The following is a 57,671-nucleotide window of genomic DNA, read 5'->3' as shown; positions in this document are numbered from 1 at the left end:
CTCCAATCAACTTATGCAAATATTCCCATTCATTAAATAGTCCTTCCATAAGTTCGTAACCTGTATGTAAAAATACCATACAAAATGCATTGCTAGTTTCATGGATTGTGTAAAAAAAAGCCGTCTCAAAAAGTTTGAGACGACTTCATATACTAATCCCTGCAAGAATAATAGTATTATTTTATATAGCCAGATAATATTTTCGCATATGGTGAAGTGGATGGCAAAATAATTACCGTATCTTCACCTATAGTTTTCTTATATGATTCTAACGTACGGTATAATGAATAGAATTCAGGGTCTTGCGAGAATGATTTATTGTAAATTTTCGCTGCTTCCGCTTCTCCTTCAGCTTGAATCAATGCTGCATCCTTTTTAGCTTTTGCCAGCAATTCTTGAACCTGCTTATCGGTTTGGGCTTCAATACTGCGTTTCTGAGCATCACCTTCAGATAGATATTTCTGTGCGATTGATTCACGATCCGAGATCATATTTGTAAACACGGACTGCTCATTCTCAGTTGGCAAGTCGATACGACGTATACGGACATCGACTACTTCTATGCCATACTTATCGTTTGAAAGTAGCTCATTGACACGTTCAGTCACTTGATCATTAATACTACCACGTGAAGAATTTTCATCATTAATAATCTGGGAATATTCTATTCGACCAAGCTCTGAACGAATAACAGAATAGATAAATTCCTCCATACGCGATTCAACTTTTTCTATAGTACCTGCATTTGAAATTAATAACTTTGGATCTGTAATTCGCCAAACTGCATAATTATCAATGATTATGCGTTTTTTATCCTTTGTATTAATTTCCTCTTCAGAAATCTCATAAGTCATTTGGTTTTTAGGTAGTTTTGTAACACTTTGAATAAACGGAACTTTTATTTTCAAGCCAGGCTCACTCTGAAATTTCACTACTTCCCCAAATTGTCGAACTACTGCGTATTCGGATTCTTTCACAATATAAACATTAGCAAATAAGATAATGGCAATAGCTAAAACGGCTGTTAATGTTACAACAAAAGAAATATATTTTTTGGGATTCATCGGACCTTTTTTCGACATTTTGATCACATTGTCCCCTGAATCTCCGTCTTTTGAAGCAGTCTTTTTGGATTTACCCGATAAAAAATTCAGGAATTTGTCAAGGTCCTTGTTTTTTTGGTCCATTAGTTACCGCTCCCTTCTTTTTTCTCTGTAGGTGTCTCCTGTGTCGTTGGTTGCAGTGCTTGAATAGGTAAGTATTTCATCGTACTACCATCATCGTTCATAATGTAAATTTGCGCTTTAGGTAAAACATTTTCAAGCGTTTCTAAAATTAAACGCTCACGTGTAATTTGTTGATTGCCCTTATATTGCTCATACATTTTATTAAATACTGCTACATCCCCTTGAGCCTGCTCTATACGAGCTGTTTTTTCACCTTGAGCCTTCGAGATAATGGCATCTTTTTCACCTTGAGCCTCGTTAGTACGTTGATTCTGATATTTTTTTGCTTCATTGATTTTTGTATTTTTCATTTCACGGGCATCGGTAACCGCTGTAAAGGCCGCTCGCACATCAGCATTTGGTAATTCAACATCTTGTAATTTTACACCCAGAATACTGATCCCAATATCGTATTTTTCAATAAGTGAAACCAATAAATCTCGTGTGTTTGCTTCTATATCTGCTTTTCCATCTGTTAACGCTGCATCGATGTTGGAACTTCCGACAATTGACCGAATTGCACTCGACGTAGCGCTATGTAAAATTTCTTCTGGATCTTGTGCGTTAAATAAAAACTTATTCGGGTCTGTGATCTTCCATTGAACTACAAGGTCTGTTAAAACAATATGCTCATCACCTGTAATCATTTTCGTTTCAGCATCATAATCTTCCAATTCACCATCTTTATTTTGCTTATAGCCAAACTGCAAACTAAATGTTTCTTTCGATAAAACCTCAACCGATTGTACAGGCCAAGGTAATTTAAAATGTAAACCTGGCTCGGTTACTGTATCATCGGCACGACCGAACGTAATGACTACCGCTTGTTCCGATTCATCTACCGTGTACCACGATGTAAACACAGCAATAAGTGCAATAATACCGAATATACCAAGCCCCACCACCATTAGTGACCTTTTCACACTCATGTCTAATCCTCCCTTAAGCTTAATACTATTGTTTACGGGATACTTTATAAAAAAGTTTCAAAATATTTTAATAAACTAATATTATATTTTAGGCAGTTTGACATACGGTATTATTCAAAAAAGAGATTCTACACCAAATGTTGAGGTAAGGCTCAATGTAAAGCTCCCACAAACGTTCTGGCGACTGCCAAGCCAATAACATTCACCTCCATATTAAATTGTATGATTACCCAACAAATATTATAGAACAGAAAAATAAAAAATCCTGTTACCATTTAAGGCAACAGGATATTGACAACTGAATGTTCAAATGCTGGGAAAAATGTTGTTGATAAAACAATACTAATTAATGCAGCTACAACCATAGCAAGACTTGCAAAAGTACCTTCAAGTTCACCAAACTCAAATGCTTTAGAGGTACCTGCACCATGTGCCCCCATTCCTAACATTAGACCTCTAGAGGATGGTCTATGAAAACGACATACTTTAATTACGAACGGCGCCAGTAAACTTCCTAAAATACCAGTTATCATGACGAAAACTGCCGTCAGGGTAGGTGAGCCACCAATCATATTGGAAATATCCATTGCGATTGGTGTAGTGACTGAACGAGGTACTAAGCTATGCACAAGTTCATCATTTAACCCGACTACTACGGCAATTATATAGGATGATGTAATGGCAACCGCAGATCCAACTGCAATACTTAGAAAAATTTCAAAAGCATGTTTCTTTAATAGGTTAAAATTTTTATAAATAGGTACCGCAAAGGCAACTGTTGCTGGACCTAGTAAATTTGTTAAAATATTGGCTCCTGCATTATAGGATTTATAAGATGTACCCGATAGTAATAAAACGATAATGATAACTAACGGTGTTATCAGTACGGGTGTTAGCCATTCTTTTTTATACTTTTTATAAAACATTTTACTACTATAAAAAACTGCAATAGTGCCTATTAAACTTACTACAGCTATTAAAAAGCTCATGCAGTATCACCTTTCTTTCGTTGCTCTAGCCACTGTGCTGTGAAACCTGTTGCAAACATGACAACAATAGCACTCACGACAATAACAAGCACAGCCTTCACACCCTGCACACCGAAAAGCGAATCATAATCGATCACTCCGATCGCAGATGGAATGAAAAATAGCAATAACTCACTAAGTAATAAACCTGCACCTAGCTCAATCCATTCAAGCTTAATAATATGAAACTGTAAAAGTAAAAACAATAAGACTAGTCCAATTATACTCCCTGGAATCGGCAAGTGAAGTAGACGTGCAATACTATTCCCAACAAATAAAAGTACATAAAGATAGCCGATTTGCACGATACTATTGACGATTTTCATGGTCATCCTTCTCTCAATTTTTTATCACACTTTAACGGACAGTAATAAGCAAGCGTAAACTACCCTTTAAAGCCCGATAGGTTCAACTACAATTAATGAACTGATTGTAGTTGATTATTATGCTACTATACTTTACACCTATTTCCGTTTGGTGTAAAACAGAAAAAGAATCTACCACCAAAAACTTTGGCAATAGATTCTTTCTTCTGTGGCGATAACTAAGCAGCACAATCAAAAAATCTTTTATTTTTAAAAAGCAGCGATTTATCGTCTTAATAATTATAATGGGGGTTTCTATTAACAAGTATAAATCCCCATTATGAATCTAAAATTGTGCTATTGTAAAGAAATTGTTAATTTTTCGGAATCATAACAATCATTTTTGTACCTACGCCAACTTCACTTTCTACTTGAATGCGACCATGATGCGCCTCTATTAAGTGCTTCACAATCGCAAGCCCTAAGCCTGTCCCCCCAGAATTCCGACTTCGTGCACGATCCACACGATAAAATCGTTCAAAGACGCGGGCAATTTCATGCTTTTCAATCCCTATCCCTTGATCCTCTATTTCAATAATGCCATACGTTTCATTTTCCTTTAAACGAACCGTAACGGTTGTATTTTCTGGAGAATACGTAATCGCATTGGTAATTAAATTAGTGACAATTTGAATGATACGATTCGCATCACCCATAACCTGAATATCACGATCTATATCAACATGAAAGCTCATATTTTTCTCATCCAGACGTGGTCCCGTTAACTCTGCTCCACGTATAAGTACATCTTGCAAGCCCATCGGCATAATATTAACGGTAAAACCATGCTGTTCAATTTTCGATAACTCCAGTAAATCCTGTATAAGCATCTGTAGACGGTTACTTTCTTTATTAATGATCTCTAAAAAAGATAGCAGCATTTTTTCATCCTTATACGCCCCATCCAGTAAAGTTTCAGCAAAACCTTTAATGGATGTAATAGGCGTACGTAGTTCATGCGATACATTTGCTACAAAATCCTTACGAATCTGCTCTAAACGAACAAGCTCCGTAATATCGTGCATAACAATAACAACACCAAGCCAGCGACCATGATCTCCTATAACAGGTGCTCCATACACTTCCTTATTATGTAGCTCCTGCTGTACTTCCATTTTAAGTTGTTGTCGATAAGGCATTTCTGTTAAAAACACATGGTCGATAAATTGCTCAAGTGATTTAGGTAAACCGATTGTACGAAAGACCTTCCCTTGAACATCGGCAATTTGCATACCAAAACGCTCTAGAAATACCCGGTTCACGATGGATATATTCCCTTCACGTCCAATCATCATGAGGGAACTTCCCATGTTTTCAATTAAAGTTTTAAGCCTCTCCTCTTCCACCTCACGAATCGTCGTAATATCCTGTAAATTACGTGCTAAAATATTGATAGAGTGACTTAACGGCATCATGCGTTCATGTTCATTTTCATGGGCTCGAGCACGATAATTTCCCTTTGCCAATTCAAGCGCTGTATCTGTCACGTTATCAATAGGCGCAATGAAATTTCGTATCATATAGCGACTTACAACAGCTATTAATATAAGCGTTATTATGAAAAGAATCGTTAGCACTAGATAAAACCGTGCACGAATATCAGAAAATAGAGAGTCTTTCGCTTCAATGTTTTGAGCCGTATATAGTGCTTCTTTATCTTCCTTAGATAGTTCAAGCTTTCGTTCATCTAATACTTGATCGATAGATTCTTGCAGCTGCAAACTTGCCTGCTCATCGTACTGTTCTATATAAACAGGAAAAAGCTGACCTATAACAATCATTAGGACAGCTAAAATCGTTCCAAGTAATAGCATGAATGTCAAGAATAAGCTATTGCTCATTGATTTCATGTCGTCTTCGGCTCCTCAAATTTATAGCCAAGACCGCGAATTGTTTTGATGAACATTGGCTTACGGCTATTTTCCTCAATTTTATCGCGAAGGTGACTTATGTGTACATCCACAATTCGAGTATCGCCAGCAAAATCATACTTCCATACAGCACTTAATAGCTGATCACGCGTTAACACACGGTTTTTATTTTCAAGTAAGTAAATGAGTAGCTCAAATTCCTTCGGTGTAAATTCAAGTGCCTCATCCTGTAAAAATACTTCAAAACGCTCAGGATATACACGCAATTGACCAAACTCATACATTTTCTCTTGCAGCCTATCCTTATCTTCTACCACAACATTTTGTGTAAAACGTCTTAATACAGCTTTTACTCGTGCTAACACTTCGCGTGGACTAAAGGGCTTCGTCATATAGTCATCTGCCCCTAGCTCTAGACCAAGTACTTTATCGAACTCGTCATCCTTTGCTGTTAACATAATAATAGGTGTATTCATACGTTGTTGACGAATTTGTTTACATACCTCCATACCATCCAGTCTCGGAAGCATCAAATCTAATAGAATTAAATCTGGCTGTAAATCAATTGCCTTATCAAGACCCTCTTGACCATCAGCAGCTGTTTCTACAAAATACCCTGCTTGTTCTAAATTATATTTCAATAATGTCGCAATAGAAAATTCATCTTCTACAACTAAAATCGTTTTTGTCATGTATAATGCCTCCGATAGTGATTTGAAACCCCCATTTCAAATCTCAAGAAGTCTATAATGCGAGTGGTGGCGTCACCAGCAACGTACCTTCAATCACAAGCTGCTTTTGCTCATTATATGAGTGCACAGATACAGTAATTGTATTTTGGAATTTATTTACTTCTGTTACCTCTAAAAGCGTATCAAATAATTCATAGTGATAGAGAGGTCCTAAATATTTTAAATGTTGCTCAATAATTCGTGAACCTGGTCCAGGAATATACTTTGAAACAGCTGACGTAATAATGCCATTTAACATGATCGTTGGTACGATTGGCTTTTGAAAAGGCGTCATCGCAGCATAATCATGTTGAATATAAAGAGGATTACTATCATTTGTTAGACCTAAATAAAGTAGTAAATCCTTATCTTCAATCTTTTCGGTAATATGAATCTTCTCGCCAACTGTAATTTCATCAATAGTGAGACCAAGCTTACTGTTTTTTTGAAGCAAAGATACGCCAACCCCTTTTCTATCATACTACCTTCATAGTATCAATTTTATTCTAAAAGTACAACGAAAAGCAGAATAACCATTTTATCTTCATTTAGCAAAAGGGATTCGTCTGTGCGTGATCCCCAAGGAGTCGCCCAGCCTCCACTCCAATCAACTTTTTACATAGCATACGTTTTTACAAATTGTCTCCTCAACTCATGAGTTTATTGAAGGAAGTGAAGTTCATGTCTCGTATCATCGGATACGCCCGAGTCAGCACAGAAGATCAAAATTTGGATATGCAAAAAATGACCATTGAAAAGTACGCTCAGGAACAAGGGCTCGAACTGATTATGTACGTTGAAAAAATCTCCACGCGCAAAACAGAAAGAATAGAATTGCAACACGCACTGAAAGCAGCTACTAAAGGCGATCGCTTTGTGGTCTATAAACTCGATCGCCTCGCACGCAGCACAAAAGAGCTTTACCAGCTCACAGATGAAATGAGTGCGCGTGGCATTGACTTTGTCAGCATTCACGATCATTTCGATACAACTACACCTACTGGTCGTGCCATGTTTGGCATGCTTGCCGTCTTTGCCGAGTTTGAGCGTGACATTATTCAGCAACGTACAAAAGCCGGCTTAGAGGCAGCACGAAAACGTGGTCGTCTTGGTGGACGCCCAGCAATTGACGCAGATACGAAACGCCGAATAATCAAACTGTTTGAAAGTGGCGAAAGTGCTGCTGATATTGCGAAGGAGTATGGGATTGGGAGAAGTACGGTGTATAAAATCCTAAAAAAAAAGTGAGCCAACGACATAGATTCGGACGCCAACCACTGTTCTTCATATTGCTTTCGCTCATCTTCCAAAAAAAATCGAAGACAGTGAAAAAACTTAAGAAAATAATTTGATTTTAATGGAATGTGAATAATTCAGGTTAAACTAACAAGGAAGGTCGCTCATAAAAAGCGACCTCCCTTTTTTAGCATACGCTGCACCCATTGCTGACGTTTAAAAAATTGATAAGAGTAGCCTATTACTAAAGAGAATAGTATTCCGCTAATAATCGTCCCTTCTCGTACATTCAAATGACTACTTAAATAAAGCGAGATTGCTAGCGAAAATAGCATATTGAAAATATCGAAGCTAAAACGAACTTTACCGAAATCCCAATTCATTTTTTGATGAATGGCTAAGCAAGCTGCCTCTAATGGAAAGCTTATAAATTGGATTGACGCAAGTAGACCAAGCATAATACCATTAATGACACTACAAACGATGACGATTATAAGCCGTTCCATATAGCTATCAAATTGAACTGTATGTAAAATCTCGTATAAAAAGAAATTAATAATGGTCCCTTGTAATAGCACAATCGGTAGCTGCAATAGCTGAATGAGCTGGAATTCTTTGCGTAAAATGATTATTTGTAAAAGAATCAAAAAAACATTGATGATTACCGCTACTGTGCCAATCTTGATGCCCGTTAGCAAGCCCATACTACTATTTAAGGCTTCCACTGAACCCATTCCAATGTTGGCATGAATGAGGAACGTAGCAAAAATACTTACTACTGTTACACATGTAAGTAGCACAAAGCTTTTTTGTATAAACTTTAAAGCGTCTTGCTTCATTTCACTACTTTTTCAAGCAACTGCTGTGGCACTTCATTTATACAATACGTCTCCAAATCCATCGCATGACTATAAACACCGTGATAGTCTGAGCCACCTGTCATAAATAAGTTATATTTTTCTGCTAAGGCGCGCACTTTCGCATGATCCATTTCATCATGATCTGGGTGAATTAAATCAATGCCATCAAGACCTAGCGCTACAAGTTCTTCTATCAGTTCATAAGAATCAAGCTGACCAGGGTGCGCTACTACTACCAATCCACCATCTGCCTTAATCGCCTTTACCGCTTCAAAGGCATCGACATATTCAATATCCTCTGACACTAAACCACCATTTCCGAACAATTCCTTATATAATTGCTTATATTCCGCCGTATCTGGGTGTGCCTTAGTTATCGCACGCATTATATGCTGCTTAAATAAAATACCGCTCGTTTTCGCGTAGCTTAAAGCTTCCTCCAAATGTAATGAATAGCCTGCCTCTATTATTTTTTTCGCTTGCCACATGCTGTGCGCGTGACGTCGCTCCTGAAGCGGATTACAAAGACCTAATATGTGCTCGCTTTTTGCTTCTATGCCGTAGCCAAAAATATGAACGGGGCGATTGCGCTTAAAATCAAAAGCTGAGATTTCAATACCAGAGACAAACTGCAAATTATACTTTTTCGCCATTTCGATGCTTTCTGGAATATGCATCGTCATATCATGATCAACAATACTAATATGCGTTAAATTTCTTTCGACGGATAGCCTACATAACTGCTCGATTGTATCTGCAGCATCTGAGTATATACTATGTAAATGTAAGTCTGCCTTCATATTTCCCACTCCCTTTATAAGCAATATTTATAAATTGTTTTTGCAACACCATGCTCGATATTTGATGGAACAATAGCATCTGCATATTCCTTCAATGTAGGAATGGCATTGTTTACTGCAACGCCGACCCCTGCTACTTTAATCATTTCAATATCATTAAAGTGGTCGCCAATTGCAATAGCCGATTGGATTGGTAAATTTAAATAATTCATTAACACTTTAAGCGCCTCACCTTTACTTACGTTTGCTGGCAAAATTTCTAAATACGTATTTTCAGATTGAATAATTGTTACATCGGACATTGCCACTTTTTCAAAATAGTTATAGCATGTTTGAAAGCACGCTTCTTCATTAATAATTAATATTTTATAAACGATATGTGAGGTTAAAAAAGCGACACTCGGTAATAGTTGCACTGTTACTTTATCCTTTGCTGTGTATGTTCGAATCGTGTCCGTTTCATTTAAAATGTAAATTCCTTCATCTGTATAAATACAAATGTTCAACTTATTATTTAAAGCCATTTTGACAAAGCCTAATGCAAATTGTATTGAAATATGTCGCTCATAAATGACACGCTTTAGTTGGTAATCCATTACTTTGCCGCCGTTATATAAAATAACAGGATACTTAATCTGAAGTTGCGCAATTAATGGCTGAACCGATTGCTCTACGCGACCTGTTGCAATTGTAAAAATGCCACCCTCGTTTTGAAATTGCTGAATTGCTTTTAAATTTTGTTCGCTAATTTGCTGATTTTGATCTACTAATGTTCCATCAATATCACTTACGACTACTTTATACATAGACAAACTCCTAACTGTTTAAATCGCCTTTTCCTCATGCTTCATTACATGTATGCGGTCCGTATTTAATGTTATGCATACTTCTCCTTCGTAAAATTGCGTTGGTGCTACATCATCAATCAACCATTTCTGCCCTTCAATTTGAACAGTGTAGCGAACAGAGCTACCTAAAAAACTATGCTTGCAAATTTGACCTTTTAGATGCAATGTTCCTTGATGTTGCTGCTGTCTATCCTTATGCAAAGTCATTTGCTCTGGGCGAATCATTAAGCTCACTTTTTCTCCCACTGACCAATTATTGCTACGCTTTGGCATTGTAATTATGTCTGTTGTTGTTCGAATATGAAGCTGGTCGTCTATTGCTGTAATTTTTCCCTCGTGAAAATTGGCAACACCGACAAAATCGGCCACGAACTTATTAGCCGGTGTATTGTAAATTTCCCATGGTGTACCAAATTGGCAAATTTCACCTTTATTAAAGACAGCAATTTTATCTGAAAGCGACAATGCCTCCTCTTGATCGTGCGTAACAAAAATGGCTGTAATATTCGTTTTTTGCTGCATTTCACGTAGCTCATTTCGCACCTCTACACGCATTTTTGTATCTAAGTTACTAAGCGGCTCGTCCATTAATAGCACCTCCTGACCTTGTACCAATGCTCGTGCAAAGGCTACACGCTGCTGCTGACCGCCACTTAGCTCTCTTGGATAACGATGCTCTAGCCCTACTAAGCCGAACATATATAGCATTTGCTGAATTTTCTCCTTCATTTCGGATTTAGTAAATCTTTTTATTTTTAAGCCGTATGCGACATTTTCCTCTACGGTTAAATGAGGGAAAAGTGCGTAATCTTGGAATACTAATGGCGTATCGCGCTTATGCACAGGCAAATGGTTTACACATTTTCCATTAATACAAATTTCACCGCCATCGACCTCATAAAATCCTGCAATCATTCGCATTAAAGTTGTCTTCCCGCACCCCGATGGACCAAGCAGTGTAATAAATTGTCCCTTTGGAATCGATAAATTTAAGTTTTCAATCGCTGTAAAATTTCCGAAGCGCTTCGTAACGCTTTTAATTTCAATCATATTAGTCATTTCCGTTCCTCACCTATCGTTATATTTCAAATGTTTTTCCGCGTAATCGGAAAGCTAGCTTCGTTAAAAGTAAAACTGAAATCGCAATGCCGATTAACGTAATTGTGACAGCTGAGGCTGCTCCCCATTGTCCATTACTTAATAATCCAATAATTGTAATTGTGCCCACCGATGTTTTTAAGGAATAGATAAAAATAACGACGCTTAAGCATGTTACGGAGCGTAAAAAGGCAAGTACCATACTTGAAATAAATGATGTTCTCACGAGTGGTAGCAGTACCTTAAAATACGTTTGAATACCCGTTGCGCCTAAATTGGTCGATGCTTCCTCTATCGAAGGACCGATTTGTTGTAGAGCTGCCGCATTCGCGCTATAGCATGTCGGCAAATTCCAAATCATAAGCGCTAAAATAATAATGAATGACGTGCCGGTTAACGAGAACATGTCCCCGCCAAATGCAAATGCAAAGCCTAAACTTAAAAATACTCCTGGAATTGCACCTGGCAGTACTGCTAAAAAATCCATCCATTTATTTAAACCGAACTGCTTACGCTGTACTAAATATGCGACTAACACTGATAGCAATGCCGCTCCAACTGCTGCACAAACAGCATACACAATACTATTTGTAATTTCCTGTTGCTTCCCTACAACGTATGCCATATTGTCCAGCGTAAGAGACCAATCATAGCCCCAAGTTGTTGTAAAAGCACCGTAAGCGAGCGTGCCATATATTAATACAACGACAACGCTGACGAACATACAAAAGCTAAATAATATCCATTTTACCCATGTAGCAATCGGATACGGCTGTAGTGAAGAATCCTTACCCGTAACAGTTACATAAGAGCGTTTTCCAACCCAAAGTCGATTGATTAAAAATAGTGATAATGCTGGTACAAGCATTGTTGTTGCTAGCATTGCTGCTGCCGGAATATCGAACCAGCCCGTCATTTGCGCATAAGCCTCTGTTGAAAGTACAGAAAAGTTACCACCAATAATCATCGGGTTACCAAAGTCCGCTAAAATACTCATTGCCACGACTAGCGCACCACCCGCAATACCTGGTCGGCAGAGCTTTAAAAAGACATCAGTAAATACTTGCAATTTCGTTGCCCCTAAATTGTAAGCAGCATACTCCATTTGAATTGATGCTGCCTTAACTACACCATAAATTACCGCATAGGCATACGGGAAAAAGCTAATTGTTTGAACAGCCCATAAACCGATCCATCCATAAATATCAAGCGGAATGCCTAAAAGATGATTAGTAATAATTCCTTGTCTGCCGAATAATAAAATGTACGATAATGCCACGATAAATGGCGGTGACACGATTGGTAAAAGTGTCACGATTCGAAACAAACCTTTACAAGGTACATCTAATCGCGCCATCGTATAGGCAAAAATAAAGGCGACAATCGTGCTTGAAAGCGTTGATAAGATCGTAATAAATACCGTATTAACTAACGAATTTCTCCATCTCACATTTGTCCAAAGCTGCGAAAAAATTTCACCGTTCGTTTCCATAACGACACGCGCAATTGGGTAAATAATTAGAAAGGTCATAATCGTTAGCAAGGTGAAAACTAATACCATTAACAAAGGTTCATTGCGAAGCTTCTTTTTAAATTGCAGCATATTTTCCTTCATTTCACTTGCTCTCCTTTTAATAGCAGGCTGTCTTGTACAAGCTCATACAAAACAGCCCCGTTGCTGAAAAAATTAGTTTATTTCGTTGTTAAAGGCGTAAAGCGCGATAAAACATCCTCTTTCATTTCTGTTGCCTTTGCACGATCATAGTCAATTAACTTTAATTCTGAAAATGCTGGTACCCCTGCCGGCGGAGCGATGTCATCACGTACCGAGTAACGAGCGGTTTCATTGCGAATTAGCTCTTGTCCTTCCACTGAAAGTAACCAGTCGATAAACTGTTGTGATTCATCCATTTGGTCTGTACCAGCTAAAATTGCTGAGCCACCAATTTCAATTGCATTTTCTTCTGGAATAATCGCTTTTATTGGGTAGCCTTTTTCAGCTGCTTTAATAATGTCATGTGCCCAGTGAAGACCAATTGTAAATTCTCCTGTTGATACTAGGTTGATAGAATCTCCACCAGAGGCTGTGAAGTGATGCACGTTTGCAGCTGCCTGTTCAAAATATTTGAACGCTTCGTCTTCACCTTTTCGGAAAATTTGTGTCGCTGTGTAAATGTAACCACTTCCGACTGTCGCTGGGTTCGGTAAAATTAGTTCGTCCTTATAAGCTGGGTCTGTAATGTCTTCCCATTTTGTCGGCTCTTGTACACCCTTTGCTCCAACTGTTTCAGCGAAGCGCTCCGTATTTAAAACATATGCTAATACTCCTGTATACCAGCCTTGGAAATAGTTATCCTCATTTAAAAACATTGGATCTAAATCTTTCGCATTTGGCGATGCATATTGCGCTAAAAGCTCTGCTTCAGCTAAAGGTTCATAAAACTCTACTGAGCCCCCAATTAATACGTCCGCTTGCGGTGATTTTCCTTCCGCTTGTATACGTGAGCTCGCTTCCCCAGCCGAGTTAAATAGTAAGTAATCCATTTCAATACCTGTAGTTTTTTCGAAGCTTTCCTCAATACGCATCATTGCATCTTCGTTTAAAGATGAATAGACAACAATTGGCTCACTTGAATTTTTTTGTGCGGACGTATTTGTTACCTCTGCATCGTTTTCATCACCACATGCTGCCAATGCAACAGCTGCCGCTAAAATCATCGCTGTACGGCTAAACACTTTTTTCATGTTAAACATTTATAGTTCCCCCAATTATAATTTTTGGCATGTTTGCCTTTTTAATAGGTTTGCCTCTATTAATGCTGGTTGTTCGGGCAATGATTCGTTTTTATCGAGTGCCTGAATAGTTTGTAATAATAGATTTGCTACTTGCTTCCCCATTTGCTTACGGGGCTGATCCATTGTCGTTAGCTGAATCCAATGTAAGGCTGAGATTTCGATATTATCGAATCCAATGACTGATATTTCTTCAGGAATACGAATATTATGTACGGTTAAATATTCAAGTGCGCCAATTCCTAACAAATCATTTGCTGCAAATACGGCAGTAACTTCCTGCTTTTTTAGCAACTGACGCATTCCTTCACGACCATCCTCAATCGTACGCCCACCTTCTTCGAACAAAGGATTTAGCCGATTTTTTGCTAGTGTATCCACATATCCTTGCTTTCGCATTTGTCCTGTGAAGGAGGTATCTGGCATACTTAAAAAGCCGATTTCTTTATGCCCTAGCTCAATCAAATATTGCACTGCTTCACAAGCAGCCTTGTAATGATCCACATCTATATAGGGAATATTTAGCTGTGGTACACCCCGCCTTCTTAAAAATACAACCGGAATTTTGAGTGTTTGTAGTAGTTCGATTAGCTGTTCATCGAAATGATCGGGTGTCAGAATTAAACCGTCAAATTGTCTCGATACGGCATTTTTTATAAATTCCTTCTCTTTCTCCGCATCACGAGCGGTACTTCCATATACAACTTGATACCCTGCTGGAAACAATACCTTTTCGATTTCTCTTGCAATATCCGCAAAGAAGGGATCGGTAATATCAGGAATCATGAGGCCAACTGTATAGCTCTTTTTGTGTATGAGGCCACGCGCAAATGCATTTGGCGTATAATTTAGCTCCTTCGCCTTCGCTAATACAAGCTCCTTCGTTTGAATATTAATGTCTGGGTGATTGTTCAACGCACGGGAAACAGTTGAAACGGATATTCCTAATGATTGCGCGATCGTTTTAATGCTTGGTGCCATAAAAAACTCTCCTTACTATCCTAAATATGCCCTGCCCTATTATCGGTAACGCTTCCGGTAACGTTCCCAATAACAAATCCTATTATAAAAGTAGTATGTATAGCATATATGTAGTAGCCGTTAAATTCGTGTAAATAAATGTAATGAAAATTAAAATTTATAATCTCCCTATTAATGACTTCTTCTTATATTAATAGCAATTATGACTAAAGAAATCATAATTAATTACTTTAGGGATAGGAAGTATTTTATATATCTGGGTTCAAGGTTCAATTAAAATTACAACTAAAAAAGGATTGATGATCCAATATATCTCCATAATCCCTAATTTTGTGTTAAAACTTATATTCTCCATTTCGCCCTATTTGTGTGTCCGTTTTCCTGTTGCCAGATACTATCCATCTCTATTTTCTGGTATCCCGTATTTTGTAAGAACATTTTATTTCGACGCACTATTCATCCTACATTTTGATGTCTCAATACTCGAAAAAAAAATCGAGTAGGAATGAATCCCACTCGATTTCATAAGCTTTTATTAAGCTAAAATTTCCATAACATTGCGAACTGCTTCTGCCGATTTATCTAAAGCTGCTTTTTCAGTGTCTGTCAATTCAAGCTCAAAGATTTTTTCTACACCATTTGCACCAAGCAATGTTGGAACACCTAGATATAAATCATTGTAGCCATATTCGCCTTCTAAGTATGCAATAGATGGTAGTATACGTTTTTGGTCTTTAATGATAGCTTCCGCCATTTCAATAAGTGCCGCTGAAGGAGCATAGTATGCAGAACCATTACCAAGGAGGTTAACGATTTCAGCACCACCGTTACGTGTACGATCAACAATCTCTGCAAGACGATCAGCTGGGATTAATGTTTCTAATGGAATACCACCAGCAAATGAGTAACGAGTAAGTGGCACCATTGTATCACCGTGACCACCTAAAACAAAACCTGTGATGTCTTTTACTGAAATATTAAGCTCTTCAGCAACAAACGCACAGAAACGAGCCGTATCAAGTACACCTGATTGACCTATTACACGATTTTTAGGGAAACCAGTCTCTTTGTATACAGTGTAAGTCATTGCATCTACTGGGTTCGTAAGTACGAGGATTGTTGCATTTGGTGAGTATTTCGCAACTTCCTTGGAAACAGTTTTCATCACATCTTGGTTAATTTGAACAAGATCATCACGGCTCATACCCGGTTTACGAGCAACGCCAGCAGTGATGATTACTACATCAGAATCAGCCGTATCCGCATAATTAGAAGTACCTTTAACATAAGAATCATAACCCTGCACCGGTGCAGCTTCCCACATATCTAAAGCTTTACCTTTTGCTGGGTTTTCAGCTTGAGGGATATCCACCAATACTACATCACCAAGTTCTTTTTGAGCTGCTAAAAATGCTGCAGTAGCGCCGGTAAAACCGCTACCAATTACTGAGATTTTTTTACGTTTCAGAGACATTCGAATACGCTCCTTTAAAATTAGGTTATTTAATCAATTATGCCTCGGCATAATTCCGTGACATCCGCCGGAGGCTTCTTTCAGCGGGTGTTTAAACACCCGCTGAAAAAAATTAAAAGAGGGAGGAGAATAAATTCTCCTCCCTCGATTAAACAAGTTCATCGTAAATAATTTATTAAGCTAAGGTCAATAGAAATTTACATTTCACCCTAATTATATCGGCAGAATATACTTCCGCTTTAACTATAATTTCTATTTTAGAATAGAAAATTATAGGTTTTTGATTAATTCATTCGCGAATTCTGAACATTTTACTTCTGTAGCGCCGTCCATTAAACGAGCGAAGTCATAAGTTACAACTTTAGAAGAAATTGTTTTCTCTACAGATTTAGTAATCATGTCAGCTGCTTCTTGCCATCCTAAGTGTTCAAGCATTAATACACCTGAAAGTAAAACTGAAGATGGGTTTACTTTATCTAAACCAGCATATTTTGGAGCTGTACCATGAGTAGCTTCGAAGATCGCGTGTCCAGTTACATAGTTAATGTTTGCGCCTGGAGCGATACCGATACCACCAACTTGAGCAGCTAATGCGTCAGAGATATAGTCACCGTTTAAGTTCATTGTAGCTACTACATCGAACTCAGTTGGACGAGTTAAGATTTGTTGTAAGAAGATATCAGCGATAGAATCTTTAACTAAGATTTTACCAGCTGCTAAAGCGTCAGACTGTGCTTTGTTTGCTGCTTCTTCACCTTGTTCAGCTTTAATAGCATCATATTGGTTCCAAGTGAATGTTTGATCAGCAAATTCTTTTTCAGCTAATTCATAACCCCATTTTTTGAATCCACCTTCAGTGAATTTCATGATGTTACCTTTGTGTACTAAAGTAACAGATGGGCGTTTATGTTTAATAGCGTATTCGATCGCAGAACGTACTAAACGCTCAGTACCTTCTTTAGATACAGGTTTTACACCGATACCAGAAGTTTCTGGGAAGCGGATTTGGTTAACACCAAATTCAGATTGTAGGAAGTTGATGATTTTTTGTGCTTGTTCAGAGCCAGATTCGAATTCAATACCAGCGTAGATGTCTTCTGTGTTTTCGCGGAAGATAACCATTTCAACGTCTTCTGGACGTTTAACTGGAGAAGGTACTCCATCAAAGTGACGTACTGGACGTAAGCATACATATAGGTCTAACTGTTGACGTAATGCTACGTTTAGAGAACGGATACCACCACCGATTGGAGTAGTAAGAGGACCTTTGATTGCGATTAAGTATTCGTTAATTTTGTCTAAAGTTTCTTGTGGTAACCATTCACCAGTTTGGTTGAATGCTTTTTCACCAGCTAAAACTTCTAACCATTCGATTTTCTTTTCAGCGTTGTAAGCTTTTTCTACTGCTGCGTCGATAACGCGAGATGCTGCAGCCCAAATATCTGGACCAATTCCATCACCTTCGATGAAAGGAATTACTGGATTGTTTGGTACATTAAGTACGCCATTTTCAACTACAATTTTGTTTGACATTGATGTTGCCTCCTAAATTCATAATCATAGGACTGTGTTATAAGTAACACAGTCCCAAATATTCTAGCATAGTTTCCAAATTAGCGCTCGCTGATTGGAACATATTTTTGCATGCCTGGTCCAACATACTCTGCACGTGGACGGATTAGGCGGTTGTTAGCATATTGCTCTAGAATATGAGCTACCCAACCAGAAGTACGTGATACTGCGAAAATTGGTGTGAATAGGTCATGATCAATACCTAAAGAATCATACACTGACGCAGAGAAGAAGTCTACGTTTGCAGGTAATTTCTTTTGTTCTACGATCATGTCATGGATTTTAACTGACATTTCATAAAGCTCTGGTTTACCAGTAAGCTCAGTTAATTTTTGTGACATTACACGTAAGTGTGGTGCACGTGGGTCGCCTTTGCGGTATACGCGGTGACCGAAGCCCATGATTTTTTCTTTGTTATCTAATTTATTTTGAATATAAGATTCAACGTTTTCAAGTGAGCCGATTTCAGTTAACATTTTCATAACTTGCTCATTTGCACCACCATGAAGTGGTCCTTTTAATGCGCCGATAGCTGAAGTTACACCAGAATAAACATCTGATAATGTAGCTACACATACACGTGCTGTGAATGTTGATGCATTTAATTCATGGTCAGCATGTAATACTAACGCTTTGTCGAATGCTTCAACTTCAATTGCCGCTGGTTCTTCACCTTTAAGCATGTATAAGAAGTTTGCTGCATATCCTAATTCTGGTTTTGGAGCAACTGGCTCTAAACCTTTACGAACACGTGCAAATGCAGTAACTACTGTAGCAATTTTAGCTTGTAAACGGATAGCTTTACGGTAGTTAGCTTCCGTATCCATAACATCTGCCTCTTCATCGAATACACCAAGTAAAGATACTGCAGTACGTAGTGCAGCCATTGGATGTACAGTTGAAAGTGGGTAAGTTTTGAATTGGTCTACAATTGCTTGCGGAATAGTCATGTTGTCTGCTAATTGTTGTTTTAATTCAGCTAGCTCGTCCGCTTTTGGTAAACGAGTATGCCATAATAAATAAATTACCTCTTCAAATGACGCGTTCACTGCTAAATCATCAATGTTGTAACCAACATATGTAAGTGTGTCATCGATAATTGAACTGATTTTAGATTCCGCTGCTACGATACCTTCTAAACCTTTAGTTGCTGACATAAAATATCGCTCCCTCATAGTTATATTTTTGGGTGTGTAAATGCTTTTTGTAGGTCACATTTACGTTTTTTGCTCATATGAACCATTAAGTAAATCGCTTACATTGCTATTATAATCATTTTTGACATCTTTGTGAATGAAAATCCTCCGAATAAAGAAAAAGGTGTTTTATCGATTATTTAAACGTTCCAAAGAGATTATTTTGTATTTTTTAACATTAATTCATCATTTGAAACGGGGTGAAATTGTAAAAATGAGGAATATTAAATATTTTTCATACGAAAGAACTACTAGTGTGTTGTTTTTTATTTTTTATTTGGTAATACTATGGTTCGTATTGCCTGTATCTCTTGCAATTTTCTTATCTTTTTCTACGTATCCTATCATAAAATTTCTTCACTCTTATTGTAGGCTTGCCTATTGGCTTGCAGCAATCATCGTAGAAGCACTCATACTAACTTGCATTTTTCTTCTCGCTATCATATCTATAAACAGCATTATTCTGATCTTCCCTGAAATCCGAGAAACACTACAAAATTTCCCACTTTTCAATGAATATGAATCAATGTTCATCCAAGTTTTAAAGGAAAAATCATTGTCTATTTTCGATTCAATCTTAGTGTATATTGCTAATATCTTTCAATTATTTATGAAGCATGTCATTGAAGTATTTATATTCCTTATCGCTTACTACTTTGCCCTATTAGAAACTCGCAAATCCCGTTATTGGTTCTTTCAATATGTGCCAAAAAAATTCCGCAATGAATGGCAGTCACATTTTTCGAAGATTATGCAACTATTTCATTACTTTTTGTTCGTGGAGTTTCAGCTATTCACAATCACACTGCTCATTCTTTGTGCGGGGTTTATGATTCTCCAATTTGAACAAGCCATTATTAAAGCTTTTATAGTAGCTTTCGCAGATATACTCCCTTTCTTCGGCATCGGAGTATTTCTAGTACCCATGAGCTTTTATTTTTACTTAAAGGGGAATACCTTTTTATGTGTGGCTATTTTAATTTTGTATCTATTTGTTCAATTAACAAGGCAGCTAGCTGAATCCATGCTTTGGTCAAATACACTGCAATTGCGAACATTCCACACCTTTTTCATCAGTGCCGCCTCTATCTTATTATTTGGTTTTTACGGCATTTTACTTAGCCCTATATTTTTATTTTTGGCGGTTAAACTAAAGGAAAATGCTATTTTTGAACGATGATGAATTGACCTTTTTTCATTTTTTTACGCATCCAATAATAAAAGATTGGTTGGAACATTTTACGAGTAAAAGGCATAAGCAGCAATAAACCAATAAGATCCGTTAAAAAACCTGGTAATGCTAGAAGTACACCACCGCTAAAATTTAACACTGTGTCAATCAAAGCTGGACCCGGAGCCTCTCCACGTGCTATCGTATTTTTTACCTTTTGTACAGAATTCATACCTTTATTTTTCACTACATAAATACCTATAATACTCGTAGCAACTATAAGTAATAAAGTATTTAAAACACCAATATTTTGACCAATCACTATTAATAACGCCAATTCGGCCAATACGTAGACAATGAAACCAAGAAAAATTTTTCTCATATTTTTCTCCTTTCTATCTAAAAAAGCTATACCTTTAATACGTTATTATAGCCAATTTAGTTCCCTTAAAAAACAACGAGCCCTAATAAGAGACGTCTAGGCTATACTTTCATTATAGTAAAATCCCCATTCCATGAAGGGGAAAAAACTATTTTTCACGCAAGAAACATCTATTATGGCGGATCTCACGGTTCGGAAAGGAGTTCTTTGTGTAAGCACAAAGCCGAATCCGGACACACTTACGCTGAGGCATAATTGATTCAAATGAAAATATCTTTTTTCATAAGAAAAGCTCTAGTACAATCATCCGTACTAGAGCTTTTTGTTATGGTTTAAAGAACACTTGCATGCCCTTTGTAAATAACTCCTGTTTCAGCATCCATCGTAATTTCTTGATCGTGGCGAATCAATGTAGTGGCTTCTTTTACACCGACGATAACAGGGATACCAAGGCTTAGTCCTACAACCGCTGCATGACTTGTAAGTCCACCCTCCTCTGTAATCAGACCAATACAGTTTTCAATCACTGGCATCATATCACGATCTGAACCAACCGTTACTAAAATGCATCCGTCTGTATCATATGCTAGTGCCTCAGCGGCATTTTTTGCAACAACTGTTTTACCTACAACTGAAGCTTTACCGATTCCTTGACCACGAGCTAGCAAATCTCCGATAATGTGTACCTTCATTAAGTTAGTAGTACCTGCTTCACCTACCGGTACACCTGCTGTAATGACAACTGCATCACCGTGCGTTACAAAGCCATGCTTCAAGCTTTCGTCAACAGCTAGCTCTAAAATTTCATCTGTTGTTGTAACACGTTGACAAACAACTGGGTATACACCCCAAACTAGTGTTAATGCGTTAGCTGTATTGATAGAGCCTGTTACAGCGACAATCGGTACACCTGGGCGATATTTAGCAATCATTTTAGCAGTGTTACCACTTTCTGTTGGTGCTAATACTGCTTTTACACCTAAGTTAATCGAAGTGTAAGCTACTGCCTGAGAAATTGCCTCAGTCATATTTGCCTCTTTTTCACGACTACGTGTAGAAACGATCGCCTTATAATCTAATGAATTTTCTGTGCGCTGTGCGATTTTATTCATTGTTTGTACGGACTCTACTGGATAAAGCCCCGCCGCAGTTTCACCAGACAGCATAATTGCATCTGTACCATCGATAATTGCGTTTGCTACGTCACTTGCCTCTGCTCGTGTCGGACGTGGATTACGCTGCATCGAATCTAACATTTGTGTAGCTGTAATTACTGGTTTACCTACTTGGTTACATTTTAAAATTAATTTCTTTTGTACAAGTGGTACTTCTTCTGCTGGGATTTCTACACCAAGGTCACCACGTGCCACCATTAATCCATCTGAAACTAAGATGATTTCATCGATATTATCGACACCCTCTTGGTTCTCGATTTTCGGGATGATTTGAATATGGCTACCACCATTTTGTTCAAGTAATTCTCGAATCTCTAGTACATCCTTTGCTCGACGAACAAATGAAGCTGCAATAAAATCTACACCTTGCTTAATACCGAATAGAATGTCCTGTGCATCTTTTTCTGTAATTCCCGGAAGTTGTACAGAAACGCCTGGCACGTTAACACCCTTTTTATTTTTTAAGACACCTGCATTTTCAACAATTGTATGGATAAGGCCTTTTTCCATATCTGTTGCTAATACACGTAATTGAATAAGTCCATCATCTAATAAAATAATTGAATTTTGCTCAACATCCTCGATTAAACGATCATATGTTACAGAGAAGCATTTTTCTGTCCCTTCAACTTCAGTCATTGAAATATCAATCACTTGCCCTGTAGCTAAATGTAATTCCCCGTTTTTCATATTATGCGTACGAATTTCTGGACCTTTTGTGTCGAGTAAAATACCAACTGGTTTACCTAATTTCTGTGCTACTTCGCGAATTAAACTAATACGTCCTTCATGCTCTTCATGAGAACCATGTGAAAAATTTAAGCGGGCAACATTCATACCTGCTTCAATTAGTTTCTCTAAAGTTTCTGGTGACTCACTTGCCGGACCAATTGTACATACGATTTTTGTTTTTCTCATTTTCTGCCCACTCCGTTTTATAACAAATTATATAGATAGTTCTTTCATTAAAGTATACAAGCTTACATCTGACTCATGATTTTTTTCAAAAGCTTCAGGCATATCATAGTCAATAACTTGATGGTTGCGGATACCTACCGCTCTTCCAGTTTTTCCTTCCATTAATAACTCAACTGCATGAGCACCGAACTGACTTGCCAGAACACGATCGCGTGCAGTAGGTGAACCGCCACGCTGGATATGTCCAAGAACAGAAACACGAATCTCTTTTCCTGTTTTGTCTTTTAACAGTTTTGCCAAATCACTACCTGACATAACACCTTCAGCGACAATAATAATGCTATGCTTTTTCCCACGCGCGGCACCACGATCTAAGCGTGCCACAATGTCATCCAAATTATAATCTTCTTCTGGAATTAAAACTGTTTCAGCACCAGCTGCAAGACCTGCCCATAATGCAATATCTCCTGCATCTCGCCCCATTACCTCAACTATAAAGGAATTTTCATGGGAAGTTGCTGTATCGCGAATTTTATCAATCGATTCCACAACTGTATTTAGTGCTGTATCGAATCCTATAGTATATTCGGTTCCTGGAACATCATTATCGATTGTTCCTGGAACGCCAACAGCAGGAAAACCTTTTTTCACTAAATCCATAGCACCACGGTAAGAACCATCGCCGCCAATAACAACTAGCCCTTCAATCCCAGCTTCACGCATATTGTCAATGCCTCGCTGTTGAACAGCGTCTTCTTTAAATTCAGGACATCTTGCTGAAAATAACTGTGTTCCACCACGTTGAATAATGCCACCTACTGAGCCTAAATCGAGATTTTCCATGTAACCTTTTATTAAGCCTTCATACCCATGCTTAATTCCGACAACATCAATTCCATGATAAGCTGCCTTACGAACGACTGCACGAACAGCTGCATTCATCCCTGGCGCATCTCCACCACTTGTTAATACGGCAATTTTTTTCATTGTCGACCTCCTGCAGTACTATTATTATTCACATTAACACGAAAAAACAAACTATGTAAGTGTTCTGAGGCTACAAAAACATAACTTTTACAAAAAAATAAAAAGAATGCGCTTTCACACACTCTTTTCAGCAAAAAACAGCCGAAATCTAACATTTTTTCAAGAAATCTAGCATTGTTTTTTGCGTGTTTTCTTCTTCCATCATTAGGATTTTTATCTAACTAAGATACAAATTAGGTTCATTACAATAACATAGGGATAGATTTCCTTTTTGTCTGTGTTTTAGTGGAAGAAACAAATGTTTCCTGTGCGAAAGCGAAGCGACAACATGATGTTGGTCTCGAAGGCATTATCACAAGAGGTGATATTTTTTAGCCTTCGTTCCTATACATCGCTTACGCCAAAGTCTCATTAGTGACCGCTGATCCTCAAGGATTCGCCCAATTTCTACTTCAATCACCTAAGCGGCAAAACCTTTTCTCCTTTGTTACCGACCACTATTGATGAAAAATCAAAAAATGTATGAATTTACGCTTCAGTATATTGTCCGATCTTTTTAAATTTCTCATAACGGTCTTCTATTAATTGTTCGCCATTTAAAGAATTTAATGCTTTTAGCGTGTCGCTTATACATTCTTTTAAATAAAGTGCTTGCTTCGCTACATTGCGATGTGCACCACCTGTAATCTCAGGGATAATTCCATCTATAACGCCAAGCTCTTTTAAGTCAGGTGCTGTTATACGCATAGCTTCTGCTGCTTGCTTCGCTAAGCTACCATCACGCCATAAAATCGACGCAGCCCCTTCTGGCGAAATAACCGAATACGTTGAGTTTTCTAACATAAAGACACGATTCGCTACACCTAATGCAAGTGCACCACCGCTTCCGCCTTCCCCAATAACTATGCTTATAACTGGTACTGTTAGACCCGCCATTTCGACTAGATTTCTGGCGATTGCTTCACTTTGACCGCGTTCCTCGGCAGCCTTACCCGGATAAGCACCTTTCGTATCAATAAAACAAATAATTGGGCGCTTAAATTTCTCAGCCTGCTTCATTAAGCGTAATGCCTTACGATATCCTTCAGGATGTGGCATACCAAAATTACGACGAATGTTTTCTTTAGTTGATTTTCCTCGTTGATGTCCAATAATTGTTACTGGCTGTCCTTCAAAGAGAGCAATTCCTCCAAGAATAGCCGCATCATCACCAAACGTACGGTCTCCATGTAACTCTATAAAGTTTTCGCACATAGCTTCTATATACTGTAATGTTGTTGGGCGTTCAGGATGTCTTGCAACCTGTACACGATCCCATGGCTTCATATTGGCATAAATAGATTCTTCTAACTGTATTAGGCGTGTTTCAAGCTTTTCGATTTCACCTGTCATATCTACTTCCGCTTCGGTAGCAATTTTTTTTAACTCATCGATCTTTTCACGTAATTGTACTACTGGTTCTTCAAAAGCTAAATTTTTAGACATGTTGCACGCCGCCTTTCGTATGCATTTTAACAAGCACTGCTACTTGGTCTCGTAAATCTTTTCGATGGAAGATTGCATCAAGCTGACCATGCTCTAGTAAAAATTCCGCCGTTTGGAAATCACTTGGTAATTTTTCTCTCACTGTTTCTTCAATTACACGACGGCCAGCAAAGCCAATCAATGCTTGTGGTTCTGCAATATTAATATCTCCAACAGAGGCGAAACTTGCAGAAACACCACCTGTTGTAGGATGCGTTAGTATTGAAATAAACAATAGTCCTTCATTGCTATGACGTTTTAATGCCACACTCGTTTTTGCCATTTGCATTAAAGATAGTACGCCTTCTTGCATGCGCGCTCCACCACTTGCAGTAAAGATAATAAACGGAACACGTAATTCAGTAGCTTTTTCAACAGCACGCGTGATTTTTTCTCCGACAACCGAGCCCATAGAACCCATGCGGAAATGAGAATCCATAATTGCTACTACAATTTCTTCTCCATCAAGTGTACCTAATCCTGTCAGAACAGCTTCGTTTAATCCCGTTTTTTGTTGATCAGCTGAAATTTTTTCAACATAAGCAGGGAAATTAAGCGGATTACAAGTTTGTAAATGGTCATCCATTGACACAAATGAACCTTCATCTAAGAAATATGTTACACGCTCCTGTGCAGTCATTTTGAAATGATGGCTGCATTTTGTACATACTTTATGATTTTTTTCTAATTCCTTCGTTAATTGAATATGACGGCATTCTGAACATTTTGTCATAAGTCCTTCAGGAAATCCCTTCTCTTGTCCGTCTTCTTTCTTTTTGCTAAATAAGCTGCGTATCGCCATGTTCGACTCCCCCTTTGTTGTCTAAATACTTTGTACATTCTTCATCCACTGCTCGTAGGCCTTTAATGCTTCTCTTTCATAGCCAAGCTGCATCGATTTCAACATTGTTTGAATTTGTAACTTTTCATCTTCAGTTGAGTTTCGATTTAAACGGTCGCCATCATAAGCTGCTAATTGAAACCAGATTTTCAATGAAAGACGATTTCCTGACGTAATTAATATTTCTCGTAAAACATCCAGACAATTAATCGTTCCTTCTATCTCTAGCTTTACAAAAAAACTGTCCCACACAGGTAGTGTTTGCAGAGTCTCTGTACAACTTATTACGCGAATTGCTTCCTTTTCATGAATTTGTCGCGTTAATTCGACATCCTTTTTCGATTTTTCATCTTCTAATATAAACATCGACAGTATTTCTACAAGCTGATGTTTATGTGTTGAAGCTAGAAAAGTACCTCCACCATGTCTCGTTTCAATAAGACCTAATAACTCTAAGCTACGCAACGCCTCTCTCACAGAGGATCGCCCGACGCCTAAACGCTCAGAAAGGACTCGTTCGGAAGGTAATTTTTCACCAGCCTGAATTTTTTCCATTTTAATAAGTTGACGTAATTGTTGGACGATTTCTAAAAACACTTTCTTTTGTTCAGTTTTTTTATCCATACGATCAACTCCTCTTATAAAAAAAGTGGTCTGACCACTTTTTGACGTTGATTCTAGCTTACAAAATAATTATTAAAAAGTAAAGAAAAAACTGCATAAAAAATCTATGCAGCTTCTAAAATATTCTTTAATTCCCTAGTTTTTTCGTCGCTTGCGCATGTTTTACTTTAATCTGCGACTTACCAAAACGTCTTTCTAACGTTCCTTCAAGATAAATCAATTCATCCTCAAGCAGAAACTCTTGAACAAGCTGAAATACTTGAGGGAATAAAGTAACAGATACCGTTCCAAATTCATCCTGAAGCTGAACAAAAGCCATTTGCTCACCTTTTTTAGTCCGAATTTTTTTCACTTCTTCTATCATGCCAATCATTTTAACATACGTTCCCTCTCGTTCACGCTTTATCTCTCGGCACGTCATATTTACTTCATTCCAAAAAGTTCTTTCCTCAGTGACTGGATGTGCTGATATATAAAAGCCAAGACTTTCCTTCTCATGCAGTAATTTTTCCTTTTGGGGCATCGCTTCCGCTTCCATATACTTTGGCTTACCAAAGCTAAAGGCAGTAGCCGATGCAATATCAATATCCTCAGTTGGTCTAAGCAACTCAGCATGCTTCTGGGCAGCCTCCACTGTTGCTAACAGTACCGCACGATCTTTCATTAAATAATCGAGAGCCCCAGCGAAAATTAAAAACTCCATGATTTTTGGTTTAAAATGCTGTGCACTCAAGGCAACTGCCAAGTCAAATAAATTATCAAATGCTTCTGCATTCGTTTGGCGTAATGCACTAACTGTCTCTATAAATGTATAAGGTACACCCTTTATTCCAGAAAGGCTATAGCGAACTCCATCCTTTTCTACAGTAAAAAATTTCGTACTCCGTTTGAGCGAAGGTGGGTAAAACGGAATCCCTTTCTCTTTTGCCTCACTCACAAACTGCTGAATTTTTTCCACATTTCCTGTTGCATTTGATAATAGTGCCGCATAAAAACTTAGTGGGAAGTGTGCCTTTAAATATGCCATTTGATAGGAAATAACACTATATGCGACAGCATGACTTTTAGGGAAACCATAGTCTGCAAAGCGTACAATTAGTGCATACACTTCTTCAGCCACTTGAATGTCAAAGCCTTGCTTTATTGCTCCATTAACAAATGCCGCACGTTGCTCTTCTAATACTTGACGATTTTTCTTGCTTACCGCTCGACGCAATAAATCCGCTTGTCCCATCGTAAAGCCCGCCATCACCGAAGCAATTTGCATGATCTGCTCTTGATAAACTATGACACCAAATGTCTCCCGTAAAATAGGCTCTAAAGCTGGATGTAGCATATTTGTAGGCTCCTTACCCGCTTTCCGTCTTGCATAGATAGGAATAAAATCCATTGGGCCAGGGCGATACAACGCATTGACTGCCACTATATCTAAAAAATGGGTTGGATGTATATCACGTAAAGCTTGCTTCATACCTTCAGATTCTAATTGAAAAATACCTAATGTATCTCCCTTTTGTAGAAGCTGAAATGTCTTTTCATCTTGCATTGGAATAAGCTCAAACTCTATCCACGGGCCACCTGCTTTATAAATTGACCAACGTACCTGCTCTAATATTGTCAGATTGCGCAAACCTAAAAAATCCATTTTAACAAGGCCACAAGCTTCTACATCTCCCATCGGCCATTGCGTACAATATATTCCGTCATGCCCCTCTTCAATCGGTATTGTATTGACTAGTGGTGATGGTGCCAGCACAATCCCAGCTGCATGGGTAGAAGAATTCCTTGGCAATCCTTCTAATTTTAACGCCACCTCTAACCAGCGACGATACTTCTCATCCTCTGCTAGCCAACCCTGCAAGCTTTGTGATTCGTCCACCGCTCTTTGCAATGTTATCCCAGGTTTATTTGGAATCATTTTTGATATTTTTTCCAATATTTCAGCGTCAAAACCAAAAACACGAGCAACATCTCTAGCAACAGCCTTCGCAGATAAAGTGCCAAACGTAATAATTTGCGCCACATTTGCCTTTCCATATTTTTGAGCAACATAGTGGATGACTTTTTGTCTTTTACTGTCGACAAAATCAATATCTATATCTGGCAGCGTGACACGTTCAGGGTTTAAAAAGCGTTCAAATAATAAGCCGTAAACTAGTGGATCTACTTGTGTAATGGATAAACTATATGCTACAAGGGAACTTGCTGATGAACCACGACCTGGACCAGTTAAAATACGGTTTTCTTTAGCAAAATGCATAAAATCTGCAACAATTAAAAAATAATCAGCAAAGCCCATTGAACAAATAATTTCAAGCTCGTATTGAAGTCGCTCCCGATAAACATGCGGGATTTCAGTTTGTTTGAAACGCTCTGCTAATCCTGCAAATACTTCTTTAGCAAGCAAACTTTCGGCTGTTTCACCTGTTGGTACAGGGAATTTAGGCATTTGTACGTGCATTTCAGGGATTTCCGCAGTACAGCTAGCTAGCATCGTTGCACTAGCTTCAAGCCATTCTGGATGATCCGCAAACCAACTTCGCCATTCTTCCTCTGTTGGAGCGAAATAACTTTGTAAATTGACGGATAACCTTGTACCTGTGAGCTTTTCACCTGTATCAATTGCTCTTGCAACCTCGAAGGCAAAATGATCTTCTGGACGTAAAAAATAACAGCTCTGTGAGGCAACTATCGCTATGTTCATCGTTTCACACAATGCTACATACGTTTCTTCTTTTTCCGCTATCACTCCTGCCGGCCTTGCTATCCCCATAAATAAATGCTTACCGAATACCCTGTTTAAAGCACTTACTACTTCAGTCCAATCCTCAACTTCCGCTAAATCATCCGAAGAAAGTAGTGCAACACAGCCTGCTGCATACCCTTCTAGCCATTTCCAAGGAAGTGCATCATCCTCCCGAATCGACACTGCACTACTAATCTTTAAAAGATGTTGATAGCCTTCTTGTGTTTGAGCATACAGCACAAGTGGTACCTTTCTCTCGTGCCACTGTACATTTATCGAAAGCCCTAATACCGCATGAATATTTGCTTGTCTCAATGCTTTACTAAAAGGCAAAAGCCCGTACAATTTTGAGTTGACGATTGCACAGGCCTGCGTATTTTGCTCTTGTAAAAAAGGGATCAATTGTTCAAGCCGAATCGTGCTTTTCAATAAATCCGCGCTCGTATGCATTTTTGTGTATACATGTGTCAAATGAATCCCTTCCTTTCTAGGTTTCAAAGAATTATTAAGTAAAACAATCGTCTCTTTATTGATAAGCCTTACAAATTTCCTGTAATCTCGTTATAACACGGTCTGCTTCTTCCCATGAGTAAGCTGTTGCACCAGAAGCAAGCGGGTGTCCCCCACCATTAAATTCCTTCGCTAAAGTGTTAATAACAGGACCTTTTGAGCGTAGACGTACGCGAATCTGATCGGCCTCTTCAATGAGGATTACCCATGCACAAATACCTTTCACACTTCCAAGACAGCCGACTAACAGTGACGCTTCTGACGGTACCGCATTGTATTCAGCTAGCAATTCCTTTGTCAGCTTAATATACGCCGCTCCATGCTCATCTATTTTGAAGTTTTGATAAATATAGCCTTGTAAATTTAAAAGCTTTCGATCCATTTCATACATTCCATCGAAAATTTGATTTCGATCAAAATCATAAGTAATAAGTTCCCCAGCAACCTTAAATGTTTTTACTGTCGTGCTAGGATATTGGAAGCGTCCTGTATCTCCTACAATACCAGCAAATAATAATCTAGCGGCTGCATCAGATAGAGTCCAGTTTGCTACTTCTTTTCCTTCCTCAAAAAGCTCATAAATCATTTCACTACAAGAGCTTGCAGTCGTATCCACCCACAGTAAATCACCATATGCATCATCATTTGGATGGTGATCTATTTTAATGACCATTTTCCCTTTTGTATAGCGTTGATCGTCTACACGTTCTGTATTTGCAGTATCTGTCACAATCACTAAAGCGTTGTTGTATACATCATCCGTAATGTAATCTGGCTTTGCTAAAAATGATAAAGATTCATCATGCTCACCTGCTGCAAAAACCTTCTTTTCAGGATAATTTGCTAAAATAAGCTCTTTTAACCCTAGCTGAGATCCATAAGCGTCAGGATCTGGACGCACATGGCGATGAATAACGATTGTCTCATATGAAGCAATTGTGTCGATGATTTGTCTTTTCAAAATAATTTCCTCCAAAATGATAGTAATAACCGTTAGCATTTTTCTTCAATAATCGTTACAATATAGTCTAGTTATGCTAGGAGGTTTACTATGCTCAATTTAATTTTTGTGTTTGCAATTATCATATCATTTGCTATTTATTTTTATTTTAAAACAAAACAGTTCCGTTCTCCATTACCTATCGCTAAAAATTGGTACAAAAGTAAAGCAAACGTAAGTTTCGGCGTATTTATTCTTGTATTTGGTGTAAATCAAGCCTATTTATTCCCTGGAATATATACATTTATTATTGTAGCAATTCTTGTCGTTTTAGGCATCCTTGTTATTACCGAAAATATTAAAAAGACTCGTCACTACGGCAAATTTGTTGAAGAAGAATTCCGTATTAACCAATAAATAATCAATTATGCCTCGGCATAATTGCGTCTGGATACCCGCTAAAAAAAGTGAAAGGGATGACCTAGCATTTGTCTAGGCCATCCCTTTTTGCATCTTCTTAACGTTCCAGCAGTTGGAACATCATCATTGCCTTTCCAACAAGCATTTGTTGATTAAACACTTCGAAGTCCATTTTCACAAACTTACGACTCATGTCTAATATTCGAGGCCTTACCGTAAGAGTACTTTCCATTTGCACAGGCTTGATGAAATAAATCGTCATGTTTTCAGCCACTGCATCCCCACGTTTTCGACGCTTTAACGCAAATGAGCCAACTTCTGCTAACAAAGTGGTAAATGCCCCGTAAGAAATTGCTCCATATTGGTTTGTCATTTGAGGTGTTACTTTAAACTCTACGATTAATTCTTCATCGCCAAGCACCTTCATCTCATTTTTCACTAAATCATCAATTGTTTCACCATGCTGCGGCTGTCTTTGTGCAAGCTGAAGCGCTTTTAGTACATCTTGACGACTAATGACACCTTGCAAAATATTGTCATCATCGACAATTGGGAGTAGATCAATCCCTTCCCAAATCATTCGATGTCCTGCAGAAGCAACACTCATTTTCATCGATCCGGCAATCGGATTTTTCGTCATAACCTTTTCAATAAGTTCAGTTTCTTCTCGACCAATAACGTCTTTTACTGTAATCATCCCAACAAGCTTATTGCTTGCTGTAACAACAGGAAATGCACCATGAGTCGTTCGTTCATTTAACTTTTGGAAATGATGAATAGTTTCATCATTTCGAAGAACAGCCGTATCCGTCATCGGTACATAAATATCTTCAATAAATAAAATATCTTTTTTGATTAATTGGTCATAAATTGCACGATTAATCATTGTTGCTACTGTAAAGGTGTCATAGCTAGTTGAAATGATTGGTAGGTCTAAGGAATCTGCGAGTAACTTGTTTTCCTCAGTAGTATCAAAGCCCCCTGTAATTAAAACAGCTGCACCAGCTCGCAGTGCATTTTCATGCGCCCTAATACGATTCCCAACGATGAGCAAGCTTCCTGCATCTGTATAACGCATCATATCTTCTAATTGCATTGCACCAATAACAAATTTCGTTAACGTTTTATGTAGACCTGTTTTTCCACCTAAAACTTGGCCGTCTACAATATTAACAATTTCAGCAAAGGTTAATCGCTCGATATTCTCTTTCTTTTTCTTCTCAATTCGAATCGTTCCAACACGTTCAATGGAGCTTACTAAACGACGATTTTCCGCTTCCTTAATGGCACGATAAGCCGTTCCTTCACTGACCTGCATTTCCTTTGCAATTTGACGTACTGAAATTTTATCGCCCACGGGTAGTGATTCGATGTATTGTAAAATTTTCTCATGTTTTGTCGACAAAATATCACCTATTTCTCAAGTTCAATTCTGCTCTTAGTGTACCATATTTTTTATTAAAATGATTAATATAAAGTGATGAATTTGTTTTACTTTCCCCATCGTTTCAACTACGCACGTGGTGTCAGTTCATATAGTACAGCTATGTTATTGATTAGGAACAGTTTACTTTTTCACCGGCTTTCAAAATTTGAACCTCTGAATTTTGCACTAAATCTGCAAAAACTTGTGGATCCTGCTCGATTGGAGGGAATGTATTATAATGGATTGGTACGACAATTTTCGGCTTCAAAAATGCAACCGCACAGGCAGCATCTTCTGGACCCATTGTGAAATTGTCTCCAATTGGTAAAAACGCAATATCAATTGGGTGGCGTTCCCCTATTAATTTCATATCGCTAAACAACGCCGTATCCCCTGCATGATAGATTGTTATTCCTTCGATAAATACTAAAATCCCAGCAGGCATTCCCATATAAATGATTTCATTATTTTCAGTTACATAAGACGAACCGTGGAATGCTTGAGTAAATTTCACTTTACCAAAATCAAATTCCTTAGCCCCGCCTATATGCATTGGATGTACCTTCACCCCTTGCCAAGAAATCCAATTAGCTAGCTCATTCGGTGCAATAACGAGTGCATCATTTTTCTTTGCAAGCTCGACTGTATCACCTACATGATCATTATGGCCATGTGTAAGTAAAATAATATCTGGGGCTTCATCAGCAACCTTTAAATCTGTTTGCCCATTCCCATTAATAAATGGATCAATCAATATTGTTTTCCCCTTTGATTGAATTTTGACAACAGAATGTCCATGATAACTAATTTCCATATACGTTTCCTCCTTGCAGTACATAATGTGCTTCATCATTTTTTATTCGCTATCCATGCGATTTTTCCCTTTTTTTGATATGCTGTACAGAGAATAATAGCATCTTTCCAAACAAAGCCAGACCCTGTTAGGAGACAATTATTCATTCATACAAAAATGAAGCTTCGAATTCGGCTTATAGTTTGCTGAAAGATCGAAGCCTCATCGTGTAGGCTATTATTTCAGCCGAGCACAATGTTTCAATACAACATGAGGAGGAAATGTTTATGTCAAAGGTTGAAGAAATTCAAAATTATTTACAACAAAATCAAATTGATGCTGCTTTCATCACAACACCAGACAACGTTTTTTACGTTTCAGGCTTTAAAAGTAACCCACATGAGAGATTACTAGGCGTAATGATTTTTAAAGAGGCAGAACCTTTTTTAATTTGCCCACAAATGGAGATCCCAGATGCAAAAGCTGCTGGTTGGTCCTATGAAGTCATTGGTCACCAAGATACTGAAAATTCAATGGAAGTTCTTGCACAAGCGATTAAAACTCGTCTTGATAATCCATTAACGTTCGCCATTGAAAAAGCACAACTAAATGTAGAACGCTTTGAAGCCCTACAAATCTCGTTCCCACAAGCAAAATTTGTCCGCCTCGACGAAAAAATCAACGCTATGCGAGTGATTAAGGATGAGAATGAATTAGAAAAATTACGTAAGGCAGCTGAATTAGCTGACTACGCTATTGAAATCGGCTGTAAGGAAATCGCTGAAGGCAAAACGGAGATGGAAATCTTAACAGCCATTGAAAATGCAATTCAAGATAAGGGCTGCAAGATGTCATTTGAGACAATGGTATTGAGTGGTCCTAAAACAGCCTCTCCTCACGGTACACCAGGTGCTCGCAAAATCGAAAAGGGTGATATGGTGTTATTCGACCTGGGCGTAATTTACGACGGTTATTGCTCTGATATTACACGTACGGTTGCCTTTGGTGAACCTAGTGAAGGACAAAAGGAAATCTACAACGCAGTACTTTCTGCTAACACAAATGCAATTGCAGCAGTGAAACCAGGTGTTCGTGCAATGGATTTAGATAAAATTGCTCGTGATACTATTTCCGAAGCAGGCTATGGTGAGTATTTCACACATCGACTTGGTCATGGACTCGGCATTTCTGTGCATGAATTCCCATCTGTAACAGGCGCCAACGACATGGCTATGGAGGAAGGCATGGTCTTCACAATTGAGCCAGGTATCTATAAATCTGATGTGACAGGTGTCCGTATTGAAGATGATGTTGTAGTAACAAAAGACGGAGTAGAAGTACTAACAAAATTCCCGAAAGATTTAATCGTACTATAATTCAAAATCCGGATACAATTACGCCAAGGCGAAATTGATTTAATGAATCCTATAAAAAAGGAAGGAAGCAACCACAATGAAACATGGTGCTTCCTTTTCTTATTTTACTTATTGAATTAACTCATCAACATTGACATATGGCAGACCTTGAGAATCTGCAACTGCCTTGTAAACGAGATGGCCATCTATAGTATTAACACCTTTTTTCAATGCAGGATTGTCAAGACATGCTTGGCTGTAACCCTTATTGGCAATTTGAAGCGCATAAGGAATTGTATTGTTTGTTAAAGCGATTGTCGAAGTACGTGGTACAGCACCAGGCATGTTCGCAACTGCATAATGCACAACGCCATGTTTTACATAAGTTGGGTCATCATGTGTCGTCACACGATCAGATGTCGCAAAAATACCACCTTGGTCAATAGCAATATCAACAACTACAGAGCCAGGTTGCATTGACTGAATCATTTCCTCAGAAACAAGCTTTGGTGCTTTGGCGCCAGGAATTAAAACAGCTCCAACTACTAAATCTGAGTTTTGCACGGATTCTGCAATATTATAAGGATTGGACATTAATGTTTGAACATCACGGCCAAACAAATCCTCTAACTGACGTAAACGTTCTGGGCTTAAATCAATGACCGTTACATCTGCACCCATTCCGACAGCTATTTTCGCTGCATTTGTTCCAGCGATACCGCCACCAATAACAGTTACTTTACCGCGTGGCACACCTGATACGCCGCCCAGTAAAATACCTTTACCTTCATGATTTTTCTCTAAAAATTGTGCGCCAATCTGCGTTGCCATTTTACCTGCAACTTCACTCATTGGTGTTAAAAGTGGTAAAGAACCATTTGCTAATTGTACAGTTTCATAAGCAATACCTACAACTTTTTTATTTAACAGTGCCTGCGTTAATTCAAGCTCTGGCGCTAAATGTAAATACGTAAATAAGATTTGACCTTCATAGAAATAATCGTATTCTGATGCTACAGGTTCCTTTACTTTCATGATCATTTCTTGAGCCCATGCCTCTTTTGCCGACTCAACGATATGAGCACCTGCAGCCAGGTAGTCTGCATCTGTAAAACTTGAGCCCAAACCTGCTCCAGTTTCAATGTACACTTCATGCCCTGCATGCGTTAATGTTACAACTCCTGCTGGTGTCATAGCTACACGATTTTCATTGTTTTTAATCTCTTTTGGAATACCAATCTTCATATTTCCTATCCCCTTCCATTACCTAAAAAATAAGCATCAGTTTGTTACATACACTTCGATGTATTGATGCACCCCTTGCATTTCCATATTACCAAACAAATATAAAAAATGCTTTAATTAAAGTGATTATAGAAAAAATTTATATTATTCCTACAATACCAAATATTCAAATTCAGGTAGCAATCTTTGCTCGGCAATGAAAGCAAATCGTCAGGAGCACTTAAATTGCCCTTCGCACTTGATGGCGCTCCTAGAAAATATATAGCGAAATCAGGTGTATCAATTAGCCATTTTTATCCATGCTAATTAATACACCTGTAACGAAATATTATTCTGCCAGTAAAACTTAATTTGAATCTTTAATGAATGCGTATCGTTCAAAGGAAATAGAAATCACTGTAAATGCCTTCACTTTTTCACATTTTTTCTTCCGGAAAGTATTTCCTTTAGAAAATCATTTGGTATAATCAAAATATACAAATCAGGGAGGTAATTCAAATGGCTAATCATTATAAAAGCATTGTAGTTGCAGTAGACGGTTCTAAGGAAGCTGAATACGCATTCCGTAAATCAATCGACGTTGCAAAACGTAACGAAGGTGCTGTCTTAAACCTAGTGAATGTTATTGACACACGTTCATTCGCTGCAATCGAAGCATATGACCGTTCAATTGCTGAACGCGCTCAAGCATTCTCTGAAGAATTATTAAATGGTTACAAAAAACAAGCTGAAGATGAAGGCATTGCAAACGTTAACCTTGTAATTGAATACGGCTCACCAAAAAATATTATTACAAAAGAGCTTTCTAAAATTGTAGACGCAGACTTAATCATTTGTGGTGCAACTGGTCTAAATGCAGTAGAACGCTTCCTAATCGGTTCTGTATCTGAAGCAATTGTACGCTCAGCTAAATGTGATGTACTTGTTATCCGTACACCTGAAAATTAATATGCAGTACATAAAAAGGTATCCTATTTTGGATACCTTTTTTACTTATTTACCTTCTTGCCACATTTTCACTTTTTCAAAGAACATAGCAAGAGCTTGTTTATTTTGCATATTTGGTACTTTTGCTAACAATACCTCTTTAGGCGCTTTGAAATCTGCACCTTGTTTTTGCAAAATCACAATACTTTTTTCAAGTGCTTTATTGGCGAACATTGTATCTGGTAATTGAATAATTGCCTGAATCCAAGCATGCTTTTGAATGTATTTATGCAGTTGTTTCGACTGCTCAGACTCAAAGAGATGGGTTGGTGCAAGGAAAAATAAGTAGCCTCCATCCTTTGTATAGTTAATGGACTGCTCAATAAATAAGTGATGTGCATAACTCATTCCTTCTGAAGGGCATAATTCATAATCTATTGCGACATCTTCATTCGGATAATAGCCAACTGGTAAATCACAAACAATTGCATCGACAGGATTTACTAATAGATCTTGTAAAGCATCTTGGCGATATAATGAAACTGGTTGCTCTGTTAAATCAGCGGTAGCAGCAGCTAAACGAATAAGTAGCTCATCAACCTCTACACCCGTTGCTTCTATTTTTTCATCTAATAAATTCATAACTGTTAGTAGTAAATTTCCTGTACCTACTGCTGGATCTAAAATAGAAATTTTTTCTGTTTCTAGACGATTCGCAAATATTTGCTCAACAAAATAACCAACTAATAACCCAAGAGTATCCGGTGTCATTTGGTGATTCGGTTGAGAGCCTTTTCGCATCCCTTTTAAAACAGCAATTTGAATCGCTTTACGTACATCTTCCTTTGTTGCACCATCTTGTGAAAAATTAACTTCCCCATCTAGCCATGCCTCTAAGCCATCTAAAATACCCTCAAGTAATGTAGTATTATGTTCTTTTTCTAACTTTTCAGCATGTTCATTTAGCATACCAAATAATTTTTCGATATTTTCCATACATAACTTCCTTTCAAGCAGAAAAGAGCCGTGACAAAAACTTGTCACAGCCCCTTTGTCTAGTAATATCTTAGCCTAAAATCAATAAATTATGCTAGTGCTTTTACAGCTGCAATTGCCGCTTCATAGTTTGGATGGTTTGTTGCCTCAGAAACATATTCCACATATGCCACTTTGTCATTTGCATCCACAACAAATACTGCACGTGTTAGAAGACGTAATTCTTGGATGTAGACACCGTATGCTTCACCAAATGACAGATCGCGGTGATCTGAAACTGTTTGAACAGCGTCAATGCCAGCTGCACCACACCAACGTTTTTGAGCAAACGGAAGGTCAACAGATACTGTATAGATCACTACATTATCACCTAAGCTTGCTGCTTCTTCATTAAAACGACGTGTTTGCGCATCGCATACACCAGTATCTAATGATGGTACTACACTAATTAAACGAATTTTCCCCTCTGAATCTTTTAAAGTGACAGGTGATAGATCATTCGCTAATACAGTGAAATTTGGTGCTTGGTCTCCAACCTTTACTTCATTACCTACAAGTGTTACTGGACCATTTTTAAATGTTACTTGTGCCATATAAACGCCTCCTAATCTTCATATGTACATAATATTACTAAATGAAGGGAATTAAATGCAACTGAGACAGCTTATCAAAAAAATTAATGGTTATCAATTAGACCTCCAAGGAGTCGCCCAGTCGGAACGAAGATCAACTAATATACAGGTCTTATATTTTTAAAAATGTCATCTGCTACTTTTGGTGATGAGCCAAAAACAAAGAGCTGTCTCAAGTAATGAGACAGCTCTAGCCACTATTCTTCGTTTTTTTCCTCTAGCTTTTCAGGTTCTGGTTTTTCCTCTAGAAGTACGGATTCAGTCTTTTCCTCTTTGATTGGCAAAGATGGTTGCACAACACTTTTTTCAATATAGACTTTTTCATGAACAACTGTTGTGTCTGCAAAATAATCATGTAGACCTTGATTGTTCGGTAAAATGACTATAAGAATATATAGGGGCATAAAAATGTTGTTGATGATGCGCCCTATCCAATCACGGAATAACACATCTGACCAAGTCAGCTTCTCATGTTTTAACGAAATAACACGTAATCCAAATATCATTTTCCCTAAGGTTTGCCCAAAAAATTTCGTCATTAATACGAAATAGCTGTAATAAAAAATAGCGGATATAATCGAAATTGGTGCATACCACACTGTTTCGGATAATGACCAATCCATTATATAAAAAATCGGGTTAACAAGAATTCCGATTACCGCTGTAATAATGAATCCATCCAATAAAAATGCCCAAAAACGTATCCAAAAGCCTGCCGTTTTTAATGCATAATTTTCATTCGTAATTGGCTTATCAATTAGGAGGGCATTCTCCATAGAGGGTGAACCTTGCATAACAATTTCATGGTTTGTCATTGTACTCCCTCCTTAGTATTCGCCATATAAGTACATCATTTTTGGTGCTTTATATTCCGTCATAATTTTCATCAACATTTTTTCTTCTGCTGATGGACCAAACATTGATCCAATCTTCATACCGACATACGATTGCAAACCACCCACATCATATGAATACTCAAATAATTGTGCATCCTCTAAACCAAAGTCTTCACGTAATGCCGCAACTGTTGCTTCCTCATCACCAATGTCATCAATTAAGCCTGCTTCAAGAGCCTTCGTACCGCTAAGAATTCGACCATCGGCAACTTTTTTCACATCAGCTTCAGACATATTACGCCCTTCTTCAACAATATCAACAAATTCCTCATATGATTCATTAATCATATCTTGCATCATAGCACGTTCTTCCGGTGTCACTTCACGCATTGGACTAAGCATATCCTTATGTGCACCAGATTTAAATGTTTCATATTTAAAACCAACTTTTTCAGCTAGTTTTTGATAATTAATGGATTGCATAATGACACCAATCGAACCTGTAATTGTATCACGTTGTGCAAATATTTTATCTGCAGGTGCTGAAATGTAATAACCACCTGATGCTGCCATTGAATCCATAGAAACATAAATCGGAATTTGTCGCTCCTCTTTAATTTTTAAGAGCTTTTTATAAATTTCTGCTGATTCCTTTACACCGCCACCTGGTGTATTAACACTTAAGACGATGCCTTGAACAGTATCATCAGATAAAATATTATCTAATTGATCTAAGAAAAATTGATGATCATACGCAACTGGTTGCCATAATGTACTTGAGCCAACATCTTGAATCGTACCATCAACCTTTAAGTATGCAATACGTTTATCCATATTGCCGTCTTCTTTAATCTCTTCCATTACCGCTAAATTATCCCCAGCTACCATGCTATCAAAATTACCAAAGAAATCCGATTTAAAAATTGCAAATATGGTGTTAATCCCCAATGAAAATACTAATAAGACACCTGCAATTATTAAAGCAGCCCACCTTTTAACATTCATAAATTTCCGCCTCCTCATCACGTTATACGATTGACATTCTAATTTGTTTCATTTTTTTGCAACAATAGGAAAATGTTTTAACCTATTCAACCTATATTACATTACCTAAAATCATGAAAAAAATCAAAGTTCATAAAAAAAGTACGAACTTTGATTTTCTTCAACATAATTCCCCAGGAAATTATGATTGACTAATTTATTTATTTTTTTCTTGTTCACGCAATTCGACACGACGAATTTTGCCTGATGAAGTCTTTGGTAGCTCAGTTACAAATTCTATCGCACGAGGATATTTATAAGGTGCAGTTAAAGTCTTTACATGATTTTGTAGTTTTTTAATCAGTGCTGCATTACCAATTTCTCCATCACGGAGCACTACAAATGCCTTTACAATATTTCCGCGAACTTCATCTGGACTCGCAACAACAGCAGCTTCTTTAACTGCTGGATGCTTCAATAATGCATCTTCTACTTCAAATGGACCTATCGTATAGCCAGAAGATATTATGACATCATCTCCACGTCCTTCAAACCAAAAATAACCATCTTCATCTTTATATGCACGATCTCCGGTTATATACCAATCGCCTCTAAATTGTAGATTTGTACGTTCTGGATCATTTAAATATTTTTTAAATAACGCAGGTGTTTCACGATGTACAGCAATGTCTCCAACTTCTCCAATTGCAACTGCCTTTCCGAAATCATCGATAATTTCAACAGTATTCCCCGGAGTAGGTTTACCCATCGAGCCAATTTTAGCTTTCGTCCCTACCATTGTACCAACAAGTAATGTATTTTCTGTTTGTCCATAGCCATCTCGTACTTGTAAATTCAAAACCTCCGAAAATACTTTTATCACTTCGCTATTTAATGGTTCACCCGCTGACACAGCCTGACGGACTGTACTTAAATTGAAATCTTGTAAACTTTCAAGTGCTGCCATAAATCGATATTCGGTTGGTGTACAGCACAGAATATTAATCTTGAATTTTTCAAGGAGTGTAAGGTATGTTGTTGCATCAAAGTGACCTTTGTAGACAAATGCTGTTGCACCACTTCCTAATGTAGCGAGAAACGGACTCCAAATCCATTTTTGCCAGCCTGGAGCTGCTGTAGCCCAAACAATGTCACCTTCTTGAACACCTAACCAATTCGGTGCAGTTGTTCGTAAGTGTGCATAACCCCAGCTATGTGTATGTACCGCTGCCTTTGGATTTCCTGTTGTACCACTCGTATAAGCTAAAAATGCAATGTCAGTACTCTTAGTAGGTGTGGAGCTTATGTAGGTTGTTGGTTGGCTTTGCATTTTTTCAAACAACGGCTGCCAAGATTCATGTGCATGACCAATGACAAATTGCTGTATGCCTTGCGAATTTTTAACAGCATCAAATTGCTCAATATAAGGTTCAAATACAACAACGCCTTTTGCATTTGCGTGATTGATTCGATATTCAATATCCTTAGTTCTCAACATTTCTGAACTTGGTATAATCGTTAACCCAGCCTTCAAGGCTCCAAGATAAACGATATACGCTTCAACTGATCTTGGCACCATGACTAAAATAACATCACCTTTTGTTAGACCATGTGATGTAAATACATGAGCTGCCTGATTAGCCTTTTTAAGTAAACTAGCATATGTAATGTACTGAATTTCTTCGTTTTCGTTATAAACTATTAATGCGCATTTTGTAGAATCCTGTGCATATTTTTCGATTTCCTCTGAAATGTTATACCACTCTGGTGCGATTAAATCTTGTCGTTTCATGGCAAATGCCCCCTTTTGCTATGCTCATTATAAAACTCAAATTTCATCATTTTCAATGAAAGGCACTCTAATTTGTTAAAGTCATGACAACTATCATGCTCTGCTATATGGCATCAGTCACGTCTTCGTTCAAAAAACTCTCTATTGAATACTCAAGAAAAATATGGTACATTTTGGTCAACTAAAAGCATAATTGCAGGGGGACTCATTTAGAGTTGAGAAGGTAAAACCTGACCCTTTGAACCTGTTAGTTAATACTGACGTAGGGAGCAATTCACATCTAATTACTGATGAAAGGCTCTTTTACGTGTTTTTTCTGCACGAAAATGAGCCTTTTTTGCACGCTTACGTCCATCCAATAAGGAGGACATAAATTGATATTTCATACGATCCGTAAACGAAATCCACTTATTCATTGCATTACTAATTATGTTGTAGCTAATTTCCAAGCAAATGGCTTATTAGCAATAGGTGCTTCTCCAGTAATGGCCGATGACAGTCATGAGGTTGAAGAAATGGTCGCTATTGCCTCAGGCTTATTGATAAATATCGGTACCCTAAATAATCAGATGAAAGAATCTATGCTACTCGCAGGAAAAAAAGCTAATGCTCTGGGCATTCCCGTTGTTTTAGATCCTGTTGCTGCAGGTGCAACAACTTACCGTAAACAGACGGTACAACAATTATTGAAGGAAATTAAATTTGCAGCGATTCGTTGTAATATTGGAGAGCTCGCGGCGATTGCCAATGTAGACTGGCAACAAAAAGGCGTAGATAGTGGTACTGGTTCAATTTCTCTAGAAATTGAGGCAAAGCAAATAGCTAAACTCTACAATTGTATTGTTATTGTGACCGGTGAAAAGGATTTTATAACTGATGGCGAACATCAGCAATGGATAACAGGTGGAAATTCTCAAATGACAGAAGTCACCGGAACAGGTTGTTTATTAAGTGCAATTTGTTGCGCTGCCTACTCCGCAGGGAATGAACCATATAACCAAATAGTCGATGCATTATCGCTTTATAAAAAAGTGGCAGAACAAGCTTCTTCTTCCACAGATTACATTGGCGATTTTCAAATTACAGTATTGAATGAACTACATCGCCTTTCCAAGGATGGTGAAAAATAATGCATATTGTAACGACAATTGCTGGTTCAGATAGTGGTGGCGGCGCAGGCATACAGGCTGATTTAAAAACATTTCAGGAATTAAAGGTCTTTGGGACATCTGTTATTACAGCTTTGACTGCCCAGAACACACTTGGTGTATCCGATGTCTTACCAATTGAAGTTAGCTTTGTTGAAAAACAACTTAAAGCACTAATAGAGGATTTTTCAATTAGTGCTGTTAAAACAGGAATGCTATTTTCCTCAGAAATCATTCAATCAATCGCACGTATTTTAGCCGAAGTAAATATTCCGCTAATTGTTGATCCTGTGGCGAAAGCTTATTACAGCAAGAAGCAATTGTTGCATTATGTAGTTATTTACTTCCTTTAGCAACAATCGTTACACCAAACATACCTGAAGTTGAAACACTTACTGGAAGAAAAATCAAAACGTTTGCAGATATTCAAGACGCGGCACACACCCTATTACAAATGGGTGTACAATGTGTCATCATTAAAGGTGGTCATTTAACAGATAATGATTATGCAATTGATTATGTATTTTTTGAAGATGGACAATCATTTTCCATGCAGTCCTCGCGTATTGCAACAAAAAATACACATGGAACAGGCTGTACGTTCTCTGCCGCACTCACTGCTTTTATTGGACGAGGATTTTCTATAAAAGAAGCGATTGTGGAAGCCAAAAAATATATTCAATTAGCCATAACTTATGATTTATCGATTGGCAATGGTCATGGTCCAACAAATCATTTTGCTTATCAAAAATATAAGGAGTCGTGTGAGGTGATCATTCATGAAACGTGATAATTTACAGCTATATTTTATTATGGGTACAAGTAATGTTTTAATTCAAAAGCCATTAAACGTTCTAGAGAAGGCTTTACAATCTGGAATTACCATGTTTCAATTTCGTGAAAAAGGACCAAATACACTCACTGGGCAAGCCTATGAAAATTTTGCGCAAGAATGTCAAAAGCTCTGTCAACAGTATAAGGTTCCGTTTATTGTTAATGATGATGTAGAGCTTGCTGTGAAACTTGGTGCAGATGGTGTTCATATTGGACAAGAAGATTTGCCTGTGTCGATGGTACGTGAAAAAATTGGCAGCATGATTTTAGGTGTTTCTGTTCATTCACAAGCTGAATTACAAACTGCTCTACAATACGGTGCGGATTATGTAGGAATTGGTCCTATTTTTGCAACCTCTTCTAAAAAGGACGCCAAGCCACCTAGTGGGACAAAATTTTTACAGCAAGTTCGCATACAATACCCAGAACTCCCCATTGTTGCAATAGGAGGACTAAATTGCTCGAATGCCCCTACTGTATTTAAAGCTGGTGCAGATGGAATTGCTGTTATTTCTGCAATTTGTGAAAGTGAAGATATTTCAAATACAATCTCTAGACTTAAATCATTTTCAATATTGGATAAAAAAATCAAAATCTAAACAAACTAAAACCAGTGCCTTTTACGGTCACTGGTTTTAAGTTTAATAAATGCTAAGCACTTATTGGTTGTTGTTTGGCATACCTTTTAATTGAGATTCTGCCATTTGTACAAGACGTTTAGTGATTTCACCGCCAACGGAACCGTTAGCACGAGCTGAAGCGTCAGCCCCTAATTGAACACCAAATTCTTGTGCAATTTCGTATTTCATTTGATCTAGTGCTTGTTGTACACCAGGTACTGCAAGCTTGTTTGAACTGCGGTTGTTGTTTGAAGTCATGTCTCTCACCTCCTTGTGAATATAGAATGTGCGATATTAGATTTTTAATACGAAAATTTTATAGGTAAATTGTACCTCAGAAGGAAACCAACTAAAAAAGCCGACTCAAAATGCACTTTTGAGTCGGCTCGCAAATTTCTTCTATAGAAGATCTGCAAATTTATCTGCTTCTTGCTCTTTTTTCGGGAAAATATAGACCTCACGATTTTTCACTGCTCGTTCAATTAGTTCATCAAAATCCGAGAAGCTTTCATAATGCTCAACCTTTTCAAGCTTTGGTTTTGTTTTTGGACTTGCAGGAGTAAAAATTGTACAGCAATCTTCAAATGGCTGGATTGACGTTTCGTATGTGCCAATTTTCTCTGCAATATCGATAATTTCTAATTTATCAGATGAGATTAATGGGCGTAAAATTGGTGTGTTGGTTACGGCATTAATAGCTGTTAGGCTTTCAAGAGTTTGACTTGCTACTTGACCAAGACTTTCACCTGTAACAATTGCTAGCGCACCAATCTCTTCACGTACTTTGTCTGCAACTTTTAACATCATACGGCGAGTTGTTGTCATCGATACATTAGAAGGTACTTTTTCTTTAATAAGAACTTGAATTTCAGTGAAAGGAATGACATGTAAACGTATACTAGCTCCAAATTTCGTTAATTCATTTGCAAGCACCTTTACTTTTTCCAATGAATTTTGGCTTGTATACGGTGGGCTAAAGAAGTGAATCGCCTCTAAGCGCACTCCTCGTTTCATCATTAAATAACCAGCGACAGGACTATCTATACCACCAGAAAGCATTAATAGAGATTTTCCGTTTGAACCTACTGGCATTCCACCTGCACCCGGAATAACTTGTGCCATCATATATGTTGAATCATGGCGAACTTCTACTCGAAGCTCGATATCGGGTTGCTTCACTTTTACTGATAAATTTTTAAACTGCGGTAAAACATAACCACCAATTTCACGTTGAATGGCATGAGATTCTAAAGGAAATGTTTTATCTGTACGCTTTACTTCTACTTTAAAAGTAAGTTGTTCATTTTTAAATGTATCCATAATTGTTATCGCAAGCTTTTTCATTGCTTCCATATCTTTTTCACATGCAGCAACTGGACTAAATGATTGAATGCCAAAAATTTTGGGTAATCCTTTTATTAGAACGTCCATTTGTTCTTCATTTTGAATAGCAATAAACATACGATCACGCTCTGTACGAATGTGTAAGTGTCCTAAATCTGCAAATGCATGACGAATATTCTCACGTAAACGGCGAATAAAGTCCATTTTATTGCGTCCTTTTGTAGAAAGCTCGCCATATCGAATTAAAATTTCTTTCCAAATCATTGTATTTGTTCTCCTTTAAATTCCTTCATTACTTCTTCTAAAATTTGTTTAAACTTTACTATATCTTCATCTGTTACATATGCACCAAAGCTTATACGAATGACACCCTTTTTAAAATGTTCATCAAGATTTAGCGCTTCAACAACATGACTTGTTTTTGTTTGCTTTGATGAACAAGCACTGGATGTCGATACAATAACGTGACGTTTTTGCATTGCATTAATGATGACTTCACCTTTTAAATCGCGAATACTAAAAGATAAAATATGTGCTGCTCCCTGTGGTGTCGATAAAATATGCACGGCTTCCCCATATCCATGTAATTGTGTGCAAATTTCTTCATACCATTGACGGTATTTTTTCGCTCGGTCATTCATCGTCTCTACTGCTACTCGGGCCGCTTTAGATAGTGCGACAGCCTGCGGGACAGCTACAGTTCCACTACGTAAACCAAACTCCTGTCCTCCGCCAAGTGCATAAGGTTGCCATTTCATTTTTTTGCGGAATGCTAATACGCCTGAGCCTTTAAAGCCATGAATTTTGTGGCCAGAAATTGAAATACAGTCTGGTCCCTCGTCATCGTTAAATGATATCGGTAATTTTCCAAAGCTTTGTACGGCATCAACGTGAAAAGCTGCTCGACTCGACTCATGGATAATTTTTGCAGCTTCAACAATTGGTTGAATAGCCCCCATTTCATTATTTACATGCATCATACTTACTAAAATGGTATCCTTACGCACTTTTGCGCGAAGCTCCTCTAAAGAAATAACGCCATTTTCATCTACTTGCAAATAGTCTACGTCAAAGCCCTCTTGTTCAAGCTGCTTAACAGATTCTAGCACAGATGGATGTTCAATTTCAGTTGTTAAAATATGATTTCCTTTATGTGTATTGCTACGTGCTAAACCTAATATAGCTGCATTATTGGATTCAGTTCCACCTGATGTAAATAGCACATTTTTTGCTTCTGTATGCAAAATATCTGCTACTTGCTCACGTGCACGCATTAATAATTCGTTGGATTCAACACCCATTGCATGAATGGAAGCAGGATTGGCATAATACTGCTCATTCACTACCATAAATGCTTGCATAACCTCTTTTAAAGGTTTTGTTGTTGCACTATTGTCTAAATAGATTGTATTAACTTCCATTAATATTCACACACTTTCAAAACGTTGATTTAACGGTATTTATCATAACGCAAACTTGACCGATTGACCACTAACTTTAACCATTATTCTAATTTAGTCACTCATTTGTGCGCTTTTTATTGCAAAAAAACACCCTTTATAGAGTGGGATCTAAAGACTTGCTATGAACGTTTCTAGCTAAAAATTAAGCAGCAAAAAAAATTTGATTTTTGCATTGTTAGGCTCATCATCATAACGTGTAGTTGATTTCCGTTCCGACTGGGCGCTTTGCCGCTGACGCTTCGCTTTCGCGCAGATAAAACATTTGTTGCTGCCGCTTCGCTTTCGCACAGAGCAAAGCTTCCTGGGGGCGTTCGATGAGCCGCTTCGCTGCAGGGTCTCGGGCCAACAGATGTTTTTTGCGCGAAAGCGTAGTGCTAACGTAGCGGCAGCAGCACCGATGTTGGTCACGAAGGCGTTATCACAGGATGTGATGCTCTTAGTCTTCGTTCCTCTATCGCTAATCCCCGAGGAGTCGCCCAGTCTCCACTCCAATCAACTTATACACATAGCATACGTATTTTTAAATGTCATCCTCCGCTTTTAGTAAAAGCTAACGCTGCTATATTTAGCTATATTGAAGCTATTTCACACTAGTAGTTCAAGAAAAACAAGCGTTCCCACAAATTTTTCTTAATTGACTAGCTGATTCATTAACCTTTCTTCATAGTTATAAATTCAGTTGATGCTGTGAATTCCATGACTTTTTTAAAGTCTAATTTTTCGTAAAGGTGAATTGCTCTTGTATTAAATGTAGCTACTGTTAAACGAAGAGGACTATGATTTTCTTGTTGGAGTTGATTTAAAATAAAAGAAAAAAATTCTGTACCAAAGCCTTTTCCTGTTAGCTCAGGCTTCATCCCTATACCTATATCAATGTATTTGCCTAAATACGCACCACAGTCTTGCCCTCTAGGTACTTGTGCAGATGTTCCTGTACAGAAAAAACCAACTAGCTCTTCTTGATCGTTTACGATTGAATAATATGGATTATCAAGTAATTCTTTTAGAGATTCTTCAGATAACTCATTGTTATAAAAATCATATGGTGCTTCATATTTCCAATTTAAAATATTAATAGCATAAATTTCATTCATTTTCCGAATAAAAAATCGCATTTTTTAACACCTCTTTTTTAGCGTTCTACAATGTTGGGGTAAAGGCGCCTTGTGAATCTTTCTAAACATTCCGGTGACTGACTGCTAGCCCGTTTTTCCGGATTATAGACATTTTCATATTGAAAAAAATGCACTTCAATAACAAAACTGTCTAAAAAGCATTAACTCTACTTTTTAGACAGCCGATGGAATTTCTTTTTAGTTGCTTCTTCTTACCTATTATGACATTGATTTTTCAGATACAAGTGATTGAATTCTTTTTAAAGCGCCAGGCTCCATCTCCTCAACTGCCGTTCCAGCCTCTTCTAGTGCCTTGGAATAACGGAATTGATGGAAAGCTTTTTCGGCTTCTTTTAAACGCGCATGCAATTTTGCATTTGTAGCACGATGACGATTACCATACTGAATAATACGTTCTATCAGCATTACATTTTCAATCAATTCATGTGCTTTTGTCTTTACGTCCTCCACACAAAGTGTTGCAGCATTTAAATTATTATGAACCGTTCCCATGTTAAGAGGTACCTCTTGCAAGCTTTGCATAACTACATAAATGTGCTCTGCTGCCTCATCTAGACGTGCATCCATCTCCTCAGGGATCCCCGGAATATTAGCCTTATTCAATAACCTGTCTGTTTCTTGTAATATTTTCTTTAAACTTTCTACTTGCGCGCGAGCCTTGTTTTCATCAATTCGTAGCTTCTTCATCGTATTCGATAAATGTCCCTGCTCCTCATGAATACGTTCAAGCTCATCATTAATTTCAATCAATTCTTCCTGCAAACTTGAGGATGCAGATTTTTCTTCTTTAACACGCATCGCCAATAAATCATAGCGACGTTGTAAAGCCTCTAATTGCTTTAATGCAGCTTTTGGAATTTCTGCATCTTTTTCATTTAGATGATAGCTTTGCTGCACAAAGGTTGCTTCATCACTTACTAATCTTGTTGAGCTGATAACATTAGTAATCGAGCTTAATAAACGATCACAATTTTGGTCCACGTAATTTTTAGCAATAACCTCTTTTTCAAGCAGGTCGTAATATTGATCAATCTCTTCATTTATTTCAGCAACACGTGGCTTCACAGCTATTAAGTTAAGCTCTGCTAATTCATTTTTTAATGTTGAAAATTCCTCGTCAAATTTATCCAGCGCCTTAGTTAGTTCTAAATGCTGTAAATAATAGGATTGCTCCTCCATTTCACGCTGACCACTGCGTAATTCCTGTACAGCTCCTGGTAGCTTTACTTGCAATTCAGTCAAAATTGTTGGTACATCATTAATGTATTCAAATGTCTGTTGTGATTCTTGATTTAAGCTAATAACAATTTCTCGCGCCTGCAAATAGTTCCCTTCGCTAGTGAGCACATCAAATTCTTCAAACTTTTGAACGAACGTCTCTAACTTTTTCTCTAGCGCTGGTAATGCGATGCCGAACGAATGTTGGTGCGCTAACAATGTTTTACGTGCAGAGCGATAATATTCTTTTAATTGTTCAATTTCAATACGATTTTTTTCTTCGCTGCCAATTAATTCATTTAGTTCTTCTAAGATTTTATCTTTATCTTGTTCACATTTTTCAATGTAATCTTCTATCTCACGTTCAATTAATGTTGCTCTATTAAAACGAAGTCTATTGATTTGATCCTCTGCATCAAATAAAAGCGAATCAATTTTTGTCATATGTACATCGATGACTTCATCCCAACTATTGCGCCACCGTTCAAACATCTCTTCTGTTTCACCGTTCATGTTTAAAGATTTAACTTTCGAAATTTCTTCATTTATGGGATTGTTTTGTATTTGTGATTTTTCATTTTCAAGTTCAGCAATAATTACTGTATGTTTTCGTCGCATCATAAATCCTACTATTGCTAAAATTAATAGTAGGATAACTGGAATGATGATATACTCCATCGTAAGCCCCCTATTCTAAAATCAATATCGCCTTGGCGTAATTGCGTCCAGATTTTGAATTGTGTTTGCACAATTCATTCCTTTCAAAATCCGTGACATCCGCCGGAGGCTTTATCTTCATCCAGTAGGTGTGTTTGGACACCACTAAAAAGAAACCTCATTTGCATTCATCTCATCACCTTGAGAGGTGGAAGTCTTCTGCTGAATGAAGATAAACGAATTGGCTAGTTGTATTTATTATATACTATGTTTTCGCCTTTTGTACTAAAATTTGAGTGTTTTTGTGTATTTATGCCTTTTCAAAATGACAATTACTTAAATTTTGAACAACTGGGTACTAAAAATCGTTATTATCCAAAAACTAAAGGAGTGGTAACTTTATGAAACGTGACGGCCATATTCATACCCCATATTGTCCACATGGTACTTCGGATTCGTTTAAACAATATATTGAAAAAGCAATCGCTCATAACTTTACACATATTACCTTCACAGAACATGCTCCATTACCATCGAGTTTTGTAGACCCTACACCAGAGCAAGATAGTGGTATGAACCCAGAATTTTTATTGCCTTATTTTGAAGATTTGCAGAGCCTTCAAAAGGAGTACGCACAAGACATTCGCATTGGAATTGGTTTAGAGATTGACTATATTCAAGGTTTTGAACAAGAAACTCGTCAATTTCTAGAGACATTTGGACACTTTTTAGATGACTCTATTTTATCGGTCCATTTCTTACAATGGCAAAACACCTTTGAATGTATAGATTTTTCTCCAGAAAATTTTATAACTTTTTCAAAAAAAGTGGGTTCTATTAAACAGGTGTATGATTTATATTATGATACTGTTCTACAATCAATTAAAGCAGATTTAGGACAATACAAACCTAAACGCATTGGGCATCCTTCACTTATTCACAAATTTCAATTAGCACATATGGTGAAAATTGATGACTCTACGCGGATTCGAGAAGTTTTAGATTTGATGAAGGAAGAAGGTTATGAGTTAGACTTAAATAGCGCTGGTTTAAGTAAAACATATTGTCAGGAACCTTATCCACCATTTTCCTTTATCGATTATAGTAAATCTATTGGGCTACCAATTGTTTTTGGTTCAGATGCTCATAGTGTTACTGATTTACATCAACACCATCAAGTTATATATCCAAAATAAATAACTTTCAAACGAGGTGCTTTATGTTTACACAAATTAATTATGAAGGATCAGTTGCAGAGCAATATGATACATTAGCAAAACAATTAGATGCACTGCTGACAGGAGAAAGCGATCGTATTGCTAATTTCAGTAACGCCTCTGCATTACTGAATCAATTTCTCACAAACATTAACTGGGTTGGTTTTTATTTATTACAGGGAGAGGAACTCGTATTAGGGCCATTCCAAGGCTTACCTGCCTGCTTTAGAATACCTATTGGACGCGGTGTTTGTGGCACAGCTGTAGAAAAAGAAGAAACAATGGTCGTCAAAGATGTACATGCCTTTCCAGGGCATATTGCCTGCGACGCCGCTTCCCAATCCGAAATCGTTATTCCCTTGATTAAAGAGGGCGTTGTACTTGGTGTTCTTGACATCGACAGTCCAATCATCAATCGCTTTTCTAAGGAGGATCAAGAGGGGTTAGAGCTATTCGTAAAAACCTTACTCCTGCATTTATAAAAAATGCCCTGAAATGACAATAAATCATTTCAGGGCATTTCAGCATATAAGGATGGCTGACATTTTATTACCAAAATATATGTTTACTTTTTTACATTATGAATTTGTTTGGCAGAATCGATCATGAATACAAAATCGATTTTTACCACTGTTTTTCGCTTCATATAGAGCTGTATCTGCATATGAAAAAACAGATTGAAACGCTGGACGGTACTGTTCATCCCACGTTATGAGACCAGCTGAAATTGTCACCTGAGGATCCGTTGCATTTGGAATGACTGCAACGATTGCTGTTGTCAACTCAATTGCTTCTTTCTCATCAATATTTGGGACACAGACGGACATTTCTTCTCCACCCCAGCGTGCACAAATACCACGATCTCCAATCGTTTCTTTTAACTTTAACGCAATTTGCATAAGAATCTTATCACCAATTTGATGACCATACGTATCATTAATGTATTTAAAATTATCAATATCAATGAGTAGGAACATTCCTGATTGATCTTTTTCAAGCGATTTCTCTACATATTGGTCTAAATAACTTCTAGCATACAATTTTGTCAAATGATCCAAATCTACCATTTCTTGAAGTTGATTTCGTAATATTGAGTTTGCAATGGCTAAAGAAGAGTGGTGGATTAATGATTGCATTAATTTAAAGCTATCAAATGAAAAGAAATACGGCTCCTTGTGTAACACAATACTAAAACCATTAATTTTTTCTTCCATTAAGATTGGGATTGCCATAATTGAACGATAATCAATTTGATTAGAGGTTAATCGACTGAAATCAGCAATAAACAGTGGATCATTGGTATGTTCAAAATGTTGTTCAACATGTTTTATATATGTTTGACCCTTCTCTGAATTGAATAAAGCTGTACTAGCATCTGTCACTTCAAAGGAGTCATTATGTTTAAAAGCGAAACAAACTTCCATTGGTTGCAAGGATTTCAACTGTTTTTGTAGAAAAAGTAACATTTCATGAATATCAATCCTCATATTTAAACGATGCGAAGTTTCATTGATGAGTTGTAAGTCACTTACGAGGCGATGCGATTGATGATATAGTTTTGCATTTTCAAGTGCATTTCCAGATGCTTGTGCTAGCATACGTACAAAATCCTTTTCAGTCGTTGTAAAAAGATAGGATGTAGGTGCACCTACTTGCAAAATACCATAAATAGCTTGTCTCCCTTTTATTGGAGCATTTAATAATCGACAATTCAAATCGCTTGCAAGCTCTGTCGTCAGTTCTCCTGAGACAAAAGCCTCAATCGTTGCAGGTCTTTCAGATAAGTAATCAAAAAGCTTAATATCGATAGTCGTACGGCGGTCTTGATCATTTGATAGTATAAGCTCCACATTAAACTCCGGGAAATTATCCTTTATATTTTTCAAGACATTTTCTAAAATTAAATCAATATCCATTGTCGAATGAAATAAGTCTGTCATATTATACAATTTTCTATATTGATCTTCATTCACTTTTAGTTCTAAATTTTCTCTGATCATCTGTAGAACCTTCGTAAGGGTTTCCACACACTCTTCCCCATAATCTGAAGTCATAAAATGTGTCCAAGCATCTGTCGCCTCTACAAGTAGCACACCAATTGGAGTTTTGCCCTCTGCTTGGAATAGCACCAAATCTGTCATCATATTATAAGCTTCTTTTTCTTTTAATATATAAGGAATTTTCACCACATTTTGTTGATAAAAACTAGCTTCAATCATTTGCCATGACACAGCATTTAGTTTTGTTTCGATTGTTAAAGCAGCCATCTCTTCAACAGGTATTAAAGAATTACTGTCAAAACTGAGAAAAGCAGCATTTACAATCCCCAAGCGCTTCTTTAGACACTGTTTTAATGAATAAAAATACTCATTAAAACTGGCTTGTGCTTTAGAATTCACCCAAAAGCTCAAAACATCTGATTGTATATATTTTAGCGTTTGTAAATGGTCTGTCATGAAATCACCTTTTCTATATAACATCCAATAAATTACTATTAACTTATAGTACATTATACATAATTTGTGTCATTTTGACTATGTTATTCTATTTTACTTTTATATTTTACATTTTCACTGCATCATTGAACTATATCGGAGTTGCATGAACTGTATATAGAGGAAATTCTTACTACATATCTTTTTCGAAAATAGTTAGTGTAATAATTGACGTCCATGTAAGAAGCAGTTACAATGTAGTTTGTGTAAAATAAACGCAGCAGTGGTATAAGCTTATTACTGTATTTTATTCCTCTATTTCATTTAGTATATCTAAACAGATTAGATGGTGTATTGTGTAACCTAACGGCTGCATAGGCGAAAGTACATGAAAATAAAATGCGTATAAGAATGGGTACTACTGGTTTTTGTTTTACAACAAAAAAACCAAATTTAAAGGAGGAGACAACAATATGTCTCGTTATACAGGTCCATCTTGGAAATTATCACGTCGTCTTGGTATCTCATTAAGCGGTACAGGTAAAGAAATCGAAAAACGCCCTTACGCACCAGGTCAACACGGTCCAAACCAACGTAAAAAATTATCAGAATACGGTTTACAACTTCAAGAAAAACAAAAACTTCGTCACATGTACGGCATGAACGAACGTCAATTCCGTACTCTATTCGACCGCGCTGGTAAAATGAAAGGTGTTCACGGTGAAAACTTCATGGTTCTTCTTGAAACTCGCCTTGACAACCTAGTTTACCGTTTAGGTTTAGCTCGTACTCGTCGTGGATCTCGTCAATTAGTAAACCACGGCCACATCTTAGTAGATGGCAAACGCGTTGATATCCCTTCATTCAGCGTAAAACCAGGTCAAACGATTTCTCTTCGTGAAAAATCTCAAAACCTTGCTGTAGTAACAGAAGCAATCGAAGTAAACAACTTCGTACCTGATTACTTAACATTTGATGCTGACAAAAAAGAAGGTACATTCACTCGTCTTCCAGAGCGTTCTGAATTATCAGCTGAAATCAACGAAGCATTCATCGTAGAGTACTACTCTCGTTAATTTTTTAACGTTAGATTACTTACGGTTCTTAAGCCTCGCAACCTTGTTTATACAAGCGTTTGCGAGGTTTTTGTTTATAATAAGATAATCGGAAATTTACGTTCTTATTGATTTTGAAATAAAAAAATAACATACGGACAGGTGTACACTAACTCAGATTTATTCAATTTTCTACCACACTTCCAAAAAGATATTCTTCTCTATCTCCTTCTGCCTATAAGACTGAATCCATAAAAAAATAATTAAATCAACTTTTGTCCCCTTTTGAACACATTTTGATAAAACCACTTTGGAGAATTAGGATCCTGAGTTGATCTTATTGCGATTAATTTACAAACAGGAAAAAAAGAGTGAAAAAAAATCAAGTTCAAGTTGAATATAAAACATACAAATACTATTTTATCTGAATTTTATCAATTTTCGTTCAATTAATAACAAAACTTGATTTTGAACCATTTATAATTAATGATACGTTATTAACATACTCAGGAAAAAGTAAAGGAAGGAGGAAATACCATGCTTAAATTTTATTAATATTTTAAATTAGGAGCTCTTTCAAGTAGTAAATTACTATTTTGTAGAAAAAGATCCGAGTAGCAATTACACGGTTAGGGGTTTTTTTAAAGTTTTTCGTATTAGAATAATCAGAAAATACAATTCGCCGTTATTGAATATTTGTGTATTATCGAAAATGAAAGGGGGAAGAACATGAAAAACATGACAAAAAACATTCTTATTTTTTTTCTAGGTTTTGTGACGTTCTTCATTTTCTCAATCATTTTCAGTTTTTTCTTTTAAAACAAAGGGGTAAAACGAAAAAGCAACTAAAGTCCCCAGTTATGGGCTGGAGTTGTTAACTCATTAACGTCTGCTATTGGAAGTAGTCCAAGCAAACTTAGAACAGCTTATGTATAGAGGGCAACACTGTTACGTGGTATCTGTTTATGCAAACGGTGTTAAACCAAGTTCGTCGAAGATAGCTTATGTATATTACACAAATCAAACACTTAGGTTTGTAGAGAAGTAATTCATACATATAGTAGCGCCCCCTTAACGTTAAAGTTTTTATTATGCAGCTAAGGTAAAGAATTGTAGTAATAATACCTGCCGTTGGAGAAACAATACATACTTTTCCCTCCAGTCTCCACTCCAATCAACTTTTAGTGATGAGCCCTGAAAATGCTAAAAAAATAAAAAAGGAACCTTCTGTCTTTACGGAAGTCTAAATAGAAAATATTTCAAATTACAAGGAGGGAATTATGGGGTTTTCTGAACTTACTGTGATGGCCTTAATTTATAGTGGCATGATGATTTTTTTCTTAGTACCTTTTAAAAAGCAGCAAAGCAATTTTCAATCCATTTTTAAAGAAAGCTTACTTCATATCACTTTTCATAAAAAAGCTTTACTGGCCTCCTTTTATTAACCTTTTTGTTAATAGCTATTTGGTTCGGTTATGAGCAAGAGATCTATCATTTTAATGCTCACAGTGGTTATCCCCCTATCAATACAGATTCAGAAGCAACTTTCTATATGTGCCCATTAATTGGGTATACAGTCATTCTTTATTTACTTCTCGCATTATGGATCTCCTTAAACATTTTAAAAAGAAAGGTAAATTAATTAAATATTCTAATAATTCATGACGTTTTTTTGTACTTTACAATAGTAATCTCACAATTTATTAACAACTTAATCACTACTTTTATAATAGAAACAATATATCAGTTTTTTACTATTCTTCCCATCGTTAAAATAGAACCGACTCCCAAAAAATATATTTTACTTTTATAAGAAAACAATTTAAAAACGCTTTCATTTAAACAACCCTAGACAATTCAATCTTTCAACAACCTGAAAAAACAGCTAACTTTTTTGTAAAATAATAACACGAATAAAATTAACAATTTTAATAAAAATACGAGTTGAACTTTTACAAGGAATAGAATAACATGAATTTCGGAAGGTGGTTCGCCATCATTCAAGCAATAACAATTTTGTTAAAGGGGTTGGAAATATGTCAGACGTTCTAAAGCAATTTGTAATGCCAAAAACAAACTTATTTGGACCTGGAGCAATTCAAGAAGTTGGTACACGCTTAAATGATTTAGAAGTGAAAAAGACATTAATCGTAACAGATGAGGGCTTACACAAATTAGGTCTCTCTGAACAAATTGCTAACATCATTACAGCTGCTGGAATTGATGTAGCGATTTTCCCGAAAGCAGAACCAAATCCAACAGATCAGAACATTGAAGATGGAGTTGCAGTATACCATGCAGAAAACTGTGAT

The 57,671-nt window shown here is 37.2% G+C and carries 52 protein-coding genes, 1 pseudogene and 1 riboswitch (1 of these 54 running past the window's edge); of the genes and pseudogenes, 13 read left to right on the top strand and 40 right to left on the bottom strand.

Translation table 11 applies throughout. The features are described 5' to 3' along the window. Positions 1-176 precede the first annotated feature (176 nt). The 7 genes from hflC to ACB089_RS05885 all read right to left on the bottom strand — a co-directional run bounded on the left by hflC (position 177) and on the right by ACB089_RS05885 (position 6,604). On the bottom strand, positions 177-1,187 hold the full coding sequence (hflC, locus tag ACB089_RS05915) for a protease modulator HflC (RefSeq protein WP_374965656.1): 1,011 nt from the start codon (positions 1,185-1,187) through the stop codon (positions 177-179). Next, positions 1,187-2,155, bottom strand: a complete 969-nt coding sequence (gene hflK, locus ACB089_RS05910) for an FtsH protease activity modulator HflK (RefSeq protein WP_374965655.1) — start codon at positions 2,153-2,155, stop codon at positions 1,187-1,189. The genes hflC and hflK overlap by 1 nt, the downstream gene beginning before the upstream one ends. A 275-nt stretch (positions 2,156-2,430) precedes the next feature. Next, on the bottom strand, positions 2,431-3,144 hold the full coding sequence (locus ACB089_RS05905; RefSeq protein ID WP_374965654.1) for an LrgB family protein: 714 nt from the start codon (positions 3,142-3,144) through the stop codon (positions 2,431-2,433). Next, complete coding sequence (locus ACB089_RS05900; protein WP_374965653.1) at positions 3,141-3,509, bottom strand: CidA/LrgA family holin-like protein; 369 nt, start codon at positions 3,507-3,509, stop codon at positions 3,141-3,143. The genes ACB089_RS05905 and ACB089_RS05900 overlap by 4 nt, the downstream gene beginning before the upstream one ends. Positions 3,510-3,862: 353 nt before the next feature. After that, entirely contained in the window at positions 3,863-5,398 is a 1,536-nt protein-coding gene (gene pnpS / locus ACB089_RS05895; RefSeq protein ID WP_374965652.1) for a two-component system histidine kinase PnpS, read from the bottom strand. Further along, on the bottom strand, positions 5,395-6,111 hold the full coding sequence (locus ACB089_RS05890) for a response regulator transcription factor (RefSeq protein WP_374965651.1): 717 nt from the start codon (positions 6,109-6,111) through the stop codon (positions 5,395-5,397). The genes pnpS and ACB089_RS05890 overlap by 4 nt, the downstream gene beginning before the upstream one ends. Positions 6,112-6,163: 52 nt before the next feature. Next, positions 6,164-6,604 (bottom strand): MaoC/PaaZ C-terminal domain-containing protein, encoded by a 441-nt coding sequence (locus ACB089_RS05885; RefSeq protein WP_068983963.1) that lies wholly within the window; start codon positions 6,602-6,604, stop codon positions 6,164-6,166. Positions 6,605-6,831: 227 nt separating this feature from the next. On the opposite strand from ACB089_RS05885, the gene ACB089_RS05880 reads away from it, so the two are divergent. Continuing rightward, a complete protein-coding gene (locus ACB089_RS05880; RefSeq protein WP_374965650.1) occupies positions 6,832-7,398 on the top strand; it encodes a recombinase family protein in 567 nt (188 codons plus the stop codon). A gap of 152 nt (positions 7,399-7,550) precedes the next feature. Here ACB089_RS05880 and ACB089_RS05875 read toward each other — a convergent pair whose 3' ends face one another. The 10 genes from ACB089_RS05875 to citZ form a co-directional block, all read right to left on the bottom strand. Further along, positions 7,551-8,225 carry a hypothetical protein gene (locus tag ACB089_RS05875; protein ID WP_374965649.1) on the bottom strand — a complete coding sequence of 225 codons (675 nt, stop codon included), beginning with the start codon at positions 8,223-8,225 and terminating at the stop codon, positions 7,551-7,553. Next, positions 8,222-9,046 (bottom strand): PHP domain-containing protein, encoded by an 825-nt coding sequence (locus tag ACB089_RS05870; RefSeq protein WP_374965648.1) that lies wholly within the window; start codon positions 9,044-9,046, stop codon positions 8,222-8,224. The genes ACB089_RS05875 and ACB089_RS05870 overlap by 4 nt, the downstream gene beginning before the upstream one ends. Positions 9,047-9,060: 14 nt before the next feature. Further along, positions 9,061-9,852: an HAD family hydrolase gene (locus ACB089_RS05865; RefSeq protein ID WP_374965647.1), complete on the bottom strand. Its 792-nt coding sequence runs from the start codon at positions 9,850-9,852 to the stop codon at positions 9,061-9,063. Between the two features lie 18 nt (positions 9,853-9,870). Then, a complete protein-coding gene (locus ACB089_RS05860) occupies positions 9,871-10,953 on the bottom strand; it encodes an ABC transporter ATP-binding protein (RefSeq protein ID WP_374965646.1) in 1,083 nt (360 codons plus the stop codon). A 19-nt stretch (positions 10,954-10,972) separates the two neighbouring features. Further along, complete coding sequence (locus ACB089_RS05855; RefSeq protein ID WP_374965645.1) at positions 10,973-12,607, bottom strand: ABC transporter permease; 1,635 nt, start codon at positions 12,605-12,607, stop codon at positions 10,973-10,975. A gap of 77 nt (positions 12,608-12,684) precedes the next feature. Continuing rightward, positions 12,685-13,746 (bottom strand): ABC transporter substrate-binding protein, encoded by a 1,062-nt coding sequence (locus ACB089_RS05850; protein ID WP_374965644.1) that lies wholly within the window; start codon positions 13,744-13,746, stop codon positions 12,685-12,687. 15 nt (positions 13,747-13,761) lie between these two features. Further along, positions 13,762-14,766 carry a LacI family DNA-binding transcriptional regulator gene (locus ACB089_RS05845; RefSeq protein WP_374965643.1) on the bottom strand — a complete coding sequence of 335 codons (1,005 nt, stop codon included), beginning with the start codon at positions 14,764-14,766 and terminating at the stop codon, positions 13,762-13,764. A 535-nt stretch (positions 14,767-15,301) separates the two neighbouring features. After that, positions 15,302-16,240, bottom strand: a complete 939-nt coding sequence (gene mdh / locus ACB089_RS05840) for a malate dehydrogenase (protein ID WP_374965642.1) — start codon at positions 16,238-16,240, stop codon at positions 15,302-15,304. 270 nt (positions 16,241-16,510) lie between these two features. Continuing rightward, positions 16,511-17,773 (bottom strand): NADP-dependent isocitrate dehydrogenase, encoded by a 1,263-nt coding sequence (gene icd, locus ACB089_RS05835; protein ID WP_374965641.1) that lies wholly within the window; start codon positions 17,771-17,773, stop codon positions 16,511-16,513. An 80-nt stretch (positions 17,774-17,853) separates the two neighbouring features. Continuing rightward, entirely contained in the window at positions 17,854-18,969 is a 1,116-nt protein-coding gene (gene citZ, locus ACB089_RS05830; protein WP_374965640.1) for a citrate synthase, read from the bottom strand. Positions 18,970-19,222: 253 nt separating this feature from the next. Here citZ and ACB089_RS05825 point away from each other — a divergent pair, with 253 nt between their 5' ends. Continuing rightward, complete coding sequence (locus ACB089_RS05825) at positions 19,223-20,188, top strand: AI-2E family transporter (protein ID WP_374965639.1); 966 nt, start codon at positions 19,223-19,225, stop codon at positions 20,186-20,188. Here ACB089_RS05825 and ACB089_RS05820 read toward each other — a convergent pair. The 8 genes from ACB089_RS05820 to ACB089_RS05785 all read right to left on the bottom strand — a co-directional run bounded on the left by ACB089_RS05820 (position 20,172) and on the right by ACB089_RS05785 (position 30,847). Beyond that, positions 20,172-20,561 (bottom strand): FxsA family protein, encoded by a 390-nt coding sequence (locus ACB089_RS05820; RefSeq protein ID WP_374965638.1) that lies wholly within the window; start codon positions 20,559-20,561, stop codon positions 20,172-20,174. The two genes, ACB089_RS05825 and ACB089_RS05820, sit on opposite strands and share 17 nt — an antisense overlap. A 332-nt stretch (positions 20,562-20,893) precedes the next feature. After that, complete coding sequence (pyk, locus tag ACB089_RS05815; RefSeq protein ID WP_368635627.1) at positions 20,894-22,654, bottom strand: pyruvate kinase; 1,761 nt, start codon at positions 22,652-22,654, stop codon at positions 20,894-20,896. A gap of 27 nt (positions 22,655-22,681) precedes the next feature. After that, entirely contained in the window at positions 22,682-23,641 is a 960-nt protein-coding gene (gene pfkA, locus ACB089_RS05810) for a 6-phosphofructokinase (RefSeq protein ID WP_368635626.1), read from the bottom strand. A 528-nt stretch (positions 23,642-24,169) separates the two neighbouring features. Further along, on the bottom strand, positions 24,170-25,126 hold the full coding sequence (locus ACB089_RS05805; protein ID WP_068983973.1) for an acetyl-CoA carboxylase carboxyltransferase subunit alpha: 957 nt from the start codon (positions 25,124-25,126) through the stop codon (positions 24,170-24,172). Next, positions 25,119-25,967 carry an acetyl-CoA carboxylase, carboxyltransferase subunit beta gene (gene accD, locus ACB089_RS05800; protein ID WP_374965637.1) on the bottom strand — a complete coding sequence of 283 codons (849 nt, stop codon included), beginning with the start codon at positions 25,965-25,967 and terminating at the stop codon, positions 25,119-25,121. The genes ACB089_RS05805 and accD overlap by 8 nt, the downstream gene beginning before the upstream one ends. Positions 25,968-25,988: 21 nt before the next feature. Continuing rightward, on the bottom strand, positions 25,989-26,630 hold the full coding sequence (locus tag ACB089_RS05795) for a FadR/GntR family transcriptional regulator (RefSeq protein WP_068983975.1): 642 nt from the start codon (positions 26,628-26,630) through the stop codon (positions 25,989-25,991). 127 nt (positions 26,631-26,757) lie between these two features. Then, the gene (dnaE, locus tag ACB089_RS05790) at positions 26,758-29,847 is read right to left on the bottom strand and encodes a DNA polymerase III subunit alpha (RefSeq protein ID WP_374965636.1); all 3,090 of its coding nucleotides are present in this window, start codon (positions 29,845-29,847) and stop codon (positions 26,758-26,760) included. Positions 29,848-29,902: 55 nt separating this feature from the next. Beyond that, a complete protein-coding gene (locus tag ACB089_RS05785; RefSeq protein ID WP_374965635.1) occupies positions 29,903-30,847 on the bottom strand; it encodes a bifunctional oligoribonuclease/PAP phosphatase NrnA in 945 nt (314 codons plus the stop codon). Positions 30,848-30,937: 90 nt separating this feature from the next. Between ACB089_RS05785 and ACB089_RS05780 the strand changes: the two genes are divergently transcribed. Then, positions 30,938-31,243: a YtpI family protein gene (locus ACB089_RS05780; RefSeq protein WP_068983978.1), complete on the top strand. Its 306-nt coding sequence runs from the start codon at positions 30,938-30,940 to the stop codon at positions 31,241-31,243. 100 nt (positions 31,244-31,343) lie between these two features. On the opposite strand, the gene ACB089_RS05775 is transcribed toward ACB089_RS05780, so the two are convergent. After that, entirely contained in the window at positions 31,344-32,651 is a 1,308-nt protein-coding gene (locus tag ACB089_RS05775) for a DRTGG domain-containing protein (protein ID WP_374965634.1), read from the bottom strand. A 151-nt stretch (positions 32,652-32,802) separates the two neighbouring features. Beyond that, entirely contained in the window at positions 32,803-33,486 is a 684-nt protein-coding gene (locus ACB089_RS05770; protein ID WP_368635621.1) for a metal-dependent hydrolase, read from the bottom strand. Positions 33,487-33,752: 266 nt separating this feature from the next. Here ACB089_RS05770 and ACB089_RS05765 point away from each other — a divergent pair, with 266 nt between their 5' ends. Continuing rightward, on the top strand, positions 33,753-34,841 hold the full coding sequence (locus ACB089_RS05765; RefSeq protein ID WP_374965633.1) for a M24 family metallopeptidase: 1,089 nt from the start codon (positions 33,753-33,755) through the stop codon (positions 34,839-34,841). Positions 34,842-34,949: 108 nt separating this feature from the next. On the opposite strand, the gene ald is transcribed toward ACB089_RS05765, so the two are convergent. Beyond that, positions 34,950-36,065, bottom strand: a complete 1,116-nt coding sequence (gene ald / locus ACB089_RS05760; protein ID WP_374965632.1) for an alanine dehydrogenase — start codon at positions 36,063-36,065, stop codon at positions 34,950-34,952. 498 nt (positions 36,066-36,563) lie between these two features. Between ald and ACB089_RS05755 the strand changes: the two genes are divergently transcribed. Next, entirely contained in the window at positions 36,564-37,013 is a 450-nt protein-coding gene (locus ACB089_RS05755) for a universal stress protein (RefSeq protein ID WP_068983983.1), read from the top strand. A 45-nt stretch (positions 37,014-37,058) separates the two neighbouring features. Here the strand turns inward: ACB089_RS05755 and ACB089_RS05750 are convergent, their stop codons facing one another. From ACB089_RS05750 to mbcS, 5 genes are all read right to left on the bottom strand, one after another. Beyond that, entirely contained in the window at positions 37,059-37,988 is a 930-nt protein-coding gene (locus tag ACB089_RS05750; protein ID WP_374965631.1) for a class I SAM-dependent methyltransferase, read from the bottom strand. Between the two features lie 89 nt (positions 37,989-38,077). Continuing rightward, complete coding sequence (gene tpx / locus ACB089_RS05745) at positions 38,078-38,581, bottom strand: thiol peroxidase (RefSeq protein WP_223555441.1); 504 nt, start codon at positions 38,579-38,581, stop codon at positions 38,078-38,080. A 236-nt stretch (positions 38,582-38,817) separates the two neighbouring features. Further along, positions 38,818-39,435 (bottom strand): RDD family protein, encoded by a 618-nt coding sequence (locus tag ACB089_RS05740; RefSeq protein WP_374965630.1) that lies wholly within the window; start codon positions 39,433-39,435, stop codon positions 38,818-38,820. A 12-nt stretch (positions 39,436-39,447) separates the two neighbouring features. Continuing rightward, entirely contained in the window at positions 39,448-40,461 is a 1,014-nt protein-coding gene (gene sppA / locus ACB089_RS05735) for a signal peptide peptidase SppA (RefSeq protein ID WP_374965629.1), read from the bottom strand. A 196-nt stretch (positions 40,462-40,657) separates the two neighbouring features. Beyond that, positions 40,658-42,232: an acyl-CoA synthetase MbcS gene (mbcS, locus tag ACB089_RS05730; RefSeq protein ID WP_374965628.1), complete on the bottom strand. Its 1,575-nt coding sequence runs from the start codon at positions 42,230-42,232 to the stop codon at positions 40,658-40,660. A gap of 187 nt (positions 42,233-42,419) precedes the next feature. After that, a riboswitch (TPP riboswitch) is annotated at positions 42,420-42,518 on the top strand. 88 nt (positions 42,519-42,606) lie between these two features. Here mbcS and thiM point away from each other — a divergent pair. The 3 genes and pseudogenes from thiM (at position 42,607) to thiE (ending at position 44,813) form a co-directional block, all read left to right on the top strand. Next, positions 42,607-43,362, top strand: a complete 756-nt coding sequence (gene thiM, locus ACB089_RS05725) for a hydroxyethylthiazole kinase (protein WP_374965627.1) — start codon at positions 42,607-42,609, stop codon at positions 43,360-43,362. After that, a pseudogene (gene thiD / locus ACB089_RS05720) lies at positions 43,362-44,170 on the top strand (bifunctional hydroxymethylpyrimidine kinase/phosphomethylpyrimidine kinase). The gene thiM and the pseudogene thiD overlap by 1 nt, the downstream one beginning before the upstream one ends. After that, positions 44,160-44,813, top strand: a complete 654-nt coding sequence (gene thiE / locus ACB089_RS05715; RefSeq protein ID WP_374965626.1) for a thiamine phosphate synthase — start codon at positions 44,160-44,162, stop codon at positions 44,811-44,813. Before thiD ends, thiE begins: the two are co-directional and overlap by 11 nt. Positions 44,814-44,873: 60 nt before the next feature. On the opposite strand, the gene ACB089_RS05710 is transcribed toward thiE, so the two are convergent. The 6 genes from ACB089_RS05710 to ezrA all read right to left on the bottom strand — a co-directional run bounded on the left by ACB089_RS05710 (position 44,874) and on the right by ezrA (position 50,673). Beyond that, positions 44,874-45,092 carry an alpha/beta-type small acid-soluble spore protein gene (locus ACB089_RS05710; protein WP_068983992.1) on the bottom strand — a complete coding sequence of 73 codons (219 nt, stop codon included), beginning with the start codon at positions 45,090-45,092 and terminating at the stop codon, positions 44,874-44,876. A gap of 141 nt (positions 45,093-45,233) precedes the next feature. Further along, positions 45,234-46,442: a tRNA uracil 4-sulfurtransferase ThiI gene (gene thiI / locus ACB089_RS05705; RefSeq protein WP_374965625.1), complete on the bottom strand. Its 1,209-nt coding sequence runs from the start codon at positions 46,440-46,442 to the stop codon at positions 45,234-45,236. After that, a complete protein-coding gene (locus ACB089_RS05700) occupies positions 46,439-47,599 on the bottom strand; it encodes a cysteine desulfurase family protein (RefSeq protein WP_374965624.1) in 1,161 nt (386 codons plus the stop codon). The genes thiI and ACB089_RS05700 overlap by 4 nt, the downstream gene beginning before the upstream one ends. A gap of 177 nt (positions 47,600-47,776) precedes the next feature. Continuing rightward, a complete protein-coding gene (locus ACB089_RS05695; protein ID WP_375122135.1) occupies positions 47,777-47,929 on the bottom strand; it encodes a hypothetical protein in 153 nt (50 codons plus the stop codon). A 362-nt stretch (positions 47,930-48,291) separates the two neighbouring features. Next, positions 48,292-48,756, bottom strand: coding sequence for a GNAT family N-acetyltransferase (locus tag ACB089_RS05690; protein ID WP_374965623.1), 465 nt, complete (start codon positions 48,754-48,756; stop codon positions 48,292-48,294). 219 nt (positions 48,757-48,975) lie between these two features. Beyond that, a complete protein-coding gene (ezrA, locus tag ACB089_RS05685) occupies positions 48,976-50,673 on the bottom strand; it encodes a septation ring formation regulator EzrA (RefSeq protein WP_374965622.1) in 1,698 nt (565 codons plus the stop codon). Positions 50,674-51,053: 380 nt separating this feature from the next. Here ezrA and hisJ point away from each other — a divergent pair, with 380 nt between their 5' ends. Then, positions 51,054-51,848: a histidinol-phosphatase HisJ gene (gene hisJ, locus ACB089_RS05680; protein WP_374965621.1), complete on the top strand. Its 795-nt coding sequence runs from the start codon at positions 51,054-51,056 to the stop codon at positions 51,846-51,848. Positions 51,849-51,871: 23 nt separating this feature from the next. Further along, the gene (locus ACB089_RS05675) at positions 51,872-52,351 is read left to right on the top strand and encodes a GAF domain-containing protein (RefSeq protein ID WP_374965620.1); all 480 of its coding nucleotides are present in this window, start codon (positions 51,872-51,874) and stop codon (positions 52,349-52,351) included. Positions 52,352-52,447: 96 nt separating this feature from the next. Here the strand turns inward: ACB089_RS05675 and ACB089_RS05670 are convergent, their stop codons facing one another. Next, positions 52,448-54,325, bottom strand: a complete 1,878-nt coding sequence (locus tag ACB089_RS05670; RefSeq protein WP_374965619.1) for a sensor domain-containing diguanylate cyclase — start codon at positions 54,323-54,325, stop codon at positions 52,448-52,450. Between the two features lie 452 nt (positions 54,326-54,777). Here ACB089_RS05670 and rpsD point away from each other — a divergent pair, with 452 nt between their 5' ends. The 3 genes from rpsD to ACB089_RS05655 all read left to right on the top strand — a co-directional run. Next, positions 54,778-55,380 carry a 30S ribosomal protein S4 gene (gene rpsD, locus ACB089_RS05665; RefSeq protein WP_049667471.1) on the top strand — a complete coding sequence of 201 codons (603 nt, stop codon included), beginning with the start codon at positions 54,778-54,780 and terminating at the stop codon, positions 55,378-55,380. Between the two features lie 1,259 nt (positions 55,381-56,639). Next, complete coding sequence (locus tag ACB089_RS05660; protein WP_374965618.1) at positions 56,640-56,804, top strand: hypothetical protein; 165 nt, start codon at positions 56,640-56,642, stop codon at positions 56,802-56,804. Positions 56,805-57,395: 591 nt separating this feature from the next. Next, positions 57,396-57,671, top strand: the 5' portion of a protein-coding gene (locus tag ACB089_RS05655; protein WP_368635591.1) for an iron-containing alcohol dehydrogenase. 930 nt of this gene lie beyond the right edge of the window; the window shows 276 of its 1,206 coding nt (coding positions 1-276); its start codon is at positions 57,396-57,398; its stop codon lies beyond the right edge, outside the window.

It is taken from the genome of Lysinibacillus sp. RS10 (assembly GCF_041956855.1).
GTDB classification, from domain to species: Bacteria; Bacillota; Bacilli; order Bacillales_A; family Planococcaceae; genus Lysinibacillus; species Lysinibacillus xylanilyticus_A.
The sequence above is the reverse complement of the archived record's forward strand: the minus strand, read 5'-3'. Positions and strand labels throughout refer to the sequence as shown.

Excerpts from the sequence above, each read along its gene's own strand:
- hflC (WP_374965656.1), bottom strand. The coding sequence starts at position 1,187 with ATGGACCAAAAAAACAAGGACCTTGACAAATTCCTGAATTTTTTATCG.
- hflK (WP_374965655.1), bottom strand. The coding sequence starts at position 2,155 with ATGAGTGTGAAAAGGTCACTAATGGTGGTGGGGCTTGGTATATTCGGT.
- ACB089_RS05905 (WP_374965654.1), bottom strand. The coding sequence starts at position 3,144 with ATGAGCTTTTTAATAGCTGTAGTAAGTTTAATAGGCACTATTGCAGTT.
- ACB089_RS05900 (WP_374965653.1), bottom strand. The coding sequence starts at position 3,509 with ATGAAAATCGTCAATAGTATCGTGCAAATCGGCTATCTTTATGTACTT.
- pnpS (WP_374965652.1), bottom strand. The coding sequence starts at position 5,398 with ATGAAATCAATGAGCAATAGCTTATTCTTGACATTCATGCTATTACTT.
- ACB089_RS05890 (WP_374965651.1), bottom strand. The coding sequence starts at position 6,111 with ATGACAAAAACGATTTTAGTTGTAGAAGATGAATTTTCTATTGCGACA.
- ACB089_RS05880 (WP_374965650.1), top strand. The coding sequence starts at position 6,832 with ATGTCTCGTATCATCGGATACGCCCGAGTCAGCACAGAAGATCAAAAT.
- ACB089_RS05875 (WP_374965649.1), bottom strand. The coding sequence starts at position 8,225 with ATGAAGCAAGACGCTTTAAAGTTTATACAAAAAAGCTTTGTGCTACTT.
- ACB089_RS05870 (WP_374965648.1), bottom strand. The coding sequence starts at position 9,046 with ATGAAGGCAGACTTACATTTACATAGTATATACTCAGATGCTGCAGAT.
- ACB089_RS05865 (WP_374965647.1), bottom strand. The coding sequence starts at position 9,852 with ATGTATAAAGTAGTCGTAAGTGATATTGATGGAACATTAGTAGATCAA.
- ACB089_RS05860 (WP_374965646.1), bottom strand. The coding sequence starts at position 10,953 with ATGACTAATATGATTGAAATTAAAAGCGTTACGAAGCGCTTCGGAAAT.
- ACB089_RS05855 (WP_374965645.1), bottom strand. The coding sequence starts at position 12,607 with ATGAAGGAAAATATGCTGCAATTTAAAAAGAAGCTTCGCAATGAACCT.
- ACB089_RS05850 (WP_374965644.1), bottom strand. The coding sequence starts at position 13,746 with ATGTTTAACATGAAAAAAGTGTTTAGCCGTACAGCGATGATTTTAGCG.
- ACB089_RS05845 (WP_374965643.1), bottom strand. The coding sequence starts at position 14,766 with ATGGCACCAAGCATTAAAACGATCGCGCAATCATTAGGAATATCCGTT.
- mdh (WP_374965642.1), bottom strand. The coding sequence starts at position 16,240 with ATGTCTCTGAAACGTAAAAAAATCTCAGTAATTGGTAGCGGTTTTACC.
- icd (WP_374965641.1), bottom strand. The coding sequence starts at position 17,773 with ATGTCAAACAAAATTGTAGTTGAAAATGGCGTACTTAATGTACCAAAC.
- citZ (WP_374965640.1), bottom strand. The coding sequence starts at position 18,969 with ATGTCAGCAACTAAAGGTTTAGAAGGTATCGTAGCAGCGGAATCTAAA.
- ACB089_RS05825 (WP_374965639.1), top strand. The coding sequence starts at position 19,223 with ATGAGGAATATTAAATATTTTTCATACGAAAGAACTACTAGTGTGTTG.
- ACB089_RS05820 (WP_374965638.1), bottom strand. The coding sequence starts at position 20,561 with ATGAGAAAAATTTTTCTTGGTTTCATTGTCTACGTATTGGCCGAATTG.
- pyk (WP_368635627.1), bottom strand. The coding sequence starts at position 22,654 with ATGAGAAAAACAAAAATCGTATGTACAATTGGTCCGGCAAGTGAGTCA.
- pfkA (WP_368635626.1), bottom strand. The coding sequence starts at position 23,641 with ATGAAAAAAATTGCCGTATTAACAAGTGGTGGAGATGCGCCAGGGATG.
- ACB089_RS05805 (WP_068983973.1), bottom strand. The coding sequence starts at position 25,126 with ATGTCTAAAAATTTAGCTTTTGAAGAACCAGTAGTACAATTACGTGAA.
- accD (WP_374965637.1), bottom strand. The coding sequence starts at position 25,967 with ATGGCGATACGCAGCTTATTTAGCAAAAAGAAAGAAGACGGACAAGAG.
- ACB089_RS05795 (WP_068983975.1), bottom strand. The coding sequence starts at position 26,630 with ATGGATAAAAAAACTGAACAAAAGAAAGTGTTTTTAGAAATCGTCCAA.
- ACB089_RS05780 (WP_068983978.1), top strand. The coding sequence starts at position 30,938 with ATGCTCAATTTAATTTTTGTGTTTGCAATTATCATATCATTTGCTATT.
- ACB089_RS05770 (WP_368635621.1), bottom strand. The coding sequence starts at position 33,486 with ATGGAAATTAGTTATCATGGACATTCTGTTGTCAAAATTCAATCAAAG.
- ACB089_RS05765 (WP_374965633.1), top strand. The coding sequence starts at position 33,753 with ATGTCAAAGGTTGAAGAAATTCAAAATTATTTACAACAAAATCAAATT.
- ald (WP_374965632.1), bottom strand. The coding sequence starts at position 36,065 with ATGAAGATTGGTATTCCAAAAGAGATTAAAAACAATGAAAATCGTGTA.
- ACB089_RS05755 (WP_068983983.1), top strand. The coding sequence starts at position 36,564 with ATGGCTAATCATTATAAAAGCATTGTAGTTGCAGTAGACGGTTCTAAG.
- ACB089_RS05750 (WP_374965631.1), bottom strand. The coding sequence starts at position 37,988 with ATGGAAAATATCGAAAAATTATTTGGTATGCTAAATGAACATGCTGAA.
- tpx (WP_223555441.1), bottom strand. The coding sequence starts at position 38,581 with ATGGCACAAGTAACATTTAAAAATGGTCCAGTAACACTTGTAGGTAAT.
- ACB089_RS05740 (WP_374965630.1), bottom strand. The coding sequence starts at position 39,435 with ATGACAAACCATGAAATTGTTATGCAAGGTTCACCCTCTATGGAGAAT.
- sppA (WP_374965629.1), bottom strand. The coding sequence starts at position 40,461 with ATGAATGTTAAAAGGTGGGCTGCTTTAATAATTGCAGGTGTCTTATTA.
- mbcS (WP_374965628.1), bottom strand. The coding sequence starts at position 42,232 with ATGAAACGACAAGATTTAATCGCACCAGAGTGGTATAACATTTCAGAG.
- thiE (WP_374965626.1), top strand. The coding sequence starts at position 44,160 with ATGAAACGTGATAATTTACAGCTATATTTTATTATGGGTACAAGTAAT.
- ACB089_RS05710 (WP_068983992.1), bottom strand. The coding sequence starts at position 45,092 with ATGACTTCAAACAACAACCGCAGTTCAAACAAGCTTGCAGTACCTGGT.
- thiI (WP_374965625.1), bottom strand. The coding sequence starts at position 46,442 with ATGATTTGGAAAGAAATTTTAATTCGATATGGCGAGCTTTCTACAAAA.
- ACB089_RS05700 (WP_374965624.1), bottom strand. The coding sequence starts at position 47,599 with ATGGAAGTTAATACAATCTATTTAGACAATAGTGCAACAACAAAACCT.
- ACB089_RS05690 (WP_374965623.1), bottom strand. The coding sequence starts at position 48,756 with ATGCGATTTTTTATTCGGAAAATGAATGAAATTTATGCTATTAATATT.
- ezrA (WP_374965622.1), bottom strand. The coding sequence starts at position 50,673 with ATGGAGTATATCATCATTCCAGTTATCCTACTATTAATTTTAGCAATA.
- hisJ (WP_374965621.1), top strand. The coding sequence starts at position 51,054 with ATGAAACGTGACGGCCATATTCATACCCCATATTGTCCACATGGTACT.
- ACB089_RS05675 (WP_374965620.1), top strand. The coding sequence starts at position 51,872 with ATGTTTACACAAATTAATTATGAAGGATCAGTTGCAGAGCAATATGAT.
- ACB089_RS05670 (WP_374965619.1), bottom strand. The coding sequence starts at position 54,325 with ATGACAGACCATTTACAAACGCTAAAATATATACAATCAGATGTTTTG.
- rpsD (WP_049667471.1), top strand. The coding sequence starts at position 54,778 with ATGTCTCGTTATACAGGTCCATCTTGGAAATTATCACGTCGTCTTGGT.
- ACB089_RS05660 (WP_374965618.1), top strand. The coding sequence starts at position 56,640 with ATGGGGTTTTCTGAACTTACTGTGATGGCCTTAATTTATAGTGGCATG.